The organism is Microcoleus sp. CAWBG58 (assembly GCF_020883045.1).
Classification (GTDB): Bacteria; Cyanobacteriota; Cyanobacteriia; order Cyanobacteriales; family Microcoleaceae; genus Microcoleus.
Window position 1 is genome coordinate 1 of sequence record NZ_JAHRFA010000018.1, and the last position, 57,671, is coordinate 57,671.

At 44.2% G+C, this 57,671-nt stretch carries 45 protein-coding genes and 1 CRISPR repeat array (1 of these 46 running past the window's edge); of the genes, 22 read left to right on the top strand and 23 right to left on the bottom strand.

Annotation, left to right across the window (positions count from 1 at the left end; genetic code table 11):
• Positions 1-106: 106 nt before the first annotated feature.
• Complete coding sequence (locus tag QZ918_RS10370) at positions 107-646, bottom strand: DUF7873 family protein (protein WP_293334275.1); 540 nt, start codon at positions 644-646, stop codon at positions 107-109.
• A 15-nt stretch (positions 647-661) separates the two neighbouring features.
• Between QZ918_RS10370 and QZ918_RS10375 the strand changes: the two genes are divergently transcribed.
• The gene (locus QZ918_RS10375) at positions 662-799 is read left to right on the top strand and encodes a hypothetical protein (protein WP_293334278.1); all 138 of its coding nucleotides are present in this window, start codon (positions 662-664) and stop codon (positions 797-799) included.
• A gap of 6 nt (positions 800-805) precedes the next feature.
• Here the strand turns inward: QZ918_RS10375 and QZ918_RS10380 are convergent, their stop codons facing one another.
• Genes QZ918_RS10380 through QZ918_RS10390 form a run of 3 tightly spaced genes read right to left on the bottom strand, consistent with a single transcriptional unit; the run spans position 806 to position 3,503 of the window.
• The gene (locus QZ918_RS10380) at positions 806-1,054 is read right to left on the bottom strand and encodes a hypothetical protein (RefSeq protein WP_293334281.1); all 249 of its coding nucleotides are present in this window, start codon (positions 1,052-1,054) and stop codon (positions 806-808) included.
• A 24-nt stretch (positions 1,055-1,078) separates the two neighbouring features.
• The gene (locus QZ918_RS10385; RefSeq protein WP_293334284.1) at positions 1,079-1,981 is read right to left on the bottom strand and encodes a hypothetical protein; all 903 of its coding nucleotides are present in this window, start codon (positions 1,979-1,981) and stop codon (positions 1,079-1,081) included.
• Positions 1,982-1,991: 10 nt separating this feature from the next.
• On the bottom strand, positions 1,992-3,503 hold the full coding sequence (locus tag QZ918_RS10390; protein ID WP_293334287.1) for an MBOAT family O-acyltransferase: 1,512 nt from the start codon (positions 3,501-3,503) through the stop codon (positions 1,992-1,994).
• A gap of 547 nt (positions 3,504-4,050) precedes the next feature.
• Between QZ918_RS10390 and QZ918_RS10395 the strand changes: the two genes are divergently transcribed.
• Positions 4,051-4,326, top strand: a complete 276-nt coding sequence (locus QZ918_RS10395) for a hypothetical protein (protein ID WP_293334290.1) — start codon at positions 4,051-4,053, stop codon at positions 4,324-4,326.
• Positions 4,327-4,329: 3 nt separating this feature from the next.
• On the opposite strand, the gene QZ918_RS10400 is transcribed toward QZ918_RS10395, so the two are convergent.
• On the bottom strand, positions 4,330-5,304 hold the full coding sequence (locus tag QZ918_RS10400; protein ID WP_367275307.1) for an EI24 domain-containing protein: 975 nt from the start codon (positions 5,302-5,304) through the stop codon (positions 4,330-4,332).
• Between the two features lie 140 nt (positions 5,305-5,444).
• Here QZ918_RS10400 and QZ918_RS10405 point away from each other — a divergent pair, with 140 nt between their 5' ends.
• A complete protein-coding gene (locus QZ918_RS10405) occupies positions 5,445-6,194 on the top strand; it encodes a 2-phosphosulfolactate phosphatase family protein (RefSeq protein WP_293153034.1) in 750 nt (249 codons plus the stop codon).
• Positions 6,195-6,511: 317 nt separating this feature from the next.
• Here QZ918_RS10405 and QZ918_RS10410 read toward each other — a convergent pair whose 3' ends face one another.
• Entirely contained in the window at positions 6,512-7,894 is a 1,383-nt protein-coding gene (locus tag QZ918_RS10410; protein ID WP_293334293.1) for a lipid-A-disaccharide synthase-related protein, read from the bottom strand.
• Positions 7,895-8,059: 165 nt separating this feature from the next.
• Between QZ918_RS10410 and QZ918_RS10415 the strand changes: the two genes are divergently transcribed.
• Positions 8,060-8,623, top strand: coding sequence for a Uma2 family endonuclease (locus QZ918_RS10415; protein ID WP_293153028.1), 564 nt, complete (start codon positions 8,060-8,062; stop codon positions 8,621-8,623).
• A 252-nt stretch (positions 8,624-8,875) separates the two neighbouring features.
• On the opposite strand, the gene QZ918_RS10420 is transcribed toward QZ918_RS10415, so the two are convergent.
• The 3 genes from QZ918_RS10420 to QZ918_RS10430 all read right to left on the bottom strand — a co-directional run bounded on the left by QZ918_RS10420 (position 8,876) and on the right by QZ918_RS10430 (position 18,823).
• Positions 8,876-14,068: a PAS domain S-box protein gene (locus tag QZ918_RS10420; RefSeq protein WP_293334296.1), complete on the bottom strand. Its 5,193-nt coding sequence runs from the start codon at positions 14,066-14,068 to the stop codon at positions 8,876-8,878.
• A 572-nt stretch (positions 14,069-14,640) separates the two neighbouring features.
• On the bottom strand, positions 14,641-15,933 hold the full coding sequence (locus tag QZ918_RS10425) for an ATP-binding protein (protein WP_293334299.1): 1,293 nt from the start codon (positions 15,931-15,933) through the stop codon (positions 14,641-14,643).
• A 571-nt stretch (positions 15,934-16,504) separates the two neighbouring features.
• Complete coding sequence (locus tag QZ918_RS10430; protein WP_293334302.1) at positions 16,505-18,823, bottom strand: tetratricopeptide repeat protein; 2,319 nt, start codon at positions 18,821-18,823, stop codon at positions 16,505-16,507.
• 340 nt (positions 18,824-19,163) lie between these two features.
• Here QZ918_RS10430 and QZ918_RS10435 point away from each other — a divergent pair, with 340 nt between their 5' ends.
• Both QZ918_RS10435 and QZ918_RS10440 read left to right on the top strand, forming a co-directional pair.
• Complete coding sequence (locus QZ918_RS10435; RefSeq protein WP_293334305.1) at positions 19,164-22,670, top strand: glycosyltransferase; 3,507 nt, start codon at positions 19,164-19,166, stop codon at positions 22,668-22,670.
• 131 nt (positions 22,671-22,801) lie between these two features.
• Entirely contained in the window at positions 22,802-24,130 is a 1,329-nt protein-coding gene (locus QZ918_RS10440; RefSeq protein ID WP_293334308.1) for a GH39 family glycosyl hydrolase, read from the top strand.
• A gap of 207 nt (positions 24,131-24,337) precedes the next feature.
• Here QZ918_RS10440 and QZ918_RS10445 read toward each other — a convergent pair whose 3' ends face one another.
• Both QZ918_RS10445 and QZ918_RS10450 read right to left on the bottom strand, forming a co-directional pair.
• Positions 24,338-24,637, bottom strand: a complete 300-nt coding sequence (locus QZ918_RS10445) for a contact-dependent growth inhibition system immunity protein (protein WP_293334311.1) — start codon at positions 24,635-24,637, stop codon at positions 24,338-24,340.
• Positions 24,634-25,173 (bottom strand): RNase A-like domain-containing protein, encoded by a 540-nt coding sequence (locus tag QZ918_RS10450; protein WP_293153004.1) that lies wholly within the window; start codon positions 25,171-25,173, stop codon positions 24,634-24,636. Before QZ918_RS10450 ends, QZ918_RS10445 begins: the two co-directional genes overlap by 4 nt.
• Before the next feature lie 365 nt (positions 25,174-25,538).
• Here QZ918_RS10450 and rfbF point away from each other — a divergent pair, with 365 nt between their 5' ends.
• From rfbF to QZ918_RS10485, 7 genes are all read left to right on the top strand, one after another.
• The gene (rfbF, locus tag QZ918_RS10455; RefSeq protein ID WP_293334314.1) at positions 25,539-26,312 is read left to right on the top strand and encodes a glucose-1-phosphate cytidylyltransferase; all 774 of its coding nucleotides are present in this window, start codon (positions 25,539-25,541) and stop codon (positions 26,310-26,312) included.
• 305 nt (positions 26,313-26,617) lie between these two features.
• Entirely contained in the window at positions 26,618-27,703 is a 1,086-nt protein-coding gene (locus QZ918_RS10460) for an acyl-CoA dehydrogenase family protein (protein WP_293334317.1), read from the top strand.
• A gap of 177 nt (positions 27,704-27,880) precedes the next feature.
• Entirely contained in the window at positions 27,881-28,624 is a 744-nt protein-coding gene (locus tag QZ918_RS10465; RefSeq protein WP_293334320.1) for a cyclase family protein, read from the top strand.
• Positions 28,625-28,773: 149 nt separating this feature from the next.
• Positions 28,774-29,520, top strand: a complete 747-nt coding sequence (locus QZ918_RS10470) for a DUF1995 family protein (RefSeq protein ID WP_293334323.1) — start codon at positions 28,774-28,776, stop codon at positions 29,518-29,520.
• Positions 29,521-29,852: 332 nt separating this feature from the next.
• Positions 29,853-30,041 carry a hypothetical protein gene (locus QZ918_RS10475; RefSeq protein ID WP_293334325.1) on the top strand — a complete coding sequence of 63 codons (189 nt, stop codon included), beginning with the start codon at positions 29,853-29,855 and terminating at the stop codon, positions 30,039-30,041.
• A 155-nt stretch (positions 30,042-30,196) separates the two neighbouring features.
• The gene (locus QZ918_RS10480; protein ID WP_293334328.1) at positions 30,197-30,976 is read left to right on the top strand and encodes a metallophosphoesterase family protein; all 780 of its coding nucleotides are present in this window, start codon (positions 30,197-30,199) and stop codon (positions 30,974-30,976) included.
• A gap of 391 nt (positions 30,977-31,367) precedes the next feature.
• A CRISPR array of direct repeats spans positions 31,368-32,732; the repeat unit is 36 nt; unit sequence CTTTGCCAAACGACTTCCCCGCAAGGGGATTGAAAC.
• A gap of 142 nt (positions 32,733-32,874) precedes the next feature.
• Positions 32,875-34,026, top strand: coding sequence for an RNA-guided endonuclease InsQ/TnpB family protein (locus QZ918_RS10485; protein ID WP_293334331.1), 1,152 nt, complete (start codon positions 32,875-32,877; stop codon positions 34,024-34,026).
• A gap of 245 nt (positions 34,027-34,271) precedes the next feature.
• On the opposite strand, the gene QZ918_RS10490 is transcribed toward QZ918_RS10485, so the two are convergent.
• Entirely contained in the window at positions 34,272-35,123 is an 852-nt protein-coding gene (locus tag QZ918_RS10490; protein ID WP_293334334.1) for a M48 family metallopeptidase, read from the bottom strand.
• Positions 35,124-35,534: 411 nt separating this feature from the next.
• On the opposite strand from QZ918_RS10490, the gene QZ918_RS10495 reads away from it, so the two are divergent.
• Positions 35,535-36,062: a DUF4330 domain-containing protein gene (locus tag QZ918_RS10495; RefSeq protein ID WP_293334337.1), complete on the top strand. Its 528-nt coding sequence runs from the start codon at positions 35,535-35,537 to the stop codon at positions 36,060-36,062.
• A 415-nt stretch (positions 36,063-36,477) separates the two neighbouring features.
• Here QZ918_RS10495 and QZ918_RS10500 read toward each other — a convergent pair whose 3' ends face one another.
• A complete protein-coding gene (locus QZ918_RS10500; protein WP_293334340.1) occupies positions 36,478-37,383 on the bottom strand; it encodes an alpha/beta fold hydrolase in 906 nt (301 codons plus the stop codon).
• A 233-nt stretch (positions 37,384-37,616) separates the two neighbouring features.
• On the opposite strand from QZ918_RS10500, the gene QZ918_RS10505 reads away from it, so the two are divergent.
• Both QZ918_RS10505 and QZ918_RS10510 read left to right on the top strand, forming a co-directional pair.
• Complete coding sequence (locus QZ918_RS10505) at positions 37,617-37,781, top strand: hypothetical protein (RefSeq protein ID WP_293152974.1); 165 nt, start codon at positions 37,617-37,619, stop codon at positions 37,779-37,781.
• Positions 37,782-37,911: 130 nt separating this feature from the next.
• Entirely contained in the window at positions 37,912-38,526 is a 615-nt protein-coding gene (locus tag QZ918_RS10510) for a hypothetical protein (protein ID WP_293334343.1), read from the top strand.
• On the opposite strand, the gene QZ918_RS10515 is transcribed toward QZ918_RS10510, so the two are convergent.
• Entirely contained in the window at positions 38,494-39,423 is a 930-nt protein-coding gene (locus QZ918_RS10515) for a hypothetical protein (protein ID WP_293334346.1), read from the bottom strand. The genes QZ918_RS10510 and QZ918_RS10515 overlap by 33 nt on opposite strands.
• Positions 39,424-39,990: 567 nt before the next feature.
• On the opposite strand from QZ918_RS10515, the gene QZ918_RS10520 reads away from it, so the two are divergent.
• The 5 genes from QZ918_RS10520 to QZ918_RS10540 all read left to right on the top strand — a co-directional run bounded on the left by QZ918_RS10520 (position 39,991) and on the right by QZ918_RS10540 (position 45,839).
• Complete coding sequence (locus tag QZ918_RS10520; protein ID WP_293174731.1) at positions 39,991-40,179, top strand: hypothetical protein; 189 nt, start codon at positions 39,991-39,993, stop codon at positions 40,177-40,179.
• 177 nt (positions 40,180-40,356) lie between these two features.
• A complete protein-coding gene (locus tag QZ918_RS10525; protein WP_293334349.1) occupies positions 40,357-41,940 on the top strand; it encodes an RNA-guided endonuclease InsQ/TnpB family protein in 1,584 nt (527 codons plus the stop codon).
• A gap of 261 nt (positions 41,941-42,201) precedes the next feature.
• Positions 42,202-43,125 carry an MBL fold metallo-hydrolase gene (locus tag QZ918_RS10530; RefSeq protein WP_293152959.1) on the top strand — a complete coding sequence of 308 codons (924 nt, stop codon included), beginning with the start codon at positions 42,202-42,204 and terminating at the stop codon, positions 43,123-43,125.
• A 253-nt stretch (positions 43,126-43,378) separates the two neighbouring features.
• On the top strand, positions 43,379-44,524 hold the full coding sequence (locus tag QZ918_RS10535; RefSeq protein ID WP_293334352.1) for a bifunctional riboflavin kinase/FAD synthetase: 1,146 nt from the start codon (positions 43,379-43,381) through the stop codon (positions 44,522-44,524).
• A gap of 406 nt (positions 44,525-44,930) precedes the next feature.
• Positions 44,931-45,839 carry an AAA family ATPase gene (locus QZ918_RS10540; protein ID WP_293334355.1) on the top strand — a complete coding sequence of 303 codons (909 nt, stop codon included), beginning with the start codon at positions 44,931-44,933 and terminating at the stop codon, positions 45,837-45,839.
• 254 nt (positions 45,840-46,093) lie between these two features.
• On the opposite strand, the gene QZ918_RS10545 is transcribed toward QZ918_RS10540, so the two are convergent.
• The 3 genes from QZ918_RS10545 to QZ918_RS10555 all read right to left on the bottom strand — a co-directional run bounded on the left by QZ918_RS10545 (position 46,094) and on the right by QZ918_RS10555 (position 48,961).
• On the bottom strand, positions 46,094-47,308 hold the full coding sequence (locus tag QZ918_RS10545) for a glycosyltransferase (RefSeq protein WP_293334358.1): 1,215 nt from the start codon (positions 47,306-47,308) through the stop codon (positions 46,094-46,096).
• Between the two features lie 330 nt (positions 47,309-47,638).
• Positions 47,639-48,265 carry a hypothetical protein gene (locus QZ918_RS10550; protein ID WP_293334361.1) on the bottom strand — a complete coding sequence of 209 codons (627 nt, stop codon included), beginning with the start codon at positions 48,263-48,265 and terminating at the stop codon, positions 47,639-47,641.
• A 69-nt stretch (positions 48,266-48,334) separates the two neighbouring features.
• A complete protein-coding gene (locus QZ918_RS10555; RefSeq protein WP_293334364.1) occupies positions 48,335-48,961 on the bottom strand; it encodes a hypothetical protein in 627 nt (208 codons plus the stop codon).
• A 171-nt stretch (positions 48,962-49,132) separates the two neighbouring features.
• Between QZ918_RS10555 and QZ918_RS10560 the strand changes: the two genes are divergently transcribed.
• Entirely contained in the window at positions 49,133-49,615 is a 483-nt protein-coding gene (locus QZ918_RS10560; RefSeq protein WP_293334367.1) for a hypothetical protein, read from the top strand.
• Between the two features lie 83 nt (positions 49,616-49,698).
• Here QZ918_RS10560 and QZ918_RS10565 read toward each other — a convergent pair whose 3' ends face one another.
• The 6 genes in view from QZ918_RS10565 to QZ918_RS10590 are tightly spaced (at most 18 nt apart) and all read right to left on the bottom strand, a layout consistent with a single transcriptional unit that may run on beyond the window.
• The gene (locus QZ918_RS10565) at positions 49,699-51,981 is read right to left on the bottom strand and encodes a TIGR03986 family type III CRISPR-associated RAMP protein (protein WP_293334371.1); all 2,283 of its coding nucleotides are present in this window, start codon (positions 51,979-51,981) and stop codon (positions 49,699-49,701) included.
• Positions 51,982-51,999: 18 nt separating this feature from the next.
• Positions 52,000-52,581 (bottom strand): type III-D CRISPR-associated protein Csx19, encoded by a 582-nt coding sequence (csx19, locus tag QZ918_RS10570; protein WP_293334374.1) that lies wholly within the window; start codon positions 52,579-52,581, stop codon positions 52,000-52,002.
• Positions 52,578-54,065 carry an RAMP superfamily CRISPR-associated protein gene (locus QZ918_RS10575; RefSeq protein WP_293334377.1) on the bottom strand — a complete coding sequence of 496 codons (1,488 nt, stop codon included), beginning with the start codon at positions 54,063-54,065 and terminating at the stop codon, positions 52,578-52,580. The genes csx19 and QZ918_RS10575 overlap by 4 nt, the downstream gene beginning before the upstream one ends.
• On the bottom strand, positions 54,065-55,633 hold the full coding sequence (locus QZ918_RS10580) for a CRISPR-associated protein Csx10 (protein ID WP_293334380.1): 1,569 nt from the start codon (positions 55,631-55,633) through the stop codon (positions 54,065-54,067). The genes QZ918_RS10575 and QZ918_RS10580 overlap by 1 nt, the downstream gene beginning before the upstream one ends.
• Positions 55,630-56,298 carry an RAMP superfamily CRISPR-associated protein gene (locus QZ918_RS10585; RefSeq protein WP_293334383.1) on the bottom strand — a complete coding sequence of 223 codons (669 nt, stop codon included), beginning with the start codon at positions 56,296-56,298 and terminating at the stop codon, positions 55,630-55,632. Before QZ918_RS10585 ends, QZ918_RS10580 begins: the two co-directional genes overlap by 4 nt.
• Positions 56,261-57,671, bottom strand: the 3' portion of a protein-coding gene (locus QZ918_RS10590) for a Cas10/Cmr2 second palm domain-containing protein (protein ID WP_293334386.1). 275 nt of this gene lie beyond the right edge of the window; 1,411 of the gene's 1,686 nt are visible here — the last part of the coding sequence; the start codon falls outside the window, past its right edge; the stop codon is at positions 56,261-56,263. The genes QZ918_RS10585 and QZ918_RS10590 overlap by 38 nt, the downstream gene beginning before the upstream one ends.

The following is a 57,671-nucleotide window of genomic DNA, read 5'->3' on the forward strand; positions in this document are numbered from 1 at the left end:
CGATGGTGATTTTAGGTTTGAGTTTCATACAGGTAAACCCTAATTAAATATTTTGTAGTTACTCAACAATTCTTCTCCAATATACCATATTCTGTTAATATAAAGTTTAGATGCGTTCGCCCTGAGCCGGATGGTGTTCGGTAGCTTCAGCTTTAACGTGATTGCGCGGAGTTTTAAAAGTCTTGAGAGTTTGCACCGGTTCTGTTGCCCAACAGTCGGCTGAAGCATCAAAGTTCCAAGTCTCGGAAGCATCTAAAACAGGAAGTTTTTTGATGAATGATTGCAAATCTGACAGTTGCTTTTCAATGAATAGCAAATAGCTGACGGGTACTTGGCTCAAAAGCACGTTTCCGTCTACAGTTATGTCGGCGCGGGCTCTGCAATTTGTCCAATCTTTGGTTGCGGTTACGTCGAAGAGTTTGGTCAAAACTTCTGTTGTTTTGCGGATAATCTCTTCGGCTTTGACTTCGACTTTTTTGGACTCGGGTGGCAGTTGTTCGCCTTCTTCGTCTTTGGGGCGGTACGTGCGGGAGATGCCCGAAAGCACGGCAGGCTTCTGGAGAGCTTTTTGGGCTTCTGCTAGTTCTTGGATCGATCGGCTTTTGATGCCTTTCTCGATCGCGATAATCTGATTTAATCGTGCCATAGTTCTATATTATTGATGCTGAAGTCACGTCGAGTATGCTTGCAGGGCGATCGTCAAACTCTTTCTCGTGTGGCTTTTACGGCTTTGAGGACTGAAGTCCTGACTGCAAACCTTACGATTTTTAAGCTGACATCACGGATATTTGTAGTATGACATACTTCAAAAAGAATGACAAGCTTTCCTTTGCAGGGGCCATGCCAAGAGTTGACAGTTGACAATTGACAGTTGACAATTGACAGTTGACAGTTGGAAAAGGGAAGACGGAAGAAAGACGAGTTGACAGTTGACAGAAGGAAGACTGAAGACGAAAGAAGAAAGATTTTCCCCCTCTCCCCCTTTTTCCCCTTTCCCAATCTCCCCCTCTCCCAATCTCCCTCTCTCCCAATCTCCCCCTCTCTCCCCAGACACAACAGCCGAAGCATTATCACTTTGCTAGCCTAACAATTTATGACTCAAAAACTTGGCAAAATCCCTAGCATCGCTGCGGATCAAGTGAATGCCGTCATTGGTGCGCCATTCTCGCGGGGGCGGGGGGGGCAACCACTCAAAGCGATCGGACGGAAACAGCTTTTTAGTCAATTCTCGGACTTGTTTTCTCCTGATTGCAGCGTCAACTCGCGACTCTTGAGGAATGTCAAATAAAATTATTTTTGCCCCGCTATTTTTATTGATTTCAGCGATTTGAGCTCTAATTACACCAGCTTGTTTTTTGATATCTTCTACATCTTTTTTAGACAAAGGTTGGCTTTGAATATCAACAGTTGTTTGGATAGCTTTTTGCGATAATTCCGGAGTAAGATTGCGAGCCTCTATGCTGTCTAGTGCCTCTTTAGTTGCTTTTTGATTGTATTTATAGCCTTTTTTTAACGAATGTATAAAAACACTCACTGGACGATATTCTTCTCTCAGTATTGGCAAATACTGGCGCATCCAATAAAAAACAGGATTGTACAAAGATTCAACTAAATCCCTATCTATTGTGCGACTAATAGTATCGTTAATTTCTACCAAAATAATCGGAGGGTTGCTATTACTTTTTTTAACTATTTCTAAACCCGTCTGGCTCGATCCTCCCCCCAAAGCTATGCTCTTTACGCCCTTTCCAATGTCTGCAACACGAAGGTTGGCAGATAGAGAACTACCCACCATGACAATTTTCCGATCGGAATCATCATATACATACCTTTGAGCTTTGACAATATTATTTTGAATTAGGCTAACTCCGTCAGAAGCTGGTAACACTCCGCCACTGACGAGAACTTGATAAAAACTCATTAGAAACAGGAAAATTAGTACCGGGCGCAGAATAGATCGCAACTTGTATTTTATAAACATTGAACACCTTCTAGAATTGGAAATAAATAAATTGTTTCGAGCTGCCACTGTTGAGGAATATCATTGCCAGCATAATTCCTAAAGCTACATCTTGATAAATACTCCATAATTTTTGATTTTTTTTAAGTGAATCATGTTTCATCAGATTTTGCCAAGTGGGAAAATGAGGAATGTGATAAATTACTACTGGCAGGGAAAAAATTAGCGTCGGAATAATGTGAGTCCAACCAGGCTTGACTTTATAGTTGCGAACTAAAGTAACTACGAAGTCAACTGCTTCTTCAAATCGTGGTAGTTTGAAAAGCAGCCATCCGAAGGAAACAAAAGAGAAAATTCCTACAACGCTAAGGCTGTCAAATAATAATTGTTGCCAGATTGGTTTGGTTTCTGCTGAATTGGGTTCTGGGGATTTATTTTTGGATTTGTCGAACCCAAAAAAGCGTTCTACTGCTAAACCAAATCCGTGATAAATGCCCCAAACTGCATAACTCCAAGCAGCACCGTGCCACAATCCGCCTAAAGTCATTACTGTCATTAAGTTAAGATAAGTTCTGATTTTTCCTTTACGGTTTCCTCCTAGGGGAAAGTATAGATAATCTCTGAGCCAAGTTGATAGGGAAATGTGCCACCTTCTCCAGAATTCCGAGAGGGAACGGGAGATGTAGGGAAAGTTGAAGTTGTCGGGAATTGCGTAGCCCAAAGCCGCTGCTAAACCGATCGCAATTAAGGAGTAACCGGCAAAATCGGCGAAGATTTGGATTGAGTAGCCGAACAGCAGCGTCAGGTTGGTAATAGTTCCAAATCCTTGGTAGTAGGGAAAGCTGATCCAGAAGGTATAGTCTTTTAAGTTGTCGGCGACGACCATTTTTAGGAAGTAGCCGACTGTGAGCGATCTAAAAATGAAATTGAAAGAAATGTCTTTTAAATATTTAGGCTCAATCTGGGGATAGAATGTCTTGGATTTTAAAATAGGGCCTGAGAGTAAATTGGGAAAAAAGCCAATAAAAAATGAAGTATTGAGCAGGTGTTGGCTAAATTTGGGTGAGACGTAAGCGTGGGATTCTGTTTCGCTTTCGCTTTTATCTTTTTGACTCAGTACATCTACCACTAAACTTATGCCTTCAAAGGTGTAGAAAGAAATACCGATTGGCAGAGGTAATTTTAAGAATAAATAAGCAATACTGCCTTCGGTTCGAGCAATATTAAAAACATCTGCAACAAAGTTAGTGAGCAAACCGGCGTATTTAAACAAGCTCAAAATTAATACATTCAGAACTACTCCTAATAAAGCCCAAAAAAAACGCTGTTTTTTGTCTGAAATTCTGGCAACTTGAAAGCTGGATGTAGTGTTGATCGCAATTGATAGTAGCAGGATCGACAGCAGTGCGGGAGCGTTCCAACTGTAAAATATGAAGCTGGCAATTATGAGGATGGGAACTTGCAGTTTTTGTAAGGGAGGGAAATAGTATATGGTGAAAACAATTGCAAAAAATACTAGAAATTCAATACTGTTAAATAACATATTCTTTTGATTTCGGTCTTTGATAAGTCTAACGGACGGCGGGTTGATTACTTTGGTTTTTCATCGGTTTTTCAATCGATATCCCTCGCGTTCTCTGGTGGGATTTTTGTGAAAAAACCTAGTTTCTGCATCCCAGAGTTTTTTTACCTAAGTTGTGACACCATTTTCCTAAAATAATGCAACTGTTGGCAAGCTTTAAACCCATACACAATAAGTCATTTCCAACTTTTTGATATTCTATGCGAAAATCGAAAATCGAAAATCGAAAAAGTTATCACTCACTATATCAAGGAGTGGCACTAATGCCAAGAGCGGACTCGTGGTGAGAGGTCGATCGCCATTCCTGCGAAAGTGTAGCAAAATTTACCTATTTTTGAGGCTGCGACTACCTCCTTAGATAGATGCGGAAATACCTCCACGGGCGAGTAGCAATATTGAGAAATATTTCTTAACATATAGATAACAAAGGGAATCCGAGGAGACCAAAAATCCTTAAGCCCTTGGGGTGCGCGGTTAACCAGATTCTTCGCAAACAAGGGCTAAATCAATGAACCAGCAGCAAAACTCTGAAGTTTCAGCATTTTTGCCAATGCTCCAAAAAGGCATTTGGCTGTTTGGGATTCTGTCTTGGATATTCGGGCTGACAGATAGAAGCATTGCACTATTGTCTGACGGATATCTGTCGGCGATCGATATTGTCCAGCTATTTACAGCTTCCTTCTTTTTCGTTAGTTGGATATTTTTAAGCCCATTTTTGAGTTTTAACTCCCAGAGTCAGCGGAAGGTAGAAGGCATTCGGCAGAAAGTAGAAGCCTCTCGCTAGTTTTTAAGTTGTAATGTTAGATTCGGTCGGGCTGTTGGTTTCTGCTGGGGCGAAGCGGGCGGGCCAAATCCGATCGCAAAAAAACAAAGTTCCCGCCGTCATACATAGCGGAATCGCCAACAGATTTAACAGGGGAATGCTCACCAAACCCAAGCAAACCAAACCAAAACTCCAGCTAGCCGGCAAACTCGCCCGAAATATCTCAAATTTCTCCTGAAAAGTTAGCTTCCGCCGTTCCAAAGGTGCATTTAAAAAGTCCAAACAGACAACAGTCGCGCCCAAAGCTACGCCTCCTAAACTGCTAAGAATAGATCCGGGCCCGGGGATAAAATTCAGCAGCAGGAGCGGTATCCCGATGCTGAACACAAGTTGTAGTTTTCGGATTTCAAAGCCGATCGCCAATTGTAGATCCCGAAAAATACTCGCCAAGTTCATTGGTGCTTCTGCGGGCAATTGACCGTTTCGCAGAAGTTCCAATTGTTCGGATAATTTGCCGTACCATGGCGAACCTAAAATCACGCCAAACTGGACTAACAAAAACCCGATTATTAACAAAAGTCCTGAAACTAAAAGTACGCGCAGCAGCCAGCCAAAACCGATTGTCAACACGCCGAGAAAGCTCAGCCAAGCTGGCAAACTGACAATTAAATTATGAAATCTGACGGACAAATCGGCAACTAAAATGTCTATGCCTGCCAAACTAGGAAATAGCAAGCTTAAATAAAGACCGATTCCAATTAAAAAATTTAGGACGACGGGAATTAATACATAAGTCCACAGCTTGGGAGTTTGAAAAATCAGCGTGAAAGCTCGAAAAGGATAGGTGAAACCTACCAAAAGTCCAAGGGGTGCGGTAATGGCTGCGGGGGCGGGATTTGAATTGAGCTGTTTTGACATATGGTTAAACAGTTGACAGTTGACAGTTGACAGTTGACAGCGAATTGATAAGAACGGAGATTTAAACTCCGTTTTTATCACAATCTGCCGACCTGAGTAAGGGCTTCAAACCCGGCTATTCGGTGAAGGAAGAAGGAAGAAGGAAGAAAGCCCTTCGGCTATGCTCAGGGTACAAATTCTATTATTATTGCGTATGAGGATTTATTGCAGGTTGCCCAAAAGTGAAGCTTTTTATTTACCATACCCCGGAACTTACGCCAGCAGACAAGATGCCGGCTTGCGCGATCGCAGTTGATGTACTGCGGGCGACTACGACAATGGCGACGGCCTTGAATAATGGGGCGGAAGCTGTGCAAGTTTTCAGCGACTTAGATAAGCTGATGGCAGAGAGCGAAAAATGGCCTGGAGACAAGCGGATTCGCGCCGGAGAGCGCGGTGGCGCGAAAGTTGACGGTTTTGACATGGGGAATTCGCCGCTGGACTGCGCGCCAGAAAAGGTGACTGGAAAGCGAATTTTTATCAGCACAACTAATGGTACTCGGGCTTTGCAACGAGTGCAAGATGCTGCAACGGTGTTGACGGCGGCTTTGAACAACCGCAAATCTGTGGTGCAGTTTCTGTTAAGCAAAAAGCCGGAAAGTATTTGGATTGTGGGTTCTGGTTGGGAAGGGAGTTATTCGTTGGAGGATACGGTGTGTGCTGGTGCGATCGCCCAAAGTCTTTTAGCAGAAAGCGGTATTCCGGCGATCGATTTTGCGGGTAACGATGAAGTGTTTGGGGCGATCGCTCTTTATTTGCACTGGCAAGATCGGCTGCATGAATTGTTGGAAAAAGCCAGTCACGGCCAGCGCCTCCTCGGTTTGGGCGTGATTGAAGATTTAAAATATTGCGCGCAATTGGATACTTTAGATGTGCTTCCTATGCAGCGAGAACCGGGTGTTTTGGTGAAGTCGGATTTTAAAATTTCTTAGGCTAATTTCTGGGTTCTATCTTCGGAAAAAAATTGGTTCGTAGTGAGGACTTTAGTCCGCATAAGCTCGGAGGACTAAAGTCCTCACTACAAACTATAAAATTGGTTCGTAGTGAGGACTTTAGTCCGCATCCAATCAGAGGACTAAAGTCCTCACTACAAACTGTAAAATGGGTTCGTAGTGAGGACTTTAGTCCGCATCCAATCAGAGGACTAAAGTCCTCACTACGAACGACGGAAGTTAGTAATTAGCGAACAATATTTTTTCAATAAAGTGCAATTAAAGATATTCAGTAGCGACAAAACCTTGTTGTATTCCTAGTTTATTCCAGACAAGTCAGAATTGCTGGATTCGCCGAAGCGTTGAATTAAACACTCGGCAATTCTGGCTGATGCACCGCTTTCTCCCATGCGGCGCCAGCCATTTTCAGCGATTAGCTGCAACCTGTCAGGATCGCGAAGCAAAGACTGGATGGTGCCGGCAACTTCGGCGGGATGTTTGACTAAAATTAATGAGGGGCCTAAGAGGCGACTTTGAGCTTCGGCAAAAGCGGGAGTAAATTGCGGGCCGCTGCCGGGAATGGCGATCGCCGGTTTTCCTAAACCTACAAATTGTTCTGTAGCTGTTCCGGCCATTGCGATCGCTAAATCGGCTTGGTACAAACAATCGTTAAAACTTTGCTGAGTTAAAATCATCGTGGCTTTTCTCTGCACAAAAGTCAAGGGCAATAGCAAATTAGGAGATTCTTTCCTAATTTCTTGAGCGTTAGAAACAGCAGGTCGCAAAATACTACCTTCTCGCCGCTGGGTTTTAGTTTCGCCCTCTTGGCGCCAGCCGAAAAATTCTAAACTAGGTCGCAAAGCTTCTAAGTTTAACTCGCCAGAAATAGCTCCGAAAAATAACAATTTGCGATCGCCAAACAGAGACAAAATTCCGGCTACAGCCTCTACTATTAGCAGCCAATTAGCATAGGCTTCCGGCGCTCGGGAACCGGGCAGTAAGGTGATGACGAGCGATCGCTCCATTTCCCGAAACTCTGCATCAGCGCCGTAAAAACGGGCGGGGTTTTCCGGTTCGAGTCCGTCCATCATGGGATTGCCGAGATTGTAGGCGGGAATTCCCAGCTTTTCTAAAGTCTCGGCGGTGAGGGCGTCCCGCACAAAAACAGCTTTACAGAGCTTTCTAGTCATCAACCAGCGCTCCCAAGGGAAATAAACCGATCGCGACCAAATCTTCCAAGCCCACGGGCGGGATTTGCCAGCCAGAGGCCCCTGCTCGTCCCGCACGTGATATTCGGACTTGGCCGTGCCGACAAAGGCATAGGGCGCGCCGCTGAGCCAAGCAAACAGCAGCGGTACAATATCCCCGCAAGCTAAAATCGCGGCGTTGTGATTTCCAGACTGTTGTTGCGATCGCACCCAAGCGCGGATAGCTTTAAACTGAGCTAGAGTCAACTGAAGCAACCCGCCTTTGACATCGCGCAAAAATTCCTTTCCATCCATGTAGATAAAGCCACCCGAAGGCATCCGCTGCACCGGGCCGATGATGCGGGCGTTTTCTAGTTGAGCGAAAGCTTGCCCTTCCCCCACTAGCGGAAACACGGCTATTTCTGGGGGATGCGGGTGCTGTTGCACTTCTCGCAAGATGCGAAGGGCGATCGCATCTTCTCCGTGGCCGTTACTGAGGCAAAGTATTTTCAATCCCAAATCTCTCAAAAAACTGTCTCTGAATATATAGAAGCAAGATTAGCCGCAGGATGCAAGGTGGTATAGCCGAAGCAAGAAGTAAGCGGAGCGGCGATCGCGCGAGTCGGGCCATTTTTGGTAAAATAGCAGGTGAAACTCCTATTTTAGAGGTAAAATCGGATGGTACAAACCCTGCCAAAATCTTTGACACTCGAAGAGTTTCTGAAGTTGTCAGAAACCAAGCCAGCCAGCGAGTACATTGACGGTAAAATCATTCAAAAACCCATGCCTCAAGGAGAACATAGTGTAATTCAAGGCGAGTTGACAAGTGCTGCTAATGCTGCTCTCAAACCTCAAAAGGTGGCGCGAGCATTTCCCGAACTGCGGTGTGTTTTTGGCGGTCGCGCGATCGTTCCCGACGTGACTGTATTCACTTGGGAGCGCATTCCCCGCAACGAAAATGGCTGTGTGGCAAATGTGTTTGCGATCGCCCCGGATTGGACAATTGAAATCCTCTCCCCCGACCAAAGCCAAACTAAAGTTACTAAAAATATTTTACATTGTCTCAAACACGGAACTCAAACGGGTTGGTTAATCGATCCAGAAGAGCGATCGGTTTTTGTATATCGGCCGGCTCAATCAACCGAGGTGTTTGACGAACCGGAACAGTTATTGCCCGTGCCATCTTTTGCCAGGGAATTGCAACTGACAGTAGGAGATTTATTTGGTTGGCTGTTACAGTGAAACAACAGAATATTATATAGCCTTTCTCACTAACATGAGGTACGCATTGGGCATTGGGCGGAGCGTAGCGGAGGGATTGGGCATTGGCATTGGGCATTTGAACCAATAACTAATAACCAATAACCAATAACCAATAACTAATAACTAATAACCAATAACCAATAACCAATAACCAATAACCAATAACCAATAACCAATAACCAATAACCAATAACCAATAACCAATAACCAATAACCAATAACTAATAACTACTAACCATCGATATACTGCTGTAAAATATTCCGAATTTGTTTGAGCTGAAATCCCTTAGCAAGTTGGCGGAGCTTCGTGGCAAACGGCACTAATTTTGGTTCCAAACTTTCCAGCTTAGCACTCTCCTCAAAAATTTCTTCAATGTCGCCCATAGCCGCAAGTTTCACAATTTTTGCTACCGACTCAGAAGCCGCAGGTAACAGAGCAGCATAAGCAGGAAAATCAGATGCTGGTGACAAACTGGGAGTTTTACAATTTTGGTTTTCCGGAGATTCCTCGTAAATCCATTCTAGTCCCAAATGCACGCGCAACTGTTCCAAAAAGTGATTTGCTTCGATCGGCTTGGGAAGAAAATCATCGCACCCTGCAAGGATGCTCTCTTGCTGCGCCGACTCGAAAACGCTAGCTGACAAAGCGATTAACACGACATCTTTTAATTCCGGCAACTGCCGCAGTCTCCTTGTAGTTTCTAAGCCATCCATTACAGGCATTTGCAAGTCCATTAAAATCACATCAGGTTGAAATTTGACTGCTTTGTAGAGGCATTCTTGACCATTTTGTGCCTCTGCAACTTCAAATCCCAAACGCCCCAGCATCCTGCACAACAAATCGCGATTTAGTTGATTGTCGTCCACGATTAGCACTTTCCGCTTATTGCCCACAAAACCGACCAGCCAGCGTTTTTCCCGCAAAGGAGACACCTCTAAGTAGCGTTTGGCTGCGGGCAATTCTAAATCTAGCCAGAAAGTGCTGCCTTTTCCGAAAGTGCTGTTGACGCGAATTTTGCTGCCCATCAGTTTCGCTAATTTCTGGCTGATCGAGAGTCCGAGACCCGTACCTTCAACAAAGGTATTGCCTCCTACTTGGTGGAACGGCAAAAATATTTCTTCTAACTTGCTTTTGTCTATTCCTGTCCCGGTATCCTCGACTTGAAATCGGATTTTTAAAGCGTGTTTAGCTGCGATCGCATTGTGGGAAAAGCGCAGATAATTTTCTTTGAGTTCAGAACTCAAAAGCGAGAATTCGTATGTTTCTCCTTGTCTGCGACTCCAGGCCTCTGTGCCGACATAGCCGACTTTGAAAGTTACTCCGCCGCTGTTAGTAAATTTAACCGCATTGCTGAGTAAATTAATTAGAATTTGGCGCAATCTTTTTTGATCGACTTGGACGCAGGTGGGCAGGGGCGATACTTGTTCGTAATTGAAACAAATTCCTTTTTGATCTGCCCGCATCTGAAACAGATCCGCAATATTTTTCGTAAAATTTAGAAAATTTAACTCTTCCGGGTAGAGTTCCATTTTTCTAGCTTCGATTTTAGAAAGGTCTAAAACATCGTTGATTAACATCAGCAGGTGTTGACCGCAATGTTGAATATTGCTGAGACTTTCTTGTTGATCGCAGCTTAAGTCTCTGTCGGTTTTGAGGATTTGAGCGTAACCTAAAACCCCGTTTAAAGGCGTGCGGAGTTCGTGGCTCATGTTGGCGAGAAATTCGCTTTTGGCGCGGTTGGCGGTTTCGGCGGCTTCTTTAGCTAATTGTAGGGCTGCTTCTGCTTGTTTGCGATCGGCTATTTCGGTTTGTGCTTGTTGAAATAGTGTTGATTGCTGGATCGCGATCGCCAATTGCACGCACAATTGCCGCAGGGATTCTATTTCTGAGGAATCCCAGACACGGGGGCCGCTGCAATCGTGGGCGATCAGCAGTCCCCAAAGTTGATTTTCTGCGGTGGATTGGGCAGGGTAAATGCTTTCTCGTGCTTGTAAAATCGGCACTACTAAGTTAGCTCTCACTTCAAAACTTTCGAGAATTTTAATGTAGCATTCGCTCAGATTTTCACCATAAATATCTTCGATAGCTCGAATACAGCCTTGCTGGTAAATAGCAACAAATTTATCTTTAAAACAGAGGTCAAAATTGTTAAAACCTCGGAGCGAAATTCGATTCTTTGCCACGGATTCGACAACTACAGTGCCGCTCCAGTCGGGATTAAAGCGGTAAATAACTGTGCGGTCTGTTTGCAATAATTGCCGCACTTGATCGACAGCAGCGGTGAGGACTTCTTCTAAATTGAGGGAGGAGCGAATGCGATCGAGCATGGCAACTACCAGGCGTTCTCGCCTTAATTGCTTTAGCAGCGCCATCTCAGCTTGTTTGCGGTCTGTGATGTCGGTAATTACTCCCACAAACCCGATTAAATTATCAGTTTCATCTTTAATACAGTCAGCGCGAAATAAGGTTGTTACCAGTTCCTTGCTTTTAGTTTTGATTTTGAGTTCGCCTTGCCAAGATTTGCCTTTACGAATCGTTTTAAACATTTCTTGCAGCACTGAATTTTGCGGATAAATTGCCGTTGCTCCACCCGCTGCGTTCAGTTCTTCTGCTGTGTAGCCGTACTGCACAATAAAGGCTTGATTGTGGTAGATCGATCGCCCTGTCAAGTCAGCAATGCCGATCGCATCACTGGTGCTTTCTACGGCTTGAGTCACCCGCAGTAGGTCTAATTCAGCTTGTTTGCGATCGCTAATATCAGTAATGCTGCCGATATAGCCTTTAACTTCCTGCTTGTCTCCGATTTCGGCGATCGCCTGACCGATCGCCCAAATTACCCGACCGTCTGGATGCTGAAAGCGGTATTCTGATTTAAAAGGAATTTTGTTAATAACTGCTCCATACCATTCATTTTTCACCCGCTCGGCATCATCAGGATGTACGGCATTCATCCAGCCTATTTCGGCTGCTAATTCTGGATCTAATCCCGTGATTTCGCTCCACCGCTGATTCACATAAAGACAATTACCAAACTGATCGCTGTGAAATATGCAAACCGGCGATGCTTCTGCCAAAGTTTGATAGCGGCGCTGGCTCGATAGCAGTTCTGATTCTGCTTGTTTTCTTTTGGTAATATCGCGAAAGATCGAAATTATCTCACCCCCTGCAAGCATTGTCAGCGACAATTCTTGAGGAAACTTAGTACCATCGCGCCGCTGACCGATTGTTTCTATATTGCAGTAGCCTTTCTCCTGAAGTACCGGGATTATTTCACCTTCAAGATATTGAATTTCTGCTGGACTGTAGAGCATTTTCCATTTCTTTCCATACAGTTCGCTAGCACTAGCCAATCCGTACATTTTTAGATAAGCTTCGTTTGAATAAATACATTCTTTCCGAGCGTTAAAAATAGCGATGCCGTCATAAGCAGCACCCATAGCAATTGCTTGCCGCTGAAGTTCCGACTCAGCTTTTTTGCGAGAAGTAATATCGCGAGCCACTGCATAAATTAAACCTTCTTCACTAAAGGGCGATGCCGTCCACAGCAACCATTTGTAGGAACCGTCTTGGCAAAGATAGCGGTTTTCAAAGTAGATAATGGACGTACCGGCGATTAGTTTTGCCATTTCGGCTGAGGTGGCTGCTCGATCGTCTGGATGAACAAATTCGATGAATGGTTTGGCGAGCAGTTCGGCACTGCTGTAGCGCAGAGCATTTGACCAAGCAGAGTTTAATCGTTTAAAATAGCCGTCGAAACCAGCAATGCAAAGCAAGTCTAAGGAAATAGTAAAAAAGCGATCGCGCTCAGCCTGTGCCTGCTTTAACTCAGTGATATCCATCACTAAACCGTCCCAGAGAATATCGCCTGTGCTCCCAGATTTACTCTCATTGGTGAGCCTTTCCGGTCTGGATGCTCCTTGCAGCCACTTAACTTTTCCGGATGGCATAATCTGCCGCCACTGCTGCTGCCAAGGTTCCAGCGTAGCGGCTGAAGTTGCGATCGATGCTTCTAAATCTAAGCGATCGTCTGCATGAATTCCGCTGAAAATCAATTCTGCATTTTGCTCTATTACTTCCGCCTCTAATTCGTAAACTTCGCGACTACCAGAAGAGACATAGGGAAAAGATCTTTCTCCAGTTTCTGAAGAGCGGAATTGATAAATTACTCCGGGCAGGTTAGCCACGAGTTTTTGAAATCGAGCTTCGCTTTGTTCGAGATCTCTTTGCTGCCGTCTGTATTCGGTAAAATCTCTGATTGTGCCAACTATTACTTTACTGTTATCAGCTCTTTTAAAAACGCTTTTTTTGGTGGAAATTATCCATTCTTTCCCCGCAGTGTCGGTAAATTTATCTTCTGTTTCTAAAGAGATATTATTTATCAATAATTCTTCATCTTTCCTGCAAAAAAGATCTGCTTGTGATTTCGCAAAAAAGTCATATTCTGATTTACCGATTAGTTCTTGTCGAGATTTTCCTATTAACTGACAAAAAGCATCATTTAATACGATCCAGCGGTGCTGGTCATCTTTAACAAAAATTGGATCTGGGGTCGCATTTAGAGTGTGGTTTAAAAATTCTTCAGATGCTTTCAGTTGTGCTTCGTAGCGGTAGCGATCGCTCACATCCAGCACCACTTCAATTATCCGGTCGATTGAGCCATCTATACCGCGGATGCAGCGCAGCGAAACTCGCGTGTAAACTATTTCGCCATCTTTTCTCAACCACCTTTTATCTGAGATGTAACCGTCGCTTTTACCTGCTAACATCTGAGATAATTTTTCAAAATTAGCCTCAAAATCTTCTGGATGAGTCAACTCCAGGCAATGCTTGTGCAAGAGTTCGCCGCGCTCGTATAAGAGCAAATCGCACAGTGCATCGTTAACTTCAATCCAATTGCAATTTTGGGCAATTGCGGGGTCAATAATTGGAGCGACGATGGCAATTCCGATCAGGGAATTTTCAACCACCGAGCGATATTTTTCTTCGCTTTTTCGCAAAGCATCTTGACTATTCTGGCGTTCTATGGCGTAACGGAGCGATCGCATTAACAGTTCGCCGTCGATTTTTCTTTTGACTAAATAATCCTGTACGCCCACCGAAATCAACCGCAGGGCAAGCTCTTCGTCGTTTTGGGCGGTCAAAACTACGATCGGCACATTTACCCCGTACTCTTGTATCCGAGCCACCGTCTCGATGCCCTGACTGTCTGGTAGTGAAAGATCTAATAAAATTATGTCAAAACTTTCTTGATTTAATCGCTGCTGCGCTTCACTGAGGCGCTCTACCTTCGTCAGCAATATATACTGCCGTTCGCTAATTCCCGAGAGCAAATCTTCAATAAGCTCAGCTTCCTGAGGGTTGTCTTCTACTAACAGAACCTTCAAGCACGTAGGAGGTACAGCTAAGTTAAAAACGGCGTTCATAATATTTGTTGATTAGATTTTTTTTCAAGTTAACTTGAATTTTATTGTTGATTTCCGGAGGAGTCATCGAATTACACATACACATACATCGGCGATCGGAATGCGGTGAGTGAGCGCTGCAAAAATTGTGTTTAAGAATTATAATTTTATCACGAACTGACTCGGCTGTCAACGCAAAATATGTTTTATTCTAACCTGCAATTTAACTGCTACCTTCTAGCTTCCGCCTGGAAATATAGGATTTAATTCAGATTCTCCTGCCATCTAGCTCCTACATATAGGCGAGTCTCAAAAAGATGAGGTACTCATAGGCATAGGCATAGGCATAGGCATCGGGCATAGAGCATAGAGCATCGGGCATCGGGCATCGGGCATCGGGAAGACCTCACTTTTTTGAAAACCGCTATATAGTCTTTCGAGCGAAAGATGAGGTACAAATTTGATTTGAGATTTGAGATTAGGAGATTCTAGGATGCGAGAATTTGGGCATTCAGGGATTGCGGAATAGTTGATGAATTGGTGAATACCCAGTCTTTGGGAGAACCGCTATAAGTGTCTGGTTGCTGTCTAGACTAAGGGAGAGTAAAATGAAAAGTTGAACCTTGACCCGGTTCCGACTTCACCCACATAGATCCACCGTGACGTTCCACAATCTTTTGACAAATTGCTAAACCAATACCTGTCCCAGAATATTCTCTTTGAGTGTGCAAGCGCTGGAAAATTTGAAAGATGCGTTCTTGATGCTGTGGAGCAATCCCAATCCCATTATCCGACACAGAAAACAACCAGTTTTCCTCATTTTTGGAAGCGGTAATATGAATCGTAGGCGGTGCATCGTGGCGATATTTAATTGCATTCCCGATTAAATTTTGAAAAAGCTGTACCAGTTGAGAAATATCCCCCATTATCTCTGGTAATTCACTGTAGGTGACAACTGCTTCAGCGTTGCGGATAGCCCCTTGCAAGTTGGCAATTGCTTGCTGGACTGCATGATTGCAATCTGCCAATTGAAAGGGTTTTTGACTGCGACCAACTCGCGAATATTCGAGCAAATCGTCAATTAAAGTTTGCATTCTCGTGCAGCCCTGAACAATATTGCTGATAAACTTAATAGCTTGGCTGTCGAGTTGGTCTTTGTAGCGTTTTTCTAAAAGTTGAGCGTAGCTGGCAATAGTTGCTAAAGGCGCTTGTAAGTCGTGAGAAGCGACATAAGCAAATTGTTCTAGTTCGGCATTCGATCGCGCCAATTCTTGGTTAGATTTTAAGAGGGCAGATTCAGCGCGCTTGCGGTTCGATATCTCTTGTTGGAGGAGCAAGTTTTGCTCTTGGAGGGCTTTTTCAACGGCGAGGCGGTTGCTAATTTCTTGTTGTAAAATCTGGTTTTTTTCGTAAAGAGTTTTTTCAACGGCTAAACGGCTGGTAATTTCCTCTAGAAGCAGCACATTTTGTTCTTTTAGCTGCTTTTGTAGATTTCGCAGGGTAAGGTGACTTTCGATGCGGGCGAGCACTTCTTCAAATTGAAATGGCTTGCTGATGTAGTCAACTGCTCCTACGGCAAATGCGTTTACTTTGTCGAAGACTTCATCTTTAGCACTGATGAAGATTACGGGAATTTCGCGAGTTTTAGGTTCAGATTTCAGATGCTGACACACTTCGTAGCCGTTCATTTCCGGCATCATGATGTCGAGTAAAATCAAATCGGGTGGATTGGAATTGCAGGCTCTCAAAGCCATTTGGCCGTTAATTACGCAGCGGGGGGCGTACCCCCGATGAGTCAACATTGTAGATAACAGGCGCAGATTTTCTGGGGTATCGTCTACTACTAAAATGTTTCCTAATGGCGTCTCTGGTTGCTGATTGTTCATTGAGTGTTTTCCCAAAAATGAATGAATAAGGAAGTTCGACAACGGATTATGTAACAGAAGATGTAATAGATGGAATAAGGCTTAGTTATAGCCTTTCGAGGGAAAGTTGAGGTATATAGGGAATAGGGCATCGGGTATAGGGCATCGGGTATAGGGCATACCTCACTTTTTCGAGAACTGCTATATGTAGGAGAGAAGTCAGAATCAATACAAGCAAGGATTTCGTTAATTAATAAAATCCTAACCGTTAGGTGCGGTTCGGATTTTTTATTTCGCAATTAAAAACAGACTGGGTTCTAGGAGGAATATTAGAGGAATAGAAGTAGGAATCATCTCAGGAATAGAATTTTCGATCATTGGTTTGTGCGATTTTTTGGATATTGTTTGTTTGCCATAAAGAATGGGTTTAAATCCTCTCCCTTTTGGAATAAATTAAAATCAGACTATTCATTACTCCAATCCTCGGACTTAAGGGTAGAGGTTGGCCTCAGGCGGTAAACTGTCAACTAAGAGGGCGGGTACTCTTGGCACCGCCCTTACTATTGTTAACTGTCAACTGAAGGAACAATCTTTAAACCGCCAGCAATAGAGTCAGAGCGTTATTGTACCAAGTCAATCCTTTATCTAAAACCTTAAAGCCAGCTACTTTACACATAGATTCTAAAGCAGAAGCTGTGGGCAGCCACCACCAAGGGCCAAAATCGTTGATGTCAAAAACTGCTTTATCAATTACTCCGAGAATTGGTGTGCCGTAGGTGTACTGCTGCCAGTAAGCTGTTAGGATAGCTCGTTCTGCTTCGCCCAAAGCGGGAATGAAGATTACCCCAGAAGCTGGAATTTCGTAGCGTCCCCGCTCGTTTTCTATAAGTTCTTGGGTAATTGCTGAAGTTAAGATTAAATACTGCCTTGTTATTTGACGCAAGCTCATTAAAATTTGCAAAGGGTGGGGGTGGTGGTACAAAACTCCTGCACAGTGGACGACATCGTAAGGCTCGCCAATTTCTGCAAGCTGAATCTGAGTTATATCTTGACTGATACAATTATAATTAGCAATATTTAAACTTGCCATGCGATCGCGAAAATCATCCCAAATATGTGCGGATGCGGGGGTGACATCAATCATTGTCAGAGCAACTGCACCGTATTTGCTGGCTATGGATACTTTTTCGTTGACTGTTCCCCACAATCCCCCAACTTCTGCAAAAGTGCGATTTTTGACGACTCGGGCAATGTAGCGATCGCGAATATCGTCATTTTCCAACTCTGATAATATACTGCGATCGCCCGTAGAGTCATTTTTCTGCAAAATCTCCGCCAATTTAGCGGATATTGCGGCATCTTGAGGCCGAATTTCCAACGCCATCAAGTACAAGACTGTAGCTGCGTCGGGGCGATCGCTCTCGGCAAACTTTTGGGCTGTTTCGCAGTAAAATTCAGGAGCGTGCAGCGGTTGCAATTCGTGGTGATAGTAACTGGTTGCCGGATCCAAACTTGAGGGCACTCTTTTGATGAGAGCATCACCTAACTTGGCGTAAATGTTGGGGAGATCCGGTTCGATTTGCACCGCGCAAAGGTAAGCAGAAACAGCTTCGTTCCAGTTGTGGATTTCAGTCAAAGCATCGCCTAAATTATAATAAGACCAAGAAAAATTGGGGTTGAGTTCAATAGCGCGCTGATAAGCGGTAGCTGCTGCTTTCCACTGCTGGGTTTTTAACAGCGGTTCTCCTAAATTGTGGTAAGTCCAAGAAAAGTCTCGATTGAGTTCGATCGCCTGTTGGTAGGCGGAGATTGCGGCCAGCCAATCCTGGAGTTTAACTAAAGTTAAGGCTAAATTATAATGAGACCAAAAAAAATCGGCATTCAGGGCGATCGCCCGCTGGTAAGCTGTCGCGGCTTCCGACCATTTTTCTAATTGAAAAAGTGTATCTCCCAACTTGTGACAAGAACCAGAAAAATTCTGGTCTAAGTCCACAGCTTTCTGATATGCGGCGGCCGAATCCGACCATTTTTCTAATTTGCTGTAAGCTTCGCCGAGGCTGTAGTAAGACCAAGAATAATCTGGGTCAATTGCCACAGCCGTGCGGTAGGCAATAATAGCTTCTTGCCATTGTTCTAATTCGAGTAGAACCTTGCCTAAATTGTAGTAAGACCAAAAAGAATTGAGATTCAATTCAATACTTTCGCGGTAGGAAGCTTCGGCTTCGCGCCAGAGTCCGTTGGCTTGCAAAACATTGCCTAATTTGTAATGAAACTCCGAAATATCCGGTTGCAGCTTGATAGCTTTGCGGTAGTTGACAATAGCTTCGTCCCACTGTTTTAGGCTGCTAGCGGCTTCGGCTAATTTGGTGTAAGCTTCACAACAACTAGAGTTTAAATAAATAGTGCGGTGGTAGCAAACTAGAGCTTTTTCTGGCTTGTTTTGCGCCAACAAGGTATTGCCCAAATCTAGATATTCTTCCGGTATGTCGATAGGTTGCACCAGGAGTGATTGATACCAACAGTCGGCTGCTTGCTGAGGTTGACCGATTTCGGTAAATATCCGGCTCAAATTGCGGTAAAATCCTGCAAAGTCTGGTTGCAGGGCGATCGCTTTTTGGTAACAGTCGATCGCCTCTTGCCATTGTTGCAAATTAGCGCAGAGGGTGCCGAGGTTAGCAAATGCTTCGGCAAAATCCGGTTTGTGGGCGATCGCAACTTTATACCAATACCGCGCGTCTTCTAGCTTACCCTGAGCTTGTAGCGCCTTTCCTAGGGTTTTGCAAGTCTCGGCGGAATCGGGGTGGGATTCGAGAATTTGGTGGCAAAGTGCGATCGTCCGATCGAACTTCCCTAAAGCTAAATATATTTCTGCCTGTTGTTGCCAATCAACCGCTGCTGTTTCAGAGTTCACTTTTAACGTTCCTGTTTAGTAATAATTCCTGGTGTAATTGTAGGGCAAAACCTCTCTGATATCCTCCAAATCGTGCACCGACATCGACCTACCTGTAAATACCGAGTACCTGGATGCCATTTATGCGATCCTCTTCGAGGGCTGCGCTAACGAACTTTAAGTTAATTTGTACGCAAGTCGAGCAAACACATATTTCGATTAAACTAAGATAGCAACCAGTTAAGCAAATCCACCTAATAAAACTCAAAACATGGCTCGCCCTCAAGCTTGTTGTGTATATCTTTTTCCCTCTTCCCTCTTCCCTCTTCCCTCTTCCCTCTACTTAACAACCGGGTAAACAATGTCAGCAGCCACACGCACACCGCAAGTCAGCGTAATTATAGCAGCATACAACGGATCTCGATACATCGTCCAAGCAGTAGAAAGCGTGTTGTGCCAAACTTTTACAGATTTAGAAATTATCGTTGTAGACGACGGTTCGACAGACGAGACACATCAGGTATTGCAGCCTTATTTTGACCGAATTCGCTACGTATATCAACAAAATGCCGGAGTAGCAGCAGCCCGCAATCGAGGAATTCAAGAAGCCAAAGGCGAATTCATCGCTTTTTTAGATCAAGATGACTTCTTTTGGCCCGATAAATTAGCAGCACAAATATCCCTATTTCGCCAGCAACCATCCTTAGGCATAGTTAACAGCGGCTGGCGCATTGTCAACCAGCAAGGCGAGAAAATTTCCGATATCAAAGCTTGGGAATACTTCCCCAAATTGAACTTAGAAACTTGGATAGTACAAATGCCCGTACTTCCCAGTGCCATGATGTTTTCACGCCAGTGGCTGGAACTTGCAGGCGGATTTAATTCAGAATTTGATTCAGTAGACGATTCAGATTTAGTCCTGCGTTTAGCCCTCTTGGGTTGCCAAGCAGCATGGCTGCCTCAAGTGACAGTATCCTACCGCCAGCACGATCAAAATGTATCCATAAAAAAAGCTCTCAAACAAGCCAATCTTTTTATTACCTTAAAACAGCAATTTTTCGCCAAACCAGATTTACCGCAGCACATCCGCGAATTAGAAAATCCGGCTTTTTACGAAGCATTGACTTGGATGGCTTGGCAATTGTACTATAGTAACCATCCAGTAGAGGCGGTTAAATTTTTCCAAAAATCTATCCAGTACAGTCCTTATCCTCTAAGGCCAACAGTCACAGATTGGCAGAAGCGTCTGAGTGCGATCGCTCAAACTTACGGAGTTATCATCGATTTTCAATCATTAAGAAACTTACCAGAATGGAAAAAAATAATGGCTAGCATATCTACCTCAAAAACACCGCGAGTCAGCGTAATCATCCCGGCATACAACTGCGAACGCTACATTGCTAGAGCTGTGGAGAGCGCTGTAAATCAAACTTACGAAAACTGGGAAATCATCGTCGTAGATGACGGTTCTACAGACAATACGAGGCAAACTTTAGAGCCGTACCGCGATGTAATTCAGTACGTATATCAAGAAAATCAAGGAGCAGCAAAAGCTCGAAATCGCGCTTGCGAACTTGCCAAAGGAGAATTTTTGGCCTTTCTGGATGCCGACGACTTTTTCCTGCCAGAAAAACTCGCCAAACAAATTGCTTGTTTTGAAGCTGACCCCTCTTTAGGGATGGTACAAAACGGCTGGTTGATGGTTGATGAAACCGGAAAAGACATCTACCCAGTCATGCCTTGGGAAGATACACCCAACTTAGATTTAGAAAGCTTTGTCCTGCACAAAAGCGTGCGTCCCAGTGCAATGATGGTGCGGCGCGAGTGGTGGGAACGTCTGGGCGGTTTTGACCATCGCTTTCCGCCAACAGAAGATTTAGATTTTGCTTTGCGTTTGGGTTTAAAAGGCTGCAAATGTGCGTGGTTAAAAGAGATATTAACCTGCTACCGCCAGCACGATAGCAATCTCATGTCCGGCGGGGAAAAAGTGATGAAAAGCATGGAAATTGTAATGGAGCAATTCTTCACCCAACCCAATTTGCCCGATCGCATACGCCAATTACACAAGGCAGAACGCTACAAGTCTTTAGTGTGGATAGCGTGGCGGATGTACCACGATGGATATTTGCCAGAGATGGTCGAGTGTTTGAAAAAATCTCTCTACTATACTCCTTATAATGGCACAGAAACAGTTTTTAAATGGTTGGAAACTTTTAGAGTTTCTTCGGAAAAATACACGAACAACTTTGATGCCTATGCCTTAACCAATTTAAAAGAATGGCAAGACATGGTGGCGGAGGCAGTCAACAATACCTATCAACTTAAATTAGAACCCAGTTCAATTGGCCGCAAACTTGCACCGCACGTACTCGTCTACGCAGAAGACCACGGAATCGGCGGTTTGGCGCAGTTTAACCACTCGCTGCTTTGCAAATTAGCAGGCGACGGCTACCGAGTTACTAGCGTGCAAACTCAAGCTTCTAATCCTTTAATTACTGAACAACAACAACTAGGTATCGAGCATATTTGGCTGGAGTTCGATACGATGAGGGAGTTTTTGCGAATTGCCTACAATTGTAGCGATGCTGAAAGAATTTACGCGGAAGCTAAACCGGATTTAATTATATTTAGCGATGGCTGGCCGATGGCAAATTTTGCTGCGAAACAAGTTGCACTCAAACAGAACATACCTTATGTAATTACTCTCGGTTATATCGATCGCACTTATCAACATTTTAACCGCGGCGATCAAATTCCCTATTTCGATGCAGTCTCCTACCAGTACAACTTGGCTAAATCGGTGATAGCTGTTTCCCACGAGAATTTAAACTTGTTTAAGAGTTTGTTCAAAATGCCTCGGGAATGGGGGAAAGTAATTTATTACGGCAGGCCGAACAATTACTTTGAACCGCCCAATCTCTCAACCCGCCAACGCCTGCGTCAAGAACAAGGGATTCCCGAAGAGGCTGTGGTTTGTTTCACGGCGGCGAGACTGACTCCAATTAAAGGATATCAGTATCAATTGCAGGCGATCGCCAAACTGAAAAATCTCCCAATTTGGCCGCAAATTTACTTTGTTTGGGCGGGCCCCGGTTCCACCACCCACGACAACATGGAACCGGAATTGAGAGCAACTGTCAGCGAATTAGGAGTCACCGAACAAGTTAAATTTATCGGCCAGCGGTGGGATGTTGCCGATTGGTTGGATGCCAGCGACATCTTTATTTTATCATCCAAAGCAGAGGGAATGCCCCTAGCAGTGATGGAAGCAATGGCGAAGGGATTGCCCGTAATTGCCACAGCAGTCAGCGGTATTCCCGAAGAGTTGGGAGATAGCGGAAAGTTAATTGCGGATCCGACAATAGATTCGCAACAGACTGTACAAGAGTTAGCCGAAACGGTAGAATTATGGGCCCAAAATCCCGAATTGCGGAGGCTGGCAGGACAAGCTTGCAAACAGCGGGCCGAAGAGCTTTTCAAGGAAGAACGGATGCTGTTAGAATACTCAGAAATTGTCACCGAAGTCTTGTCTGCTAGTGGGAATCGAGACCAATTTGCGATCGCCCCCAAAGTCCAAAAGCAGATCGAAAAAGTTGACAGTATGCTCCATTACTATTATCTAGTATGGCAGGCTTGGCAAGCTTGGGAGCGCGGGGATATGTCCGGGATGGTGGAGAAGTTGCAGTCAGCTTGGAAATGCACGCCATTGTTGACAAGCGAAACTATCTTGAGTTGGATTGTAAATTTTGTTGCCTTATCTTCAGAGAAAGGGAGTCAACTCGATACTTGCGCCCTGATTAATTCCGCAGCTTGGCAAGAATTGATGGAATTAGTACAGGGTTTTGAACTTGCCTCGCCTGTTCGTTAAAATTCAAGGTACTAAGATTAGTTCGTAGTGCGGACTTCAGTCCGCAGCTTTTCAGCTTTTTGCGGACTGAAGTCCGCACTACTAACCTTTGTTGTTATTGAAGTCTTTTTCTATTTGCCACCACATACAATATGCAATTCACCTTCAATTTCAAACCAATTAATAAGCTGCTGCCAATTTGCCTAGCTTTAGTAACAATCATGTTAATCGCGTATTTTGGTCAGCAGCCAACGATCGCCCAAATGCGATCGCACGTCACAGTCGATTTTGGACGACCAGCCACCGGTATCACCTCCATGAGCGGCTTCTTGCACGGAATCGACCCCAGCAAACCCCCGGATAGCTCTGTCAAGCCCTTGCAGCCCAAGCTGTGGCGTGTGGGAAGACTCGATGTGTACGATCGAGTAATCGCCAGCGGAGCCGAATTTCAACTATTAGTTAGCGACCTCTGGGGCTACGGTAGCAATCCCAAAGGCTGGCCCTATCAAAATTACCCCGCGTGGGAAGCATTCATCCGACAGTTAGCGCAACAAAATAAAGGCAAAAAAATTATTTGGGATATCTGGAACGAACCAGACTTAGTAAATCCATTTTGGAAGGGCAGCAGAGAACAATTTTTTGAAACTTACAAAAGAGCTTACAAAATCTTGCGGGAAGAATTGGGCCCGTCAGTGATGATTGGCGGGCCGAGCATCAGCACTTACAACAAAGAATATCTCGCGGCTTTTTTGGATTACTGCAAAGCGAATAAACTGGAAGTAAATTTCCTGGCTTGGCACGAACTCAATGATACCATAATTTCATTTGTAGACGATCACGTATTTGATGCTAAACGCAATTATCAACAAAGTGCATTTTACAAGGAACTGAAAATGCAAAAGATTTATGTCAACGAAATTGTCGGAGAATTAGCGCAGTACCAGCCTGGGGAAATTTTAGGTTATTTGTCTAACTTGGAGTATGCAAGAGCGGATGGTGCTTGCAGAGCCTGTTGGGATACAACCGTAGGTAAAAAAGTTAGTAATTGCTTCAACAATACCCTGACTGGGATGGTTGTACCGAATACTTTTGAGCCGAGGGCTGCTTGGTGGACTTACAAAGCTTATGCTGATGGAGTAAATTCGCGGGTGCTTAGCCAGTCAGATCGCGATCGCCTTGTGGCCTTAGCTAGCAAGTCAAATCCCGAAGGTAAAGCACAGGTACTTTTAGGTTATTTCGATCGCAATTATTCCTCAGCCACAACCGTTACCTTGAATCTTCTGAATTTGCAGCAGCTTGGGATTAAAAGCGGTCAAAAAGTTACTCTCAAATTAGAGAAAATTCCTAACAATCTCGAAGCCGCCGTGCAAAAGCTGGTCACAGTTAAAGAAGAAAGTGTTTCGGTTACTGGCAATAACTTGACTTATATTGTTCCTAATGTCAATGTACATGAAGGTTATTTGTTAACTATCAAGCCCTAAATCCCCCCTAGCCCCCCTTAAAAAAGGGGGGGACAAGAACGTTCTCAAAGTCTCCCTTCTTTCACTGTTTCTCCGGCTCTGCCTGGTAACGAGTAGCGAGTAGAACAGAAGTATTCTCAAAGTCCCCCGACCTAAGGGGGATTTAGGGGGATCTGGCCTTGGCGAAAAGTGAGATTTCTCAAATACCTACAAATAGATAGATAGAGTTTATCTGCGATCGGTCAAAGATAGTTGCACAGATTCCAGCCATTCTCTAACTGTTCGATTTTGCGATTGTGGGTCATAGTAACAGCCTAATTCATCGAGGACGAATGTTTCTAAATCTAATTCTGAAATCGGCATTTCTAGCAGTTGAGCGAGTTCTTGCGATGCAGCTTCAATACTTTCGGGGGGTTCGCTGTTCAAGTAGTTGTTGACTGCTTGGCTGGGAGTGTCAGCTTCTAGCGGCCAGTCTTGGTGAAAGTAGGAACTGAAAAATTGGGTTAAATTAGGAAATTGATCGATCATTGGGGATAAGCGGTGAGAATAAAGTATCCGGGAGGTAATTTCTTGCTGCGCTGGAGGACAATTTTTAGGCGAGAGACTGGAGTTGCTTTGGATGAACGGCGGCGCAGGCTAATGCCAATTATTCTGTTGGCGTTGTAGTCGATCGTATAACGATTGCCTCCTTTTTTAACCCAGGAGTCGATCGCACTTTTCTGTTTGTACATTGCTTCCGCAATCGCGGCTTCAGCGATGGAACGGCTAGCAAAGGAAGATGCCGCAGAAATTTCCATTTCTCGTCCGAGTCGCTGTGCTAGTTCTCCTTCTGTTTTACCAACGTGTCTCTCTAAAGTATGCCCTCCTGCGGCTTCGTGAACATCCAATCCGCCGCCCGGTATCTGAGGGACAAAGGCTATGGTGGTTTGTGGTATATTTGAGACCTCCCCTGCAAAAACAGCGCCACCAACAGCGGATGTTGCCGAGTGCAATAAAATTGTAATTGAGGCGATCGCGCAGATTATACCTAAAAATCTTTTTAGGCGATCGAGTTGACTTTTCATTGTTGTTTTTGATGTTCAGTATAGTTGTCTAATGTTTTTGTCTGTTTCCTAGTTTAGCATTAGTGATAGTCCTGGACGCACTGGCTAGAAACCGGGTTTTTTAACGAAAATTATTCGCTCTCACCCACAAATTAGGTGAAAAACCCGGTTTCTTTGAGGTTGATGCGTCCGGGACAGACTGAGTTAGGAATTGCACGCACCATTTAAGTGCGCGATGCACAGTCCGCACCCTACATTGTATTTAGAATAGAATTTTTTTAGGGTTTACAAAGCTTCACTCAATCTGAGAAATTATTAATAATTCTTTGAAAAAATCCCAGATAATTGATGATAGATTAATTGATAAGTTTTCAAAAGGTGAAAAAATGCAAGTAGTCATCCTAGCGGGCGGTCTTGGTACTCGTCTGAGAGAAGAAACAGAATTTCGCCCCAAGCCTTTAGTTGATGTCGGCGGGCGCCCGATTATTTGGCACATCATGAAAATCTACGCCCACTACGGCTTCCAAAACTTCATTGTCTGCTTGGGCTATCGCGGCAACATGATTAAAGAATATTTCCTGAATTATGAAGCCATGAACAATGACTTTACGATATGTCTGGGACGGAAAAATACCATCACTTATCAGCAGGAACATCGCGAACAAAATTTTCATGTAACGCTGGCTGATACTGGTGCAGAAAGCATGACGGGAGGGCGGGTAAAACGGATCGAGAAATATATCGATGGCGAGAATTTCATGGTGACTTATGGTGATGGAGTTGCTGATGTCAATATCGATAAATTGATGGAGTTTCACAAGTCTCACGGTAAGCTGGCAACTGTAACTACATTTCGCCCGATTTCGCGTTTTGGGATTTTGGATGTTGACAGTGAAGGTCAAGTACGAGAATTTGCGGAAAAACCTCAAATAGACGGCTGGATTAGTGTTGGATATATTATATTTAACCGCCGGATATTTGAGTATTTGGGTGGAGATGATTGTGTTTTAGAACAGGAGCCAATGCAACGTTTGGCAGCAGATGGACAGTTGATGGCTTACCGCCATGAAGGATTCTTTTATGCGATGGATACTTATCGGGAATATAAGTATTTAAACGAGATTTGGGATGAAGGTAAGGCTCCTTGGAAAGTTTGGTAGTAAGTGAGTTTTGGGGCGGGCAAAATGCCCGTCCCACAATCATTATAATATACAATAAATATAGCATCGCTCGAAAAGATGAGGTATGTTGTTGGGCTTGAGCCTCCTTAGTCTCAGCGGTTATACAAGCCAGTCATACCTCATCCTTCTGAGAAAGGCTATATAACATCGCTCCCAAATATGAGGTATTAATGTAAATATTTTTTGATGCGATCTCGCTTACTACTATATAATATAAGAGGGCTAAAGCCCAACAACGTACCTCATTTTTTTTGATAATCGGTATATAAAATTAATTATAAAAGATGGATTTTCAAGATATTCTTGATAGCGCGGAAAGTTACCTGAAAGAGTGCGTTGCACCCCGCGCGGAAATTATCGACAGTGACTCGGAAGCGCTGAAAACAGCACTTTTAGGATTGGAAAATCGATCGCTCTTAGCGTTGCGCTTTCCCCAAAAATACGGCGGCGCGGGTATTCCACCGGAGCTTTTTTACCAATATCAGGAATTGACGGCGCGATATTCTGGGGCTTTGTCTTTTCTGCAAACTCAGCACCACAGCGCAACTGCGATGATTGCTGGCAGTGACAATGAAATGCTAAAAGGCAAATACTTGCGCGCGATCGCCCTCCAAGAGTTACGCTTGGGTGTTGGGTTTTCGCATTTGAGGCGATCCTCTTCGAGGGCTTCGCTAACGGGAAATCCGGCAGTCACCGCAACTCCGGTAAAAGATGGCTGTCTGCTGTCGGGGAATGTTCCTTGGATTACTGGTTTTGGCTTGTTTGAAAAGTTTATTGTGGCTGCGGTACTTCCAGACAATCGCGCGGTTTTTGGTTTGCTGCCTTTTGCTAATATGGAACGGGAATCTGGTACAATAGCGGTCAGCGAAATTATGCCGTTAGTCGCGATGAACTCGACTAATACTGTGACTGCAAGTCTCAATAATTGGTTGTTGCACGAATCGGAAATAATTTCGGTTAAAGCTGTCGGTTGGATTGCGGAAAATGACAGCAAAAATATCCTGAATTTTGTGCCGGTTACTTTTGGCTGCATTCGCGCGGGATTGGATGTAATTGCAGCGGCGGCGATAGTTAAAGATTCACCTGCGATCGCAGTGGCTTTCACAAAATTGGAGCAGAAGCTCGATCGGCTAAAACAGCTTTTCCTACAATCTCAACATAGCTCAAAAGCGGAACAATTAGCGCTCCGAGCGGAAGCTATTGATTTGGCGGTGCGGTGCGGGCACGCTGCGGTGGTGGTTTCGGGCGGTGCGGCTAACGGTAGGCTGCACCCGGCTGGAAGAGTTTATCGAGAGGCTTTGGTGTATACTGTTTCCGGGCAAACAAAGGATGTGATGGTAGCTACGCTCGATCGCATTGTCGATTTTTAGGGTGCGTCGGTTAGAGCGATCGACTAATGGCTGATATCCAATCAGGCTGTACCGGAATGATTTAACCACAGAGGGCGCAGAGGACACAGAGAGAGAATAGAGAGATTAATCATTTTTATGAAGAGCAGATTTGATATTACGCACCGTACCATTAATATAACGTGAGTTTTTGTGTCGATGACAAACAACTTTAACTCAAACGGTAACTCAAATAATTTAAAAACGATCGCCTACCGCGACATTATAGACTTAACCCATGCAATTCATCCACAGATTCCCATCTGGCCGGGAGATCCAGCGCCGGAATTTGAAATAGTATCTGAAATAGACAAAAATGGCTATTTCCTGCGAAAATTCTCCATGGGAGAACACAGTGGGACTCATATCAACGCACCGAATACTTTCGATCCAGCAGGTGCGAGTGTTGATAGTTGTGCGCCGCAGTCTCTAGTTTTGCCCGGAATTGCGATCGACCTTCGGGACCAATGTCTTGCCAATCCCGATTACACTTTAACGATAGACGATATATTGAATTGGGAACGCCAGCACAAATTTATTGAACCGGAAAATCTCATTCTATTATATACTGGATGGCAAGCCAAATGGCATGATGGGCGAGCATTTTTCAATCCTGACGAAACCGGAGTTTGCCACTTTCCGGGATTTGGTCGAGCTGCGACTCAATTTTTGCTAGAAGAGCGATCGATCGCGGGAATTGGGATTGACACTCACGGAGTAGATCCGGGACAAGATGCAAGTTTTGCTGTGAATAAAATGGTATTGCAACAGCAACGAATTGTGCTGGAAAATCTGGCAAACCTCCACTTTTTACCTGCGGCAGACTTCACTTTGGCGATCGGAATATTACGCCTTTTGGGAGGTTCCGGTTCGCCCGTATCCGTGTTAGCTTTTGTCGCTTAAGCTGTGGCATATTTGAATTGGATATTTCGGGCCCGCTAAAAGCCTGCCCAGAAGATTTTGATGATTTTTGAAGATTAAAATTTCAATGCTGAGCGTTCTGAATGCGGTAAAATTAGATTGAGAGAAGTCGAGTACGAATAATAAGATTAATGACAGAACTCCCCAACGATCTCAATGATGCGATCGCCCAATCGCGCATTGCCACCGCCGCCGCCCTCTCGGATGGCAAGAATCTCCTGCAAGTCGAATTAGTCTTTCCCGAAATCGCCCTGCAAGCACAATCTATCACCCAACAATTCCTACCAGAATTTGAGGAAAGCCACTCCGGGATGAAAGTCTTTTTTCCCGATGCTGGTGCAGCCGCCCTCGCCCGCCGCGATTGGGGAGAAGTACCTTTTAAAATAAGTGATTTGGGCAGCAGCCGCACTCCAGTTGAAGATAATATAGCACCGGAAGATGAACTGTTTTTGCTGGTGAATCCGGCGGCGGTAGAGGTGTCGCAAGTTGAAAAACTTTATATAGCTGCGGCGGGCCGCCCTGTGATCTTGCTCAACCCGCGCCTCGAAGATGTTGCTACTATAGGTATAGGGTATGCAGGCCGTCAGTTGCGCGATCGATTCCTGAGCAAAATCGAATCCTGCTACTACATCAGACCGCTAGATACGGCGGCTTTATTCCGCTGCTATCCACAACCGTGGCAAGTCTGGCTGGAAATAAAGGACGAATACCAATTAATTTCGGAAACTGCCCAAAAACCTGTGGGAGACGATTTAGAAAGGATTTTAGCGAAAGCTATGGGAATCGCCGATCCGGATTCGACTGCACCGGCAAAACCGCTAAAAAAGAAAGGTTTTTTAGCAGAAATGCAGACTTTTCTCAAGGCTTTGACTCAATAGCATTGTAGAGTGCGTTAGCTAGAGTTATCTTCGATTTGCTCGATCGACTGATGGCTGCCGCATTCTACACCGTCAAATCATTGTTGAGTCAATCTAAAATCGACTGATACCAATTTAATGGGTCGTTGCACATATCCGGATCCCCCTAAATCCCCCTTAAGAAGGGGGACTTTGACTAACTCTTGTCCCCCCCTTATTAAGGGGGGTTAGGGGGGATCGGAATTCTATGTCGCTTCACAGAAAAATGGTATGACTCGGTAGTAGTAATTGCCACAGGACAATTAACAGCGGTTATCAATATCTCTGAAAGATTCACAGGAGAAGGCACTCCCGTGTTTCTAGGGTATCTTTGTACTTCACCGAATAGCAGGGGTTTGAAGCCCCAGCATCAAGGCAGATTGCGATCGGAACGGAGTTTAAATCTCGGTTCTTATCACTTCGCTGTCAACTGTCAACTGTCAACTGTCAACTGTTTAACTATACCAAAAGCTGGGATAACTTCTCAGTGTTGCGATCTGTAACTACGCAAACAAAATTAGGGAACTTTACAAAAAATTTATAAAAGCAGTATAATGGGTGACACCCCTCCTAAGCAAAAGATCGGAGGAAATAGCAGCTAAATCAGATGCTATAGGCTAGTAATTAAGGTTTCGAGTCAGTAAAGCGGATAAACACAGTGGAGCACCGGCGCATTGTTATTGGGGACGTACACGGGCATTACGATGGATTAATGCTTTTGCTAGAGGCACTCGCCCCGAGCTCGGACGATCGCGTATATTTTTTAGGAGACTTAATCGATCGCGGGCCGAAAAGCGCTCAGGTATTAGATTTTGTGCAGCAAAGCCCCTATCAAACGCTGCTGGGAAACCACGAACAACTGATGTTAGATGCTTTGTCGGGGCCCTCGGTAGATATGCGGGCGTGGCAATCTTGGCTGTACAGCGGTGGGGATGCGACTGTCGCCAGTTACAAGGATACGGGGATGATGCCGTACAAACACTTAGACTGGTTGCGATCGCTCCCAACGCATTTAGACTTAGGGGATATCTGGCTGGTGCACGCGGGCGTCCATCCTACCATGCCAATTGACAAACAGTCGATCGAACAATTGTGCTGGATTCGCAAGGAATTTCATGCGATGCCGAAACCGTTTTTTCCCGATAAATTAATTATTACCGGTCACACGATCACGTTTACCTTTGAGGGAGTGAGGCCTGGGGAATTAGTCAGGGGCCAAGGGTGGCTGGATATTGACACGGGGGCTTATCATCCAAAAAGTGGCTGGCTGACTGGATTTGACTTGAGTTATCGCAGAGTTTATCAGGTAAATGTGTTTAACAATCAAGTCCGAATTTTGCCGTTTGATGAAGTTGTCAGACAATTGAAGCCGCAGATTCCACTTCCAAAAGCTCAGTCGAAAGTTCAGTTGAACTCTGTTGTTCAACAGGAAGCTTAAATCCAAACGAAGTTTTTGGAAAAGCTTGACAATCTCTTCTTGAGTCTCTATTGTTTGTAGTAGTGGAAAGCAAGAGTTTTCACGCGGAACTTTGAAAATTGAATAGATTGTGCGATCGCCTGCGGTTGGTTTCATAACTGCAAGCGATTTTAATCTAGATGCGCGATCGGCTGCGGTAGGTTTCATTGCCGCAACTGATTTCGACGCACCTAGGGCGATCGGCGAAACCCTGATTCTTTCGTTGAGGTGCGTCGATCGTTTTTGTAGTCTGGGTTTGGGCGTTTTCAATCCTATGCTTGTTGAAGATGACCCCCCATCTATTGAGAGTGAAAAAACGGTGCGTCGATTTGGCGTCTGGAACGCTTTCTGGGTAAGGGTTTGTAGCCGAACTCTTTCCCAAACGACTTCCCCGCAAGGGGATTGAAACAAAACAATAGGATGCATGGAAATAATCTCCAAAACTCTTTGCCAAACGACTTCCCCGCAAGGGGATTGAAACTCTCTTTTGACTATTCCGTTCGAGCATGCCTTAGTTTTCTTTGCCAAACGACTTCCCCGCAAGGGGATTGAAACACTTAACTCAAAACAGACATGTTTTAGAACAAACCTGTCGACTTTGCCAAACGACTTCCCCGCAAGGGGATTGAAACTTTTCAACCTGTTCTGTAACTTCAGCAACGCAGCTAGCAAATTCTTTGCCAAACGACTTCCCCGCAAGGGGATTGAAACACTCGTTTCCGCCGTTGATTTGTGTCACCGGCATAGAAAACTTTGCCAAACGACTTCCCCGCAAGGGGATTGAAACTTAAATACTTCCAACCGTCACTGCCTATGTAGGCAACTTTGCCAAACGACTTCCCCGCAAGGGGATTGAAACTCCATTTCCGGGTCTTGGAAATGAAGTTGGAGAATTTCTCTTTTCCAAACAACTTCCCCGCAAGGGGATTGAAACGAAACAGTGATTGGAGCCGTATTAACAGAACCACCTGTCTTTTCCAAACAACTTCCCCGCAAGGGGATTGAAACAAAAACTGCTGATCTAACTTAAACAATTCGCCTAAAACTTTCCGAAACGACTTCCCCGCAAGGAGATTGAAACACTCCCTGCTTGTCTCGCCCCACATAAGAGCGAAAAATAACTTGCTTTCCGAAACGACTTCCCCGCAAGGGGATTGAAACCAGAGTTGAAACAGCAACGATCAATGTATCGTTTCCCTTTCCGAAACGACTTCCCCGCAAGGGGATTGAAACACTAACTGGAGCTTTTGACTTTCGCTTTCTTCAACTGCTTTCCGAAACGACTTCCCCGCAAGGGGATTGAAACCTTTGTGGATTGTTTTTCAACCCATTTGAGATATTTTTTTCCGAAACGACTTCCCCGCAAGGGGATTGAAACGAAATATCAATCTTTAAACCTAGTTTTTCTTTTAGCTTTCCGAAACGACTTCCCGGCAAGGGGATTGAAACTCAACAGATCCCGGATTTTGGATGGGAGTTCCGGATCCCTTTCCGAAACGACTTCCCCGCAAGGGGATTGAAACTCAAGTTTTTTCAGTGGAACTGGAATTAGATTAGCATAAATTTCCGAAACGACTTCCCCGCAAGGGGATTGAAACAATGAAGGGCATTGCTTTTTTAGCAAAGTTTGTTACTTTCCGAAACGACTTCCCCGCAAGGGGATTGAAACAGTTTGGTGTAATCCTCCACAAACATAAATCCACTTTCCGAAACGACTTCCCCGCAAGGGGATTGAAACATAATGAGGCAATTGCGATCGGTAATTCGAGATTTACCAAAGAAATGGGTCTAAAGCCCCATGCTTATAAGACGGCTTTAATTTTCTTGATTCTATCAGCGAATAACAGTAGTATAATAGAGTAAATAGATAGCCAATAAAAATGAAAGCAAGGTATCAATTCCGTTTCTATCCAACCAACCAACAGCAACAGAGTTTATCTCGGTTATTTGGTTGTGTGCGTGTAGTTTGGAATGATGCTTTAGCCCTTTGCAAACAATCTGAAAAAAAGCCGAAATCAGCAGAGCTTCAAAAAATAGTAATCACCCAAGCAAAACAAACTGAAGAAAGAGCATGGCTGAGTGAGGTTTCATCAATTCCGTTGCAGCAGTCTGTAGCAGACTTGGAAACAGCTTTTAAGAATTTCTTTGAATCCTGCAAGGGAAAAAGAAAAGGACGGAAAGTAGGCTATCCAAGGTTCAAAAAACGCACAAACAGCCAGTCAGCGAGGCTAACTCGCAACGGCTTTTCAATTAAGGGAGATGGGGTTTATCTAGCTAAAATAGGCGTTGTTCAACCAATTTGGTCGAGACAGTTGCCCTCAGATCCTAGTTCTGCAACCATAATCAAAGATTGCGCTAACCGCTATTTCCTTAGTTTTGTTGTAGAAATTAATCCCGATATTGTCGAAGCCAAAAACCACAGCATCGGCATCGATCTGGGTATTAAAACCTTTGCAGTGATGAGTGACGGAACATCAGCCCAAAGTCCAAGCTACAAACAGCTAGACCGAAAAATTCGTAAGCTACAGCGCAAGCTAGCAAGACAGCCCAAGGACTCAAAACGCAGAAATAAAACTCGGATTCAAATAGCCAAACTGCACAACCAAATTGCTGACACTCGCAAAGACTTCCTGCACAAACTGTCAACCAAAATAGTTAACGATAACCAAGTAATTGTTTTGGAAGATTTAAACGTGTTTGGCATGGTCAAAAATCGAAAGCTGTCAAGAGCGATTAGCCAGCAAGGGTGGTATGAATTTAGAGCTTTGTGCGAGGCAAAATCTGAAAAATTTGGCAGAGAGTTTAGGGTAATTAGTCGGTGGGAACCGACAAGTCAAATTTGCTCGGATTGCGGTTTCAGATGGGGGAAATTGGATTTGAAAATCCGATCTGTTCAATGCTTGAATTGCGGCACTGAACATGACAGAGATGAGAATGCAGCAAAGAATATAAACAAAGTCGGGATAGGGCATTTCCACGACTATAAACGGACACAGAGAGAAGATAAGACCACTTGTGGCACATCTCGGTGAAGTGTCAAGAATCCCCGTGCGTTCACGCTGGGGAGTATGTCAATTTCCCAAACGACTTCCCGCAAAGGGATTGAAACAAGAAGCCATTGCCGTTGTAGGTGCGTCAGCTTGAGTTCGATCGCCCTTAATCGCAATTTACCCACAGCTAACGCACTCTTTCAACCAGATTTATTGTTTAACCAACCGCGAAGACGCAAAGGGCGCGAAGTAAGAAAAGAGAAGAAAATAGCCACTAATCGCCGGATCTACGATCGCAACAGCCGACGCATTTCCAACTTATAAGCCGCATTATTCAAACCTTCACCGCTAGCCAGATCCGGATCTATAGCCTGGGAAATCGCAGCAATTCGATCGCTAGTAGCCGGGTGAGTGCTCAAAATACTTGGTGGAGAAGACTTGTTTAGCAACTTTTTCATAAAATCAACCATCCCAGATTGAGCGTAGCCCGATCGCCCCATTGTTTGCAAACCCAACTGATCCGCTTCATACTCAGCTTGACGGCTGTGAGGGCGACGCAAAGCCAATTCCACCCCAATCTGTACCGCCCTAGAACCACTGAGCCCAGTCGCTGAAGCTACACCAGATGCGATCGCCATTTGGCGCATTTGCTTGATCGAATGCCGAGCACTAATATGCCCGATTTCATGGGCGATTACACTTGCTAATTCCGCCTCATTATCCGCCGCCGCCATCAAACCCTTATTCACATAAACAAAACCGCCCATCGTCGCAAAAGCATTAATATTGTTATCGTCAATCACCTGAAAAGTATAAGGAATATCCGGGCGATCGCTTTCTTGGGCCAGCCGCTGACCGATGCGGTTGATGTATGCTGTAGTAGCCCGATCGCGATCGACTCTAAACTCCCTATTTACCAACTGCTGGTTGATTTGTCGGCCAACAGCCACCTCCTGGCGATCGGACATATTCGACAATTGAATAACTTGAATCCCCCGCATAATCAGTTCCGGCAAAGAAAATGCTTGAGTCGGTTGTGGGGAAATTACGCAGATACCCGCAGCCACAATCACCGACAAAAATAGATAAATCCCCCGGCCGCAACTACGCCGACAAGTCAACCAAAAACCTTTTAACATGATTGATACGTGCGAGAAGTTAGATTAATTTTTAGGAAAAACTCAAAAAGTCACTAATACCAATTTAATGTGAATTTGCACATATCTCGATCGCCCTCGCATCTTCTTGATAAGGGGGAGACGAAAGAGAACAATCTTGTCCCCCCCTTATCAAGGGGGGTTAGGGGGGATCCGAATATCCGAATTGTATGCAGCTTCATAAAAAATTGGTATAAATCAGCAGACGAAATATAACGCTGCTTTGTTGCTATTTTAACTTGTTACCAAATTTTAACCACTCTCCCCATCTCCCTATCTCCTCCTGCGGCTATCTCCCGACTCTCCAAGTTCTGCGGATTTTGGGCGATCGGTGTGGTAATATCTTTTGGCTTGTACAGATACTCCTGTCGCTGTTCGTTATATAGGCGATTTATGAAAATTTTGGATTCTCAAGGCCGGTTGTTCGGTAAACTCAGCATTCTAGACGTAGGTGCAGCATTGATTGTGCTGCTGGTGGCAGTCGGCATCTTCTTTTTTCCCGGCACTTCCGGCGGTTCGGTAGCCCAAGTCGGCGGCGCCAGCGTCAAAACCGTAGAAATGGATGCAATTGCGATCGGACTCAAAGGCACAAACTTTCAAGAGTTGTTCAAAGCCGGCGATAAAATCAACGTAGTAATCCGCAACCAGCCCTCCGGTCAGATTACCATCAAAGAGGTAAAAACTATAACTAGAACCCTCGCAGTCCCTCAGCCCAACGGCACATTAAAAGCTGTCCCCGATCCTCGAGAAGAAGAATCTTTCAGCAGAAATATGAGATTTACTTTAGAGGGAAAAGGTCAAATTACTGAAAACGGCCCGGTTTTAGGAAACATGAAAGTCAAAATCGGAACTACTCTCGAACTTGAAGGCAAAAAATACATTTTCAACGCCAGCGTCATCGACGTGCGAGTTAAAGAATAGTCAGTTGACAGTTTAGGTACGTAGTTGCGCTTCAGCGCTCTTTCCTATTAGGTACGTAGTTGCGCTTTAGCGCTCTTTCCTAATATTTATAAAGAGCGCTTTCATCACAAAATAGTCAATTGACATTTTAATTTTGTAGGGGCGGTGCCCCCGTGCCCGCCCAGATAGTTGAGAGTTGACATTAATGTCAAATTAGGTACGTAGTTGCGCTCTTTGCGCTCTTTCCTAATATTTATAAAGAGCGCTTTCATCACAAAATAGTCAATTGACATTTTGATTTTGTAGGGGCGGTGCCCCCGTGCCCGCCCAGATAGTTGAGAGTTGACACAGGTTCAAATTAGGTACGTAGTTGCGCTTGATCGCTCTTAATAAAGATAAGATAAGAGCGCTTAAGCGCAACTACGTACCTTCTTCTTTACTCCTCAGACAACAACCTTAAATACTGCCGAATTAAACCAACAGTCACAGCCGGAACTTCCAACTGCGGAGTCAAACCCACATTTTCCAGAGTTTGAAAAACCTTAATTGCTGCCGGGTTGAGATTCGCCAACCGCTGGCCAATCTCGGGGCTAGTAAACTGAGATTTTTCACCCCAAATAATCGCAGTCGGCGTTGTTAGCTCAGCGATATAAAGTGACAAATCAAAACACAAATCTCCCCGCACAAAAGACAATGCTGCATATTCTGCATTTGGTTCTAAAGCAGATTGCAAATAAGCATCGACAATTTCTTGGTACACTCGACGGGAATCGGCAAATTGGCGCTCTTCTAAAAAGTTGCGAATGCCGCCATCTGTCGCAATGCCCGTAATGTAGAGCAAGCGGTCTAAAATTGGCGTGTTGACGAGCTTAGCGAAGAAACTGTTGCCGTAATCTTGTCCGAAGTCGGACAAACCGCTGGGAATCGTCAAAATCAGCGATTTGAACAGATCCGGGCGGGCGATCGCAGCTCGAATCGCGATCGCCCCAGTCAGCGAAGAAGCTATCACATCCGTAGGACTTCCGCAAGTTTTTTCGATAAATTGGATCAGAGTTGTGATATAATCTTCGACCTGATAATTTCTTTGGGGATGTTCCGATCGCCCCCAACCGATTAAATCCGGTGCTAAGACTCGATATTCCGCTGCAAAAGCCGGATAAACTTTCGACCATTCGTAGGCACTTGACCCGCCCCCAAAACCGTGAAAAAATACTAAGTTCGGTTTGTTTTCCGACTTTGAGTTCGGCAATCCGATCCAAGGCATTTTTTCAGTAGTGTAATATACCATTCTGCCGAGAGAAGTCACGATCGATCGCTGACCGAAGCCGAGAGGAACAAGCATAAATAAGCCTCAATCGCTGTGAGATTGTAGAGTTTCGCGCGTCGCCTCGTCTTTATTTAAAAAGATTGCAAAGCTGGCGTCGTTTTTGTAAAGATTCAGTATTGATTTCAATCTATTTTAGTACAAGTGAAACCTGAAACTACGGACAGCAAGTAAGTTTTGTGATTTCCGTGCTGCGGTTGTGCAGTTATCCTCACCGTTGCAAACTACTTGCGATCGGAGATAATAACAAAATGATGGGTAAGACCCCTCAACACAATCAAGTCGGTTCGCCGACTCCGAAAGCAGGCACTCGGAAAGCAGCGGTATCAGATCTAGCTTTTAATCGCGGCAGGTTTACATCCGATCGCCGATCGCAAATAATTAATTACCATATTTTACGGAGCAGTGGCTTTTAATGTCGAAGGTTTCTGTTAAAAGGCGGGCGATGGGTTTTCCATACCTTTGATTGCAGGCAATGAAATCACGAGCCTCGCCGCTATCAATTCCAAAACACAAGAAACAACTAATATCAGGGAGGTATAAAAAATGCAACTGCTTAGGAAACGGGATCGCGAGGGTTTTATGGTTGATGCAAAAAGTCTTCTAGCTGACGGGTTTGCAGAGTTTGATACTGCCTGTCGAAGCATGGATTTAAACGGCAAACAGACATTGGTCGCTACTCCAGAACGATCGGGTTCAGGGGTAGATGTGCGATCGCGCGTCAGCGCACCGGGAATGGTTCGCCTAGCTTTAGAAGAATTGAAATGCTTTGAAGTAGTAGAAAACCAGTTTGCCCATTGGGGAGTGACTTTTAGCAATGCCGTCGCCATCCAACCTTCAAACCCAGCATTCCTAACGGTTTCTGGCTCAACAGTATTAATGGGTGCCCCAAAAAGCGGGCTAATAGAAGTAAGTTTCAAGTATCCAGTTCGCAGCGTAGCAGGACTTGTCACCAGTTCGCGGCGAACGGTTTTATCTGCTTGCGACATCGACGGCAACCCGATCGTTCAAGATGAAATGCCAGCGCCCAATCTGGCAGGGTCTAATTCTCCGATCGCGCCCAACACACCCCTGCGCGTCAAAGCCCCGAACATTCATCGCATTACATTTTATGCTTTTGACGGTCAGCTAATAGTCGATGACTTTATTTTTGGATTGTGAAACAATGCCATAAGTATCGTCCCAAGTCTGCAAACCTTCAAGAAGGGCATTGCGGACTATAGCTTCCGGTTCCCGACTCAACATCAGCCGAAAGCACTCGGCAGCCCGAGCACGGGCGCCCCAACTTTTGACAGAAGCCACGCGCTTAAACCCACCCCGATTCACCAAATCGGTCATTTGTCGCACTGCAATCAAACGCTTCACAGGGTCAGCATCAGTCAAATCTCCCAAGATTCGATCGAGCGCTGCTTCATCTTCATCTTTTGAGGAGCCCAGACTCAGCGCTTGGCGCAGCAACAGCCCTGCAATCGCGATCGTGCCAAAATTTTGCAAAATCAGGCTCAAAGCCGTCCAGTGGCTCTCAGAATCCTCCCAAATCCCTAAACTCATGTAAGCACCCAGAGTCGCAATCCCGCCGGCGCCGACTGCTAAAACCAAGCGGCGGTTCGGGCCCTCCCAAAATTGCTCGGCTTTCGATCGCAGCAATTGCCATTCCCCGGACTGCCCTCGGTAAACCAGCATCATCGCTGCGATCCCCAGCCCTGTCGAAAGCAATAACTGACTGTTCCACCACCCCCAAACTGCTGCCAGGGTGAAAGCCGCCAACCCACCTTTCGATCGACTCAAACGCGGTAGCAGCCACTTGAGAAAGGCGCTAGAAACCACAGGCGATCGAGCTCGATTGCTCTTCCCATCCACCCTCCGGCGTTTTTTTTCGGTTCTCTCTGGGGTTTCCTGCGGGCGATCGTCTAGACGGCTAAATGTCCTCAAAGCACCAGCATCAGCCAAGTCCAAGGACAGGTCGATGGGTGGTCGCTGACCGAGTTCCCAAGTGCGATCGGAATCTTTCCCTAGCGTTTGATGCAGCTTGGTTGTAGTTTTTTTAAATTGATTCATACTTACTTTTTTACCAATAACTTTAAGTTATTCAGTCATTGTTGGCACTAATTTAGATTCTTGTTAAACTAGAATCTTAGACTCTATGATACCTAAAATTTAAATTCACGGCTATGACCGCAACTGCACCGAACTCGTAAAAACAATTACCATAAATAAATCGATTGAAGATAGTTGAGCAAAGCACGACTGGTTAAGAGCGAATACTTATGAATCACTTTTGAGACAGAAAGTCTATCGTAGTTTGCCGGCGGGAAAAAAAATCAGTAATTGGAGGAATTTTAAGTGTGGAATTTGTCCGCCGAGAAATGCGCGACGAAAATTTAGCCTTTTGCCCGCAGACCCGGGAGTTGGCAGTCGGCATCCTGTTAGATGAGGCTGGGATCGGCTTGACCGCTAGTTAGACTGAGAGGAGTAAATGCCCGCCCAGCATCAAAACAATATTATGGGATAATTAATAGCAGGAGCATTCCTAAACTGCTAAGATTTTTGAACAAAATGTCGATCGCCCTCCCAAACTAGAACAAAAGCTGAGTAGGAGTCGAGCGTTGCCAGCAAACAGATGCGTTGCCATCAGCTATAATTTTTTCAGGTAGGGCATTAAATTGGCACGACCGAATCCCATTCCTCGGTACGACCTCGATCGAGTACGACCGCAGAGGATTTCCTTTTTATTTTAGGGAGCGATCGGGCAAAAGTTCCAGTCACTCGGAATCGGACGGCAAAAGTTCCAAGGACGGCGGCATCGCCCGTTAAATAATCCTCTGGAAAGAAACTTCACTTGAGATGGGGTAAATCAACAGTATATAGTTTTCTAACGAATGTTAACATTTGGTAACAAACCGCCTAGATTGAGTGAATGGCATATATACCACTCAGACTCATGAGTCAAATTTCTGGGCTTGCACGCAAACACCTTAAGGAAGTTCTCCGATGAAGGCAAGATCAAAAGCATCAAAAACGAAGCAGGACAAAGACTCTACGATGTTGAGTCATACCAGCGCGGTGCAATTGTCGTGGGAACTATTTGCGAATGTCGCGTCAGTTCAACCAAACAGCGAGACGACCTTGCTAGGCAAGTTGAATTTATGCCAGAACGATATCCAGAAGCTGAAATCCTCCAAGGCATCGGCTCTGGACTCAACTTTAAGAGAAAAGGACTGCAAGCCCTACTGGTCAGAGTTATGCGCACAGATCAGCTCAAGATTGTTGTTGCCTGTAGAGACATCTAAAGCAGATTCGGATTTGAGCTATTCGAGTTTATGGTCAAGCAAAACGGTGGAGAACTCCTGGTTCTCTCAAACCCTGTTCACTGCCCTGAAACCGAACTCACAGCCGATTTTCTTGCCATCCTTCACGGCTACCGTTGCCGAATGCACGGCCTCAGGAGCTACAGCCAGAAAATCAAGAAAGATCCGAATATTCCCCAGCCCTGAACAAAAAGCTCTGTTGAAAAGATGGTTCGGTGTTTCGCGATTCGTATTTAATGCAACAATTAAATACTTACAGGAGCCGGGAACCAAAGCCAACTGGCTAACGATCGAGACAGGGATTCTCAACTCATTACCTGACTGGGCGTCATCGGTTCCATTTCAAATTAAATCAATTGCAATTAAAGACGCCTGTCAAGCCGTCAAAAAAGCCAAAGCAGACTTCAAAAAACACGGACAAGTGCGTCGCTGTAAATTCCGCAGTCGCAAGGATACAAAGCAATCTATTTACATCCCTAAATCTGCAATCAAAGATTGTGGCATCTATCACACAATATTGGGTCGGTCAAAGCTGAAAGAGGCATTACCCAAGGATTTCAGTGACGGACGGCTAATGCTTGCCTATGGCGAGTATTATCTAATTGTCTCCGAAGAAGTGCAGCCGCGTCAGACCGACAACCAAGGTCGCGTGGTTGCCTTAGATCCCGGTGTTCGCACGTTCATGACTTTTATTTCCGAGAGTTCTTACGGATATCTCGGCAATGACTCCAATCTTCAAATCCAAAAACTGTGCTTCAAGCTAGACAGGTTAATCTCAAAAATGAGCGCATCTCCTAGCGCGCAGAAGAAAAGATTTAAAAAGGCTGCTGACAGGTTGAAGTCCAAGGTTCAACACATGGTTAAAGAGTTGCACGACAAGACTGCTAAATTCTTAGTTGATAATTTCGATGTCATCTTATTGCCATCATTTGAATCTTCAAAGATGGTTAGCAAGTCACGTCGCAAAATTCGCTCTAAAACCGTGCGTCAGATGCTGACTTTATCTCATTATCAGTTCAAGAAACATCTTGAATGGAAAGCTTGGGAGTCAGGTAAGGTAGCCCTGACTGACATCAACGAAGCTTATAGATCAAAGACAGTTTCTTGGACTGGAGAAGTCAAGAAGATTGGCGGTTCTCGTGTTATTAGAGACCGAGATGGACGCTGCATGAACAGGGATCTAAATGGTGCTCGCGGGATTTTCACTGGCGAGGCATCAGTTGATACACCTTGGTTGAGAGAACATCTCAGCCTATGTATTTGTTGACGAATGTTAGCAAAAAAGTATCGGTTACGCTAGTGAAGAGAGAAAAGAATAGTTACGATCGAGACTTCATCAGTCTACCTTGTAATTTATTCCTCAGTTATCAAGCCCAACAGTTTTGCATTTTCTGGGAAGCGAGACTCTTGGCACTTCCAACAAGTGGGGAACTCGACCGTCAAAAAGCTTGGGTTTGATGGAAAAGCCCTTACTAAATATGTAAACACCTTATCGATGGCTCGCCGGAACAATCTTGCAGGAAAACCCATGTCTAGTATGCAAAACCAATTTACGGTTCACTTTTGGGGCGTTAGAGGTAGTATAGCGTCTCCCGGAGCTGAAACAGTACGTTACGGGGGCAACACGCCCTGTATAGAAATGCGAGTGGGTGACAGCCGCCTAATTTTCGATGGCGGTACTGGATTGCGGGTTTTGGGACAAACTCTCCTGTCGCAGATGCCCGTAGAAGCCCATATGTTTTTTACTCACACTCACTGGGATCACATTCAAGGATTCCCATTTTTTGTACCAGCTTTTATTAAGGGCAATTGTTTTCACATCTATGGGGCGGTTGCTCCTACTCCTAATCAAGCTACTATCCAGCAGCGACTCAACGACCAGATGCTCCACCCTAATTTTCCGGTGCCCCTGCAAATTATGGGGGCAGACCTGAAATTTAACGATATAGAGGTGGGTGAACCCATGGAAATTGGAGAGATTAAGGTGGAAACAGCTTTGTTGAACCACCCCGGTGAAGCTATCGGCTACCGCGTCAACTGGCGGGGGTATGCGGCTGCTTACGTGACTGATACCGAACATTTTCCCGATCGTTTGGACGAAAATGTGCTGAATCTGGCTCGCGATGCAGAGGTGCTGATCTACGATGCTACTTATACGGATGAGGAGTATTATTCGGAAAAGTCTAGCAGAGTTGGCTGGGGACATTCGACTTGGCAGGAAGCTGTGAAGGTGGCAAAGGCTGCTAATGTCAAAAAGTTGGTGATCTTTCACCACGATCCGCTGCACAATGACGAGTTTTTAGACAAGGTGGGAGAACAAGTGGCTCAAAGATTCCCGAACAGTTTGATGGCGCGGGAAGGTTTGTCGTTACAGTTGCTACCTCCTCAAAACAAGGATTTGTCTGAAGGGTCGTCTGAAGGGTCGGTGGAAGCCCCTAAAGTGCCTGCGTGATGGATTTGAGATTGCCAGATGGTTCGGAAATCTTGAGGTCTGAAATCTAAAATTTAAGTGAGGGCTGACCTGAGTTAAAGACGGATACAAGCCCTGGCTTAGGTCGCAGAGAACAAAAAAGTTTAGATTGAAGTTCTAACTCCCAGATCGATTCTGTGGAGTCAAATCTAAAATCTAAAATCTAAAATCTAAAATCTAAAATCTAAAATCGACTGGCGATCGCAATCTGGCTAAGTATGGCAAAATCTTAAGCGTGTGGATAACTTCTTCTTCAACCGCTGCTCTGACTCCAACTTCTGTTGCCTTGGGAAACTTTGATGGTTTGCACCTAGGGCATCAACAAGTCGTGCAGCCAATTTTAAATCGATCGCCGGGGCTAACTTCTGCGACGGTTTCTGCGTCGGGGCAAAACTTGCGCCCAAACGCTGGCAGAGATCAAAATTTCAATGGTGCGATCGCGCACCCCCGGGCAGAGGGCAACAGCCTCTCTGGTCGCGATTGTGACGCGGGCGATCGGCTTTACGGTACTGTGGTGACATTCAATCCCCACCCGCAAGAATTTTTTACAGGTCAACCCAAACAACTGCTGACACCTCTGGCAGAAAAGGCGGAATTGCTCGCAGCAATGGGTGTCGAGCAACTTGTGCTGCTGCCGTTCGATCGAGAATTGGCGGCATTGACTGCTGCTGAGTTTGTCGAGGAAATTCTGGTGCGGCAACTGCAAGCGAGTCGAATTAGTGTGGGGGTAGATTTTCGGTTCGGACGCGGACGTGCTGGGACGGCTGTGGATTTGCAGTCGATCGCCTCGGGTTACGGTATTGATGTTGCTCTTGTACCCCTACAAAATTGCGCTGAGGGCGATCGAATCAGCAGTTCTGCGATCCGCGAAGGTTTAGCATCCGGCGACCTCACAAAAGCGAATAAATTGCTGGGGCGGCCTTACAGTTTAGTGGGGCCTGTGGTGGGCGGACAGCGGCTGGGTAGGACGATCGGATTTCCGACTGCTAATATCGAACTGCCACCGGAAAAATTTTTGCCGCGTTTTGGCGTGTACGCGGTGCAAGTCTCGGTGAAGGATGGAGGCCCAATCATCAAAAAAGATGAAAGTTTTTCCTATAAGTGGGAAAATACCCAATCTCTAATTCCGCGCCCAGCATCAGATTTATCATTCATAAATGGAGTGATGAATGTTGGTTGCCGCCCGACGGTAAACGGCCTGCAACTCACTGTAGAAGTTCACCTGTTAGATTGGTCTGGGGATTTGTACGGTCAAACATTGAGCGCAAGTTTGATAGAATTTTTGCGACCCGAACAAAAATTCGCTTCTCTAGATGCTCTCAAAAATCAAATTCATGCAGATTGTGATGTTGCTAGAAAGGTGTTAGCTGCTAATGGTTAGTATATATCTTGCCAAAATATTTATTAATCAAATTTTCGGACGATGCTCAAAGCCATCCCACAAGAAAAATAATTGTGGGACGTTGCTCCGAACATCGTCCGAATTGTCAATTGATTGTGTACAGTTTTGCTTGGGCGATTGAAATCACTACTACACAAACTTGCGTCCGCGCAGGCTGAATGAGAATAAAAGAACAAGCAATTAACAACTAGCAATTAGCCAAGTAAATTAACGTAAGTAACGTAAAATGCGGAACGCTAAAAAGCTAGCTGTGTATTTATTTATTCCTTCTTTCTTCTTGCTGATGACCGATCGGAGGGCGGGCACGGGGGCACCGCCCCTACCCTAACAACTGACTGATGACTAATGACTACTCACTACTGACTTCTACTTAAAAATCAGGGATATGAGAGAACATATTGAGCGGCTCAAACAAAATCTAGGCAAGACAATTGTCGGTAAAGCAGATGCTATTCGCTTAGTGCTGGTAGCCGTGCTTTCCGGGGGACACGCGCTGCTGGAAGACGTGCCTGGTGTCGGAAAAACGCTGTTAGCGAAGTCTTTAGCCCGATCGATCGATGGGAAGTTTCAACGCATTCAGTGTACTCCCGATTTGTTGCCAACCGATATCACCGGTACTAATATTTGGAATCCCAGCAGCGGGAAGTTTGAGTTTTTGCCGGGCCCAGTTTTTGCTAATGTTTTGCTGGCAGATGAAATCAACCGAGCGACGCCTCGCACTCAGTCGGCTTTGCTGGAAGTGATGGAAGAAAAGCAGGTGACGGTAGATGGGGTTTCTCGGAATGTTCCGGCGCCGTTTTTTGTGATTGCGACTCAAAACCCGATCGAATATCAAGGCACTTTTCCACTACCAGAAGCCCAGATGGATCGGTTTACCTTGTCTTTGACGTTGGGCTATCCCGCTGCATCGGAAGAGTTGCAAATGTTGCAACGTCTGTCTGATACTTTTGCTGTTGAGGATTTGCAGCCTTGTATTTCCTTAGAAGAGGTGCAGGAATTGCGCCGTTTGTGTGCTTTGGTGCAGGTGGAAGGCTCTTTGAGGCAGTATATTGTGGATTTGGTGCGATCGACTCGCCAGCATGAAGAGATTACTCTGGGCGTGAGTCCCCGGGGTGCAGTGGCCTTGTACCGGGCATCTCAAGCGTTGGCATTTATGAAGGGCCGGGATTATGCGACTCCTGAGGATGTGAAATATTTGGCACCGCACGTACTTTCTCACCGTTTAATTCCGGCGGGGGGAAGGAAGGCGAAGACAATTGTTGATAACTTGTTAGGATCTGTTCCAATTCCTTAAAAAGTTCGTAGTAAGGACTTCAGTCCTCAGGTTCGTAGTAAGGACTTCAGTCCTCTGTTTGTAGTGAGGACTTCAGTCCTCTGTCTAAATTTTAGTCAATAAGGAGTAAAGTCCTGACTACAAACTTTTTTAAAGACTAAAGTCCTGACTACAAACTTTTTTAAGGACTAAAGTCCTGACTACAAACTTTTTTAAGGAGTAAAGTCCTGACTACAAACTTTTTTAAGGACTAAAGTCCTTACTACGAACAATTTTTATGATGATTGTTGAATAGATCCTTGAAATAGCGCCACTAATTTCTTTGCCTCTATATCAACATTATGTTGTTGAGCAACCCGTTCGGCTCCTATTTTCCCCATTTCTTCCAGCTTTTCCAAAGGTGCTTCCAATGCCGCACGCATAGCAACAGCCAATGCTTCTACGGAACCGGGAGGAACTAACCAACCGCAAACACCGGGTTCTACGAGCTCCGGGATACCAGCAACATAGGTGCTAATTACGGGCCGATTGAGGGCGAGGGCTTCCATAATTACGACGGGTAAACCTTCAGCAAAACTCGGCAATACCATGGCGCGGGAAGCTAAAATCTCTTTCTGAACTCGATCGCCACTGGCCCAGCCAGTAATTTCTATATAGTTTTGCAGATTGAGTTGTGCAATCTGCTGCTCAATTTCAGCTCGCAGCGGCCCGTCCCCAACAAATACCAATTTAAACTCCAAGCCTTGAACAGCTAGCTTGCTGGCGGCTTCTAGTAGTAATAAATGACCTTTTTGTTCGCTGAGTCTCCCGATGCAGGCTAAGCGGGGTGCTGCGGGTATGGGGACGTGGGGTGCGGCTAAAAATGCTGCATCGACGCCGCAGTGTATGACGTTGATTTTTGACCAATAAGCGCGATCGCACCACCGAAAAAGCTGACTTTTGCCGAAGGAACTGACTGCTGCTACAAAGTGCGATCGTTTAATTTTTTCATCTAAGGAAAGAAGTGTAGCTTTATCAAATTCTTCAGGCCCGTGAACGGTGAAACTGTAAGTCGGGCCACCAAGCACGCGACACAACATTGCTACTGTTGTTGAATTTGTACCGAAGTGGGCGTGTACGTGTGTGGTACCGGATTCTGCGAACCAGTTTAAAAGCACGCAAGCTTCTGCGAAATAAGCTAGATGCAGCAAAATCCCGCGTTCTGAGTGTAAGCCAACTTTGAACATTAAGCGCAAAGCTTCGAGGAATCGAATTGGCCTAGTTGCGGCAGTGCGGAGCAAACCCAACGCTAAGCCCTGTACGCCAACCCCTAGGATGACTTTGGTCAATTCTTGTTCTTGTTTGTCTGCACCGTCTACGAGTTCGGATTCGCAGGATCGGATCGAGTAACGCCCGACTTTGAGGCCGTAAGTTTCGACAGCCAGGAGTTCTCTGCGGACGAAGCTGTGGCTGACTTTGGGGTATTGGTTGACTAGGTAGGCGATGTTCATGAACGGGGAAAAATTTTTGTGATAAAACTTAGACCAGTTTAGCCTTATGCGATGTGAAGGGCGATCGCTTTTGGTGGGATGGGTGCGGTGAGGGCGATCGTGGAGAAAGCAAATCACTCCACACGTTTGAGACTTTATAATATTTTATTTGACGCTTGGGCTAGTAAAGTCATTTTTGGTAAGCTGTGGAGCATTTAAAATGGTATTGTATGGTGCGTCAGTTTGAAGGCGTTTCCCATGTATAGTCAGTGTTGTAGCTGACGCACCCTACGTAAATAGTTAGTGGTTTAAATGCTCCACATATTTCTAATTAAATACAGCTACTACTTTTCAATTCTGACTCGCTATTTCAGCATCCAGCAGCAATTCGCACTGTTGAAATACGTAATTGATCGCAGCAAAAAGCTTATCTAATTCTTGAATCGTATAAAACGTTTGATTGCGAGTAAACACATTAGATTTGAGTTTGCCTAACTGCCAGCGATCGCCATTAGATACAATTCCAAATACTTCTTGTTCGGAATTTTCATTAAGTCGCTGGGCTGCAATCATTTCAGCCATACACTGCGCCCATCCTGTTTCAAAATTATCTTGTTTTGCTTCAATTAATAAAAAGTAAGGTTTGTCAAACACAACATTTCCCAACGGAGACTTTTTCGCTAATATATACTCTGGAAATCCTGCTAGATTTTCGTCATAGGTTAAGGATTTGTGACTCCATAATATAAATTTTTGCCGATATTGCTTCCAAACTTCCTTTAAAACAGGATAAATCAGATTTTCGCAAATGGCATATTCCGAACAGTCGGCTGCACCATCTTGCATGACGATTTCCAAGTCTTCTCGGAAGTAGTCGGGGATAGGGAATTCAGTTTCAATAATAAAGTTAGATTGAGTGTAGGTAATCTGAAACTCTTTGACAACGGCACCGATGGTGTTGTAAGCACTGAATGGCATAATCACTTGCCGGATTGAGGTTGCGTATTTTATCGATCTGATTTTAGCATGAGTCAAGGGCGATCGTCTTTAAGTGCGATCGGCATTTTCAGAATCCAGTAGCAATTCGCACTGTTGAAACACGTAATTAATCGCAGCAAAAAGTTTATCTAATTCTTGAATCGTATAAAATGTTTTATTGCGAGTAAAAACATTCGATTTGAGTTTGCCTAACTGCCAGCGATCGCCATTAGATACAATTCCAAACACATCTTGTTCAGGATTTTCATTCAGTCGCTGTGCGGCAATCATTTCAGCCAAACACTGCGCCCATCCATTTTCAAAATTATCTTGTTTCGCTTCAACTAACAAAAAGTAAGGTTGTTCAAAAACAACTTTTCCTAATGAAGAACGTTTAGCCAAAATATATTCAGGAAATCCAGAAAGATATTGATCGTAGGTAAGAGATTGATGGCTCCACAAAACAAACCCACTGTAATAGCGCTTCCAAACTTCTTTGATAATTGGATAAATCAAATTTTCACAAATTGCAAATTCAGAATTATCAACCACTCCTTCTCGCATGGTAAACTCTAAATCTTCTCGAAAATAGTCAGAGACATGAAACTCTGTTTCTACTATAAAATTAGATTCGGTGTAGGTAACTTGAAATTCTTTGAGGACTGAACTGACGGTTTTGTAAGCGCTGAATGGCATAATCACTTACCAAATTTAGGTTTCGTATTTTATTGAGCTAATTTTAGCATGGGAAAGGGCGATCGCCTTTGATAAGATAGGGCTGTATTAAATTGTGCAACAATTGGCACAGTTTTGACAAGTTGCAGTTAAGCTCGTTGGGATAAACGACCAATAACTGAGGTGAAATTAATGATAAAAGTTCGAGCGATCGCCTTAGCAACAGTTTGCACTTTACCGCTTGCTTTATCTCTATCATTTGCAGCAAGGGCAAACAAACCAAACCAGCCATGTCAAGCTAGTTTAAATACCAGCAAGGGAACTGACGACGAGGTGAACAACTGTCCGATAACCGTGGGGCAGTTTTCGATTCGGGGAACCTTTTCTAACTCGAAGTGGCAAGCTTCTTTTTGGGCGTGGGAACCGGCTTATTACATCCTTTACGTTAAAAACCAGCAAGATGGTAGTAAGATTAACCTGACAGGTTTTGATGTTAAAGGTACGACAAGCAGACCGCAATACCGCTTCACCGATCGCGATCGAGGGATTACCTATATTGTAACTTTCCAATATTCAGACCGAAACGCGATCCGATTGGAAATTTATAGAAATAATGTGGCGATCGCCAATGAGTTGCTCGCACGGGAATCAGACAAACTCATCGGTGGGCCTTGAGAGAAAAGTGCATAAGATGTGCGATCGGTCTTGGTGGGATGGGGAGTGGGAAGGGCGATCGCTGCTAGTTACTCCCGATCGTGCTACTCCAGACGCTCATATTTTTTGATATTGCCATTTTTTACCTCTGTAATTCTGAGTGTGACAACATCTCCAATAGCCAATGAAATAGACTTTTTATAAAGTTCTTCTGTCTTCCCAAGTTTTAAACCATTTACCTGATAGGTAATCGTAGTTTTGTTTTTTTTACCGTCTATAACTTTGGTCACAATGTATAAAACTGTAGCTTCTACAATTTGACCATCACAGAATGTATTTGCTTGGTCAGATTGAGGAAGGTTGACAGGTGGTGAAGCAGTGATACGGGGTGATTCCTGATTTTGGGGAGTTATGGGAGATCGTCGAACAGGGCGCGAGCCTCCGGGCTTCTCTATTACCTGCAATGGTGTAGGTAGTACGCGCCGAGTTTTATACTCATTGGGATCGCCGTCTAATGGTTGTTGTTGACGTTCAATTTCCATGTAACGTGTTTTATCTGCTGAAGGGCTATCTTGCCAACTCAGCATTGCTAAAAGCATTTGAATACGCTCAATATCTCTGAACTTTCCAGTCTGCCGAATCTTTTCTAGCACATAATTTTCAAAAAGTATTGGATAATCTAGGTTGTCTTCAAACTCTTCGCCAATTGCCCAATTCAGACCGTCGAATAAGCTACTGTAGCGTCGGTTGCGCTTGCTGAGATACAATTTTGACTCAATCTTGACTGCTCCCATTCCCAAAGGTTTCCCCATCCCTAATGACAGGCGATATTTTTGATCTTTAGCAAGATCTAGCACCCATAATAACGCCCCAAGTTCTACATGAGTCAAATTGTCAAAGTAAATAGTGAATTGAAAATCAACTCCCGGCTTTATTGGCTTAATTTCTGTTTTTTGCGTATCCGAAACATCATCGGGATTTTCATGTTTAATTGCCGGAGATGAGCCTTTATGCCAGTAGAGCTTATGTCCCCGGATAATGGTGCCTTCATCTGGCTTACTAGCATAGTGTTTCAAATCATTTTTAGCATAACTGGTTTGAACTAAGTAGTGTTGAAAAGTAGTTGGTTTAGGACTGGCAAGAATCTTAGGTGTGATTGTGTTTTCAGTTAACCATAGATTTTCAGGGGTCGTTTGTTCACAAATTCCATCACTGATAAATACTCTCCCAGAACGAGCTTTTGCTTGTTCTTCTCCTGGTTGCTTATCTTTGATAAAGCCAAAAATAGCATCAGCCAAGTCTATTTTATCAGACTTACCTAAGCCATCAGGAATAAAATCAACTGCTGAAGCAGCTTTTCCATCACCTTGAGGAGAATATGGAATGCGAAAATTAGGACTATGACCGAATAAAGTTATAACTTTTTCATTTTGTTGTGGCTGACAGTAAAAGATAGGCAAACTATCTTGTAAAACTCCTAAATTACTATCAAACGGATTTGACTTTTGAAACTCAGTGAGTGCATCGCAGTAATGCTGAACAGCAACAGGGTCAATTTCTAATCTATGTGGACTTGGACTCTGCTGAAATACTATACAATGATTGCGGCGGGTGGTTTTCTTAGAATAGTCATCACTTTGTTTCATATTACCGCTGCTGACTAACATCCCATTATTCATTGGATGAGAATTCGGCGGGCTAACATCCTCTGCGAAATAACGGTTATTCTTGTTTTTATTGATATTCTTAAAGCTAACGGGGATATGCTGAGGTAAATATCCCGGCTCATCCATTTTGATTAATTTAGGAAAATCAACTGTTGACAAATCTTCCTCTTTAACCCAAGCAAATGTAACGCCTTTGAGAGATTTTGCTGGAAAAATAAACCAGCGCTCTCCTTCTTTTTTTAGATAACCAGCCTTGACATTTTGAGGATTGATATATTTCTTATATGCTTGAGCTAGAGAATCATCATTTTCAGTAGTAGCAACTGCCCGAAAGAAAAAATGTTGCCGAGCCGATACTCGCTCTATCTTGCTAAAACTAATAATTTCAACAAGGGTTCGTAGCATTCCGCGCAAGCTACTACCAGGAATAACAGGTTTTTGAGTTTTAGTATTTGGATTGGTGTGGAAAAAGTCTGGCAATTCTTTAGCCTCCTTGCCATCTTTAAATTCTTCTGTCGTTAATCCGCAGCGAATGTAGAGAGGTGATGAAGTAGTTAAAGTACAGTCAATTTTTCCAGTGTGACGCTTTGGATCGTAGCAGTTGCTTTTGGGCAGATAATCTTCAGTCACTTCTACCACTCGATCGGCTAGTTCGACAAAATTGTAAGGCGCGATCGCCTGCCGATTTTCTGGTATTTGTCTCAAATGTTTAGGAGCCATAGTAAATCCTCAATATTTCTAGTTTTTCTGAGTTTTTAAATCTACAAGACGGCTGAGATATATCCGAGCTATACCTGTATCATCAGAAGTAATGTAGTGATGTACTAGAAGACGAACTGGACGTTTTTTTCCTTCTTTATCAAAAGTAATACCTGTTAATGGTACGGCGTGTCTGAGTCCCTGAGAACCATCAGAAAGTAAGGTAAAGCCTTCTCTCTCTTTTCCCTGCGTTCCATAAAGAATTTGGCTTTCTGTGATTTTATCCTCTTCTGACTTACCAATCAAACGCCATTTCCACTTCACTCCACTCTGCCAAAGGAAGACTTCACCATTTTCACCAAATACACGACATTGTTGCAATGTCAATAACCGTAGCTTGGGAAAGCAAATATGAAAATTAGGTTTGTGAAAAATCTTTTCAGCAGTGGTGAGTTTCCAATTATTTAACTCATCAAAACGACCCCAAATTACCCCATCATCAGCATGACCTAACAAATAAGGTAGTTGATAAGACTTGGCTTGCTCCTCTAGCCAACTGCATAACTCATCGTCATTAACGAATTCTTTAGTTTGAGATGAACAATCGATCGCATTCTTCATACCTCTACCTCCTTCCCTAAATGTAGCAACAATGCTTTGACAAATCCTTCTAGCGTATCTCTAACTGATTCTCCCGATCGCCTTTTATCAGCTTTATCGGTAATGTGCAATGTTCCATTTTCCTCAGAAATTTCCCATTGTTGTGGATTTTGTGGATGATGATGTATTAAGTCTGCTTTGATTCCTTTCAAACGTCCTCTTCCAATACTGCTTTCACCTCCCACAGGTAAATCACTCGTCCACAAATCTTTCAGCAAGAGTAACAGCAATCCAATTTCATAATCCTTTGGATTCCGCAATTCTAGCTCGATACAGACAAGGGTTTCATCACCACCAAATATAGGTTGTTCGTCGAATAATGCGCCGTGATATGCACCTCCTGTAAAACGGTCGATCGCAATCCGATTTTGTACTAAGTCGGTTGCATCTTTAATAACTTTCTCGTGGACAACTAAACGGCTAGCTTGAGAGTCCTTACCTACAACAAAACCAAATAACCGATCGACAATTGGCGAACAACTACCCAAGGTGTTGACAATACGCTCTGCTCTGTGACGCAATACTCCTGCTAAACTTGTACCGGATAATACTGATACTGGATCGGATTCATTAGGTCGATGAGATTTCAAGTGTACGACATCCGGTGCGCGTCCAGTTGAATCTTGACCGGAACGAATTAGCAGGGAACCTACTAATTGAAATGTGGCGTGCATCAGGAAGCGATCGCGCTCATCCTTCTGATTTTCTAATGATACTCCCAAAGCAGTAGCAATTGATGAATAAGTTTTGCGATCGGGCAATAACTCCCTACACCAATGCTCAAACTTCAACCATGCTATTAGCTCATCATGATTTTCCAGGTTAAAGTTCCAAACCTGCCAGTCTTTGACATGACAGCGACCAAAACCGCGCCGCTTTTTCATACCAATACTGATGTCACCCTGATCTAAGCCTCGTAAAGCCAATGCCAATAAATTAATTAATACTTGCTGTTGACTTTGACTGAATTTTTTTTCAATCGACAACTCAAAGCTGAGCTGAAATTCTGTTCCTGCTGCTAACAGTTCTAAATCATATTTTTGACCTTTCTTTGCAGTACCTGTTGTAGATTCAATCGCGACACCATCTCTTAATTCCACAATAGGAATCTTGCTGCTAATAGCATCATGGATAATTAATGGACTTTTTTCGCCGTCTGGATCGCGACGAGTTCCACCGAATAGCATAGTGGCCCGATCGCCCTTTTGCTCCTCTACACCATATCCGCCTTGGTACTCGCGCAAGTAGTTCCGCAAAGCACCTGCAATTGATGCACCAGTTAAAAGCGCACAGTCACTAACACTATCTCGTAACAACGCTAAATCCGTGGGACTATCTGCATCGCCACTTCCCAAGCAAGTCGGCGTATCTAAAATTAACGTACCGCGTACAATGATGCGTTTGGCGATCGGATGCTGATTGCGGTTTAGGCGTTCTTGACTCATTATTTTTTCTCCTTAGTAGCTTTCTTTGCTACCGCCATAATCAGCCGCAGCGTGTACTTTTCAGCTAGCTTATCTTCTCTAGCGCGATCGTCATCAAACCTGCGCTCTACACCAGCAATATTCACTTCTATACTATTAATCCAATCAGTCGGATTCCCCAGCCACTCATCTAGCTGTAGTCTGAATGATTTATTGCCGAGTTTTGTGCGATCGAACTGATTGCGAGCATTAGATGGCAAGTTATTTAGAAGAGATAAAACCAAGTTGCAGTCACCTGTTGAAAGTGCCTTTTGTGCAACAGACTGAAGTCGAGAAAGTTGACTATTGCTAATACCATCTTGTAAGCTTAAATATCCAACTTTTTTCTGAAGCTCTTGTTCGAGTTTTTGCTCCAACAATCTTTGTGCCATCTGTTCAGCTAAAAGACGGGATACTTCATCTTTCAAGGGTGGCAAACTAGATGTATCAGATGAATTTGGTAAACTGGCTATAAAATGTTCTTTTTTCAGCCCATTTATAGCAATTCGACCAAAACCGTCTTCTCTTCTCTCTCCAATTCCAGAAGCTTCAAGTTGTTTAATTTGTGATTCATTAATCTCAATACCTTCAAAAACGATCGCAGTTCCTGCCGCTAATGCTGGCACTTGAGGTAAAGGCAATCCCCATTTACGGTTAAATCCACCAATTAAAGTGCTACCAGCAAAAATATTGCTAGTTTCAGGTAATGAGATATTTAACACTTCCTCAATAGCTTGTTTAATTAACATTGGATCGGCTACAGGCTGACCGCATTCATTCCTTAAAAGTGTATCACTCAAAAGTGTAATGCTTAAAAGTTCGTCATTATCTTCGCGTTCTTCTGCTGGAATTCCAATTTCATGCCAATGATTATGATTAAGAATTTCTAAGTCGATAATCTTGGTATGTCCGTATCCAGCACTTTGGGAACCTCCTAACCAGATGTTTGGTTCGGTGACTAATAACATCTGAAGCGTGATTGCGTCTCCATCTTCGCAGAGGATGACTGATTGAAACTTTTGTCCCGCATCTAAGGCATCGTAGCGGAAGAGTTCACCTTGATTGTCTGTAGAGCGTCCTTTTTGGCGATCGCGAAAATTATGAATATTAATCCGCCGCTTGTCTTTGTATAAGTTAACTACCCCACCTTTATTTGTCCAAAAGTATTCACCAACAGACTTCGGAGTTTCTGGATTGTCTCCTCTATCAATACTAAAATCATATACAGTTATAGATGAATTATCGTTAAGTTCATCATCCTTATCCTTGAACCAACATAAAGGTAGAGGAAGAGTGCGTTTCTTTTCCTGACTCAAAAGATAAGCATTTAAGTAGCGCGTACTGTTGGCATCGAAGAAAAGTCGCTTCACTTCATCATTAGTTAAATCAAATTCTGACAAGTGATGCTGCCTCATATAACGCCCAATAATTGCACCGCGAATCATGCTACCCGGAATGTAAGAGTATGATACATCGCTGTTGGGATCGCCTTGAAATGAAGTAGCGAGAATTGGTTGCTGAGTTTGTAATGTTAAAGTAATTGCTTTCATGCAACTTTCTCCTTAATTTCTTGTCCAAAATGGTTGGCGTAGTGATGCGTGATATCATTACCGTCGGCATCATGTAACGTAGATTGCACATGACCGCGACCTCGATTGCGTCCGCTACCCAAGCGCCGAAGTGCTAGGGAACCTACGGCTATAAGTGACAGCATTTCATCACTTGGCATCTTCTCAAAAATTAAGTCGGCAGTGAAATAAAGGTCGCGCAAAACTACACGAAATGAACGCAAACTACCTTCATCTGCTGTACCAGATTGCGTATCTATTGCAGTTTGACGACGGATAGTTGTTAGGGAATCAAGTACCTCTGTTTTTGTTAAAGTTTCATCCTTAATCTGGAAAGCAACAGCTTGACGTAAATCCTCTGGCAAACAAGCATCGCCTACATGAACTGCACCCATTGTCCCTATGGTACTGCCCAATGTACCGAACAAATTGCAAGCAACTCTTTCCCAAGATGAGCGATGATTAGTCAATATTGCAATTAAGTTATCGCTTTCTTCGCTCAGCAATCCCTTGAGAGTACGTCCCCGCAAGTACGGAAAACCAAAAGGATCGTGTTCCACTTCTTGGTCAATTAAACCTGCGACTCCATCTCCCCGTCCAAAAGTTGTATCACTCAGCAGTTTTATTTTCAGTCGGTAAATCGGCATCTAATTCTTCCCTCAGTGAGATATAAAAATCCATTGCTTCAATCGCATCAAAATAACCACAAACTCCATTCAGCCAACCTTTCTCAGCTAAATCTTTACTTTGACCGCTAAATTCTGGAAAAAGAGGTAGTTGCTCATCTTTTATTCTGTAGTTTTTGAGAAACTTCTGAGTTGCTTCAATTCCTTGACGCAGTACATCTCGTAAGCCAATCACCTTATTTCGACGACCTTTCCAATCTTCATCTTCATTTAAGTGCTTGACTACTTTGGTGAAACCTTGCCAAGTACGCCAATCGCTATCGATTTCTTTTTTCAAACTGATAGGTCGCATTGACAAACTACCTGCGGGTACTTGAAATTCGCGATCGCGAATTTCCGAAATTGACCCAATTAAGCCACTGGCTGCCAAATGCCAATCCAAAGCCGAGAAATCTCCTTTACCATATTCTTTCCTTTCATCTTTGACAAAGCTTTTAGCTTTTCGACACAAGTCTTCGCTTAGTTGATAAGCTCGTGCAAAGGGATAGTGAGTTTTAACAACGCAAATTCCAGCACAAGCTTTAATCGGCTTACCATCGGCAATGGGCTGGTTTTCAAGTCCTTCAAGATAAATTGCCGCCAATTCTAGCCCTAAGCGTCCATCACAAACAAACGTGACATCATCACCACCATAAACGAGAGGACGGAATGGTAAGTAATTATCTTTGATTTCAAACTGTCCCTTTACCTTTCTGTTCCCATCTTTATCTAACTCAATGGAATTCACGAGTACCTCTACCACTTTTTTGAGTGCATTGATGCCAGCTTGATTAACACTGTGGGAAAGTTTACGCATGGCGATAATGTAGTTTCGGTTAGACAGTTTTTCGCCAAATTTTTGAAAGCGTTTTCCCATACCATTGCCATCAGCATGAATCACAGCAACATAGCTAGAATCTCCTTCGGAACGACCCATGTAGTCAGTTCTACGGGGAAATTCATAAGTTGCTGAAGTCTCAGAACTTAGAAAGTTCGTTTTAAGTTCTTGATTAGCCAAATTAACTGCCAGCCGTTTTTTCTTTATTTCCCTAGAAATGAGATAAGGTTCATCATCTTCATCTTCAAATTTTTCACTTTCACCTATAGCAACTAACTGAGTTGATCGACAAGTTGCAGTCACGCCCAAACCCAGCAATGGTGCAGAGGGTATCCGGCTGCGCTTTTTGGAATCCAAGTCATTTTTCATCAAATTCTGAACGACATCATATAGAAATTGACTATCCCAATCAAATTCTTGATGAACAGCTACAAGATTAATTCCTGGTGCTTCTTCTAAGATTCGCTTGCTCAAAATTTGAGTAAATTGCACGGCATATTGCTTGTCTGAAAACAGC

Excerpts from the sequence above, each read along its gene's own strand:
- QZ918_RS10370 (WP_293334275.1), bottom strand. The coding sequence starts at position 646 with ATGGCACGATTAAATCAGATTATCGCGATCGAGAAAGGCATCAAAAGC.
- QZ918_RS10375 (WP_293334278.1), top strand. The coding sequence starts at position 662 with ATGCTGAAGTCACGTCGAGTATGCTTGCAGGGCGATCGTCAAACTCTT.
- QZ918_RS10385 (WP_293334284.1), bottom strand. The coding sequence starts at position 1,981 with ATGTTTATAAAATACAAGTTGCGATCTATTCTGCGCCCGGTACTAATT.
- QZ918_RS10390 (WP_293334287.1), bottom strand. The coding sequence starts at position 3,503 with ATGTTATTTAACAGTATTGAATTTCTAGTATTTTTTGCAATTGTTTTC.
- QZ918_RS10395 (WP_293334290.1), top strand. The coding sequence starts at position 4,051 with ATGAACCAGCAGCAAAACTCTGAAGTTTCAGCATTTTTGCCAATGCTC.
- QZ918_RS10415 (WP_293153028.1), top strand. The coding sequence starts at position 8,060 with ATGGTACAAACCCTGCCAAAATCTTTGACACTCGAAGAGTTTCTGAAG.
- QZ918_RS10420 (WP_293334296.1), bottom strand. The coding sequence starts at position 14,068 with ATGAACGCCGTTTTTAACTTAGCTGTACCTCCTACGTGCTTGAAGGTT.
- QZ918_RS10425 (WP_293334299.1), bottom strand. The coding sequence starts at position 15,933 with ATGAACAATCAGCAACCAGAGACGCCATTAGGAAACATTTTAGTAGTA.
- QZ918_RS10435 (WP_293334305.1), top strand. The coding sequence starts at position 19,164 with ATGTCAGCAGCCACACGCACACCGCAAGTCAGCGTAATTATAGCAGCA.
- QZ918_RS10440 (WP_293334308.1), top strand. The coding sequence starts at position 22,802 with ATGCAATTCACCTTCAATTTCAAACCAATTAATAAGCTGCTGCCAATT.
- QZ918_RS10445 (WP_293334311.1), bottom strand. The coding sequence starts at position 24,637 with ATGATCGATCAATTTCCTAATTTAACCCAATTTTTCAGTTCCTACTTT.
- QZ918_RS10450 (WP_293153004.1), bottom strand. The coding sequence starts at position 25,173 with ATGAAAAGTCAACTCGATCGCCTAAAAAGATTTTTAGGTATAATCTGC.
- rfbF (WP_293334314.1), top strand. The coding sequence starts at position 25,539 with ATGCAAGTAGTCATCCTAGCGGGCGGTCTTGGTACTCGTCTGAGAGAA.
- QZ918_RS10460 (WP_293334317.1), top strand. The coding sequence starts at position 26,618 with ATGGATTTTCAAGATATTCTTGATAGCGCGGAAAGTTACCTGAAAGAG.
- QZ918_RS10465 (WP_293334320.1), top strand. The coding sequence starts at position 27,881 with ATGACAAACAACTTTAACTCAAACGGTAACTCAAATAATTTAAAAACG.
- QZ918_RS10470 (WP_293334323.1), top strand. The coding sequence starts at position 28,774 with ATGACAGAACTCCCCAACGATCTCAATGATGCGATCGCCCAATCGCGC.
- QZ918_RS10485 (WP_293334331.1), top strand. The coding sequence starts at position 32,875 with ATGAAAGCAAGGTATCAATTCCGTTTCTATCCAACCAACCAACAGCAA.
- QZ918_RS10490 (WP_293334334.1), bottom strand. The coding sequence starts at position 35,123 with ATGTTAAAAGGTTTTTGGTTGACTTGTCGGCGTAGTTGCGGCCGGGGG.
- QZ918_RS10495 (WP_293334337.1), top strand. The coding sequence starts at position 35,535 with ATGAAAATTTTGGATTCTCAAGGCCGGTTGTTCGGTAAACTCAGCATT.
- QZ918_RS10500 (WP_293334340.1), bottom strand. The coding sequence starts at position 37,383 with ATGCTTGTTCCTCTCGGCTTCGGTCAGCGATCGATCGTGACTTCTCTC.
- QZ918_RS10505 (WP_293152974.1), top strand. The coding sequence starts at position 37,617 with ATGATGGGTAAGACCCCTCAACACAATCAAGTCGGTTCGCCGACTCCG.
- QZ918_RS10510 (WP_293334343.1), top strand. The coding sequence starts at position 37,912 with ATGCAACTGCTTAGGAAACGGGATCGCGAGGGTTTTATGGTTGATGCA.
- QZ918_RS10515 (WP_293334346.1), bottom strand. The coding sequence starts at position 39,423 with ATGAATCAATTTAAAAAAACTACAACCAAGCTGCATCAAACGCTAGGG.
- QZ918_RS10525 (WP_293334349.1), top strand. The coding sequence starts at position 40,357 with ATGAAGGCAAGATCAAAAGCATCAAAAACGAAGCAGGACAAAGACTCT.
- QZ918_RS10530 (WP_293152959.1), top strand. The coding sequence starts at position 42,202 with ATGTCTAGTATGCAAAACCAATTTACGGTTCACTTTTGGGGCGTTAGA.
- QZ918_RS10540 (WP_293334355.1), top strand. The coding sequence starts at position 44,931 with ATGAGAGAACATATTGAGCGGCTCAAACAAAATCTAGGCAAGACAATT.
- QZ918_RS10545 (WP_293334358.1), bottom strand. The coding sequence starts at position 47,308 with ATGAACATCGCCTACCTAGTCAACCAATACCCCAAAGTCAGCCACAGC.
- QZ918_RS10550 (WP_293334361.1), bottom strand. The coding sequence starts at position 48,265 with ATGCCATTCAGTGCTTACAACACCATCGGTGCCGTTGTCAAAGAGTTT.
- QZ918_RS10555 (WP_293334364.1), bottom strand. The coding sequence starts at position 48,961 with ATGCCATTCAGCGCTTACAAAACCGTCAGTTCAGTCCTCAAAGAATTT.
- QZ918_RS10560 (WP_293334367.1), top strand. The coding sequence starts at position 49,133 with ATGATAAAAGTTCGAGCGATCGCCTTAGCAACAGTTTGCACTTTACCG.
- QZ918_RS10565 (WP_293334371.1), bottom strand. The coding sequence starts at position 51,981 with ATGGCTCCTAAACATTTGAGACAAATACCAGAAAATCGGCAGGCGATC.
- csx19 (WP_293334374.1), bottom strand. The coding sequence starts at position 52,581 with ATGAAGAATGCGATCGATTGTTCATCTCAAACTAAAGAATTCGTTAAT.
- QZ918_RS10575 (WP_293334377.1), bottom strand. The coding sequence starts at position 54,065 with ATGAGTCAAGAACGCCTAAACCGCAATCAGCATCCGATCGCCAAACGC.
- QZ918_RS10580 (WP_293334380.1), bottom strand. The coding sequence starts at position 55,633 with ATGAAAGCAATTACTTTAACATTACAAACTCAGCAACCAATTCTCGCT.
- QZ918_RS10585 (WP_293334383.1), bottom strand. The coding sequence starts at position 56,298 with ATGCCGATTTACCGACTGAAAATAAAACTGCTGAGTGATACAACTTTT.